The organism is Oligella ureolytica DSM 18253 (genome assembly GCF_000373745.1).
Taxonomy (GTDB): Bacteria; Pseudomonadota; Gammaproteobacteria; order Burkholderiales; family Burkholderiaceae_B; genus Oligella; species Oligella ureolytica.
In genome coordinates, this window is the sequence record NZ_KB892293.1 from 1 (window position 1) to 44,770 (window position 44,770).

Sequence of the window (44,770 nt, forward strand, 5' to 3'; positions counted from 1 at the left end):
TCTCGTCTTCAAGCTCCTTTAGCCGTTGAGCCTCAGAAACGTCCATCCCGCCATACTTAGCGCGCCAACTATAAAACGTAGAGGCTGCAATCCCTTCTTGGCGACATAATTCGGCAACCGGTATACCTGCTTCCGCTTTCTTTAAAAGCGTAATAATCTGACTTTCTGATTTGCGTTTACTCATTGTAAAACTCCTTTTAATACATTAATTTTAAAGGAAAGTTCTACTTTAGAGCTGTATTAATTTAGGGGGTCGTTACAGACCAACAACATGCACTATTCCTTGTGCCTCATCATGCAAAGGAAAGTATTGTGCTTTAGACCACCTCATATTTTTATCGAAAGTCACAATCATCTTTTCGATATCTGCAGTAGCAGACTCTGAAGCTATTCGAGTATGTGTGGGCGCATAATGATCAGGTATTCCTAATACATGCTCAGGACATCGAACTTTTAGATTCCTAGTTCTTAAATTTTTGAAAGCATGAAATGAACCTTCGTGAATAATGTCTCGATCGATGTAAAGTAAAGAAGGACCATCTGGATAAGGTTTGCTAATTTCATGCCGTTCCCAAATCTTATCGAACATCGTTTTAGGAGCTGAAATACTCATCGTGATACCCTCGGCTTAATGAAAGCGTCTAAAATCTCAACACCATTTGCAATCCATACACCTGAATGCTCTACGATATACTCTAAAACCTCACGAACAGCTAACGAACGATATGGCACACCACTTACCCAAGCATGCAACGGAATACTAAGAATTCTAGCTCCATGACTTTGTGCCTCGTCCATTAATAAATCAAAACGATCCTTTACTTGTACAGCCCACTCATCAGCACTATGAAAGAACTCTAACTGAACCACACGATCGTCCGTTTCGTAAGCCATAGGCATGGAGTAATGCTGTCCTTCCTTAACTCTCATAACATAAGGTAAATCATCATTGGCCCAATCGCAGTTATAAAGCACTTTATTAGCGGCCAAAATATCCATAGTCTCTTCAGACTGTGCACGACCTGGTGACAACCATCCTTTTACATCTTGTCCAGAGAATTTTCTTAAAGTTGTAAGTGTTTTTTCAATTAACTCCTTCTCACCAATCATGCCGGTATAGTGCACCGCCCCCATATCACGGCCATGAGCTATCCACTCGACATCATATTGAAGTAAGTGCTCTGCTAATTCAGGATAGCGCTCTACTACTCGACTATTCATTGCAACAGAGCCTTTAATCCCTAGTTCTTTCATCATATTTAACAGTCTGAATATACCAATTCGATTTCCATAATCTCGAACTGTATAGTGACGCAGATCTGGGTAAGGCATAGTTAACGCACCAGGCGCTTTAAATGGCGCTTCTTCATGAACTAAAGGAAACCATTGCAAAATTGGCATTACCCATAAAGCTATTTTCGCGTTATTAGGTAAAACAACCGACTCTCTATCAAACATGTCTGACCATTCATAACGGTCATGATCCATACCATAACGGCGCATTGGATAAGTTAAGTATTCCGAATTTAATGTCATAGTTCCTCCGACTCTTAAGCTGGATAGTGCTCTTGATAATAATATTGAGCAATTTCTCGACCAGTAGCTAGCCAAACCTTTTCGTGTCCGGCTATATAGGCAAGCGCCTCATCAAAAGCTTTCATCCGATGAGGTTGACCGACTAAATAGGGATGCAGTGGAATACACATTACGGTGCCGCTTAACTCCCCCTCTTTATATAAGACATCGAATTGCTTTTTGATCATTTCACCGTAGTATCTAGGGGTTGCTTTATTGGTGTTATAAGCAATCGTGTCATTTAACTCTAAAGAGTAAGGCATGCTAATTAAGCGCCCTGTTTTAACATTTAAGGGGGTAGGCTGATCATCATGAAACAGATCACAAGTATAGAGAAGGCCTTCTTCAGCCAACACATCCATTGTCCAAATATTATTGGATAAAGCTGGCGCTAACCAACCCGCTAAGTCTTGGCCTGTATGTTTTTTTATAGAATGTTTGGCGTCACGGATAATCTCTATCTCTTGTTCCTGAGACATGCCATACGCATATCGTGTGTTGTATATTCCATGTGAGTAAAACTCCCAATCACGATCGGCACATGCTCGAATAATTTCAGGATGATGATCCAATAGCGCAACGTTAAGTGAAACAGAACCTCTGAAACCATGCTCATCCATCGCAGCCATCATTCTCTGCCAACCAGCACGATTACCATAATCCCGATGTGAATATGACAAAACATCTGGATACGGTTTTGGCCATGGCTGTCTGTAAGGATTTGATGGTGGGTTTAATTCATAAAACTCAATATTGGGAGCAATCCAAACTGCTATCTGTGCCTCATTTGGCCAATTAATCTTAGACCGATCTTTATATGCAGCATATTTATAAAACCCTGGATCTTCACGCTTCAAGTCCATTATGCTTGCCCCTTTTTCACAAGATAGTCATAAACCTTTTGATAAGAAACAATATCGGCATACTTAATCGCCATGTCATAAAGATTGGCAAAATGCGGGCTTTCATGTTTATCTGCTACACATTCTTCAACGACAGACACCTTATAACCATTTGAAATTGCATCAATTGCAGTAGCTCTCACACAACCCGAAGTAGAGCCACCAGTGAGAATCACAGAGTCACATTGATGCCAAACCATAAGAGAACGTAAGTGGGTTTCAAAAAACGCCGAAGCCATTCGTTTATTAATCACAATATCATTAACATAATCAACGTCTAATCGTGCATCAAGTTTCGAACGTTCCGACCCAACCTTAATGTTTTGCAATGAATCAGGAGTATCCGTGCGCGTACCCCAAACTCCACAATCTTCACCGGACTCCATGTATGCCACATAAGTCCAAACCACGGGCAACTTATTTTCTCGAAACAATTGGGTCAACTTATTTACGTAATCTAGTTGATTCTCATCAGTTTGATAGGCTGTGGCATACTTATCAGTAAGAGTATAAGAATTTTGTAAATCGATATTAATTAGAATAGGTTTATTACCAAACCCAAAGCGAGGACGAGTAGGATTTTTTTTAAGCTCTTCGAATAATTGACGGGCTGTTAAGTTTGAGGTTTTCATTATAATCTCCTAAATTTCAAGCTGTACGACTATAATGTTATATCAATATGTCATTATGACAATACTAGCAATTTCCCTTAATTTTGTGTTTTTCTCTAAAAATATGTCAAATCATTCTTTACTAACCGAAACTGAGTCGCCGCTACCGCTGTACCATAGGCTATATATCATTCTTAAAGAACAAATTAAAAATGGTAAATTTGCACCGGGAAAAACGTTACCCTCAGAAGCTGATCTGACTCAGCAATATGGAGTGAGCCGCATCACGGCAAAAAGAGCTCTAGACGAATTAGCACTGGAAGGTCTAGTACAACGCTCTCGTGGTAAAGGGACAATTGTGAGAGATGATTTTTCTAAGCGAGTAATACAAACACCTGTACAAGCTAATATTCAGGGATTGATGACAAACTTAGATAACATAAAGAAAAACACCACGATTAAAATTAATTACTTTGATTACATCCAAGCTAACGACTGGGTAAGTAAACAACTACACCTCCAGCAGGGTTCAATCGTGCAAAAAGCTACCCGTATCCGTCATATAAATAAGGTTCCTTTTTCAAAATCAACAAGCTATATTCCTGAGCAAATTGGTCGAAGCTTTACTAAATCAGATTTGCTGAATAATGCCCTTATCGATCTCCTTAAATCCACAGGCAATGAACCTAATCGCGTTGAGCAAGTTATTACTTGCACCTTAGCTGATGATAATGATGCAAAAGACCTTCAGATACTGGTTGGAGGCCCTCTTTTGAAATTTAGGCGGATATTCTTTAATAAAGAAGGCAGTGTCGTAAACTATCAAGAAATTCTCTATAGCCCAGATCATTTTGAGTACACAATGAGTTTGACTGTGGTAAATGAATAAATATCAAAACAATAAATATCCATTTATTTAGAGTAGCTGTCTTGTAATTCATTATTTATTCTGTTTGAAAAACCAACTTTTAAAAGCCCAGTTTACTAAATCAAACTGGGCTTTTATGAAGAACGTTATCTCAGCATAGGCTCATTAATTCTCTATTAGTACCTCTTTGCTATTTTGTAAAGAAAACTCTTTAACTGCAATAACAGCCTCTTCTAGCATTTCCAAACGATCTTGACCCCAGAATAGTTCACCATTAAAAACATAAGATGGGGATCCGAATACGCCTGCTTTAATCGCCTCTTCAGTGTAAGATTTATACAATTCCAACACTTTAACTTGTTGAGCGGCCTCAAGCAGTTCATCACCATCCAAACATTGCTCATTTAATATTTTTAATAATGTTTCTGTACAAGAGATATCACGCTCTTCGCACCATTCTGCTCGTAAAATCGCTTTATAAAGTTCATGGACCTCTAAACCTTGACAATTTGCCGCAATCACAATACAAGAGGCTAAGTCAGCATTAGGACACATATAAGCAGGCGTGGGGTTTACATGAATACCGAGTTTTTTACACCATCGCTTTAATTCTGTGATGCGATAAGCTTGACGCTCAGGGGCTCTTTCATTAAGCAGGATTCCACCTGTACGAATGTAAACTTCTGGCAAATCCACTGGTTTAAAACGCAACTCTAAATTGTGCTTTTCTACCAAATCTTTTAAACGATCTGCTCCAAGATAAGCCCAATCGGAATTCATCCACAAATAATAATCAATGTGTCTATTCATACTTAACCTCATTAACGACAACTTTATCTGCTATTGAAAAACGAGAGGTACCATGCATACAAAACGCACTTATAATTGCCACCAAACCAAGTGCGGTGAGATACCATATGATATATTTAGGACTGCCATCCCCATAGGCTAACAACCAAGTTGCAACTAAGGGAGCCATACCACCACCAATAGCGCCCGACACTTGCACAGAGATAGAAATCCCACTATAGCGGACCTCTGGAGGGAATTGAGCAGAGAAAAGACCACCTTGAGGCCCATATAAAGCAGCGTACACTACTCCAACGGCCACCATCATGGCTTTAATGATAGTTGCTGGATCACCGGTTTCCAAGAGGGAGAAAAATACTGCTGAATAGAATAAAATCCCTATTGCACCAAGAGTAAACACCCATTTAAAACCAATCCGATCGCCTAGCACACCGAAAATTGGCATTGTAAACATCGCAACGACAGCCCCCCACACTGTTGCATCAAGCATTACTGTACGTGGTACACCTAAGGTATTAGTGGCGTAAGCCAAACCAAAAGTAACCACGGTATAGAACCAGGTCACTTCAGCTAATCGTCCTCCTACAACGGTTAATACTTCACGTGGATAACGTCGTAATACCTCTATTGCTGGCACTTTAACTTCTTCACTTCTTTTTTTCATCACCTCAAAGTCAGGCGACTCGGCAACTTTAATGCGAATAAACCACCCTACCAATAGTAAGATAACACTAGCAATAAAAGGAATACGCCAACCCCAAGACAGCATCTGTTCTTCAGGTAATGTTGCAACCGCTCCCATTGCTAAAGAAGCTAAAATAAGTCCCGGCGCCACACCTGTTTGTGGTAGGCTGCCAAAAAAACCTTTTTTACCTTCTGGTGCATGTTCAACTGCCATCAATACCGCACCACCCCACTCACCTCCTACAGCTACTCCCTGTAAAAAACGCATTAAAACAAGCAATACTGCAGCCCAGTAACCTATACTTTCATACGATGGGATGAGTCCAATAAGGATAGTGGGGATCCCCATCAAAAACAGAGTGATAATTAGCATTGACTTGCGCCCAATCTTATCCCCAAAATGGCCAAAAATCACTCCACCTAAAGGCCGCGCAAAGAAACCAACTGAATACGTGGCAAAAGCAGCCAAAGTTCCTGTGAGCGGATCAAACTCAGGGAAAAATATTTTATTAAAAATAAGTGCAGCAGCCGTACCGTATAAGAAAAAATCATACCACTCAATCGTTGTGCCCATCATGCTGGCTGCACCGGCGGTCCAATACTCTCGGCGCGAACGTGTCACCTTTTTATTTACAATCTCAGTCATAGTCATTCCTTTCAAATTAGTAATCAAATCAACAAACTACTTAATTGATAGAGGAGGAATGCCGTGAGTTTGACGACACCAATAATCAAAGGTTGCATTCACTATTGAAGGTTTTAATAAATAATCATGTGCTTCAGCGGCTAACTCATCATCCACTGGTGTGAGTGTTCCAAAAGCTTGTGCTCGAATCTGCATACGCGCTGCACGTTCCAAATAAACCGATAAGTAAGTCGCTTCTTCACAATTAACACCCACTGTCAAATAACCATGATGAGCTAAAATAATGGCACGATTGTCGCCTAAAGCCTCAGAAATCAATACACCTTCCTGATCGGCAATTGGCACTCCGGGCCAATCAGCAAGAAAAGCACAATCATTATGTAAAGGGGTCATATCCATCTGCGAGATAACCAGAGGTTGACGCGCTGCGGCTAAAGCGGAGGCCCAAGGCGAATGGGTATGGACAATTGAATGAACATCTGGTCGAGCATCATATACCCATAGATGAAAACGAGTAGCAGGATTAGCCATCCCTTCGCCTGATAATGTATTTAAATCGCGGTCAACCTCAATAAAGTCATCAGGTGTTGCTTCATCAAAACCCAAACCAAAACGTAAGGTCCAATACGCATTCGGGCGCTCGGAACGAACACTAATTTGACCAGCCAAACCGGCTTCTTGCTCGGTCATAGCTAAAATTCTACAGGCGTAAGCCATCGTTTCTTGAAGTGTACGCTGCGCTCCATGCAAGTGTTTTTGCATGTCTTCAGTTGCTCGTTGATCAAAATAGCTTTTATCTCGTAGTTGAGTATTCATCTTCTGTCTCCAATGATGTAAATCTGATTTCTATATCGCAGAAATAGTCAATCTGCAAAAATCATTATTGTTGATATACATCAAGAGAAGCTATGGATCTAAAGTTATAGCTGTTATTCTTTGAGCTCTACAACTGAGCCGCCACCCGATTAATACAAGCTAGCAACTCTTTCATTAAAGGTGCTAAGGGTTTTTCAGCATGTCTGATTACTACAATGCTACGAGACAAAACGGGCTCTGCAATCGGTAATTTGCGCAAATCATAGCCTGCCAACAAACTATCAGGAATTCGTGACGGTAATATGCAATCGCCTACACCTGATGACACCAGTCTAAGTAATGAACCAATCGTTTCTGTTTCGGCAATCACATGTGGCGATAATCTAGCGCTATGAATCATTTTTCGTAAAGCGTAGTGAGGAGGAAAACCAACTAAACGCAAGCTTTCATCACTAATGTCTTGTGGTCCTGAACGAGGGCTGCTGCTTCTAACGACCAAGGCCATCTCATCATCAAACAATTTGCATGAATTTAAATTTCCCACGTCGACGGCTGAGTCATAAACCAACCCCAAATCTGCTTTACCACTATGAACTAACTCAACAACCTCCGGTGAACTGCGACCTAAGATAGATAAATTAACTTGCGGATAAGAACTAATAAAATTAGCTACAACATCTCCCATGAAATAATAACTTAAGGTATGTACTGTCGCTAAATGAACCGTACCACGATCGACTCCTAACTGACGCACCTCATTGATAGCTTGGTCAATTTCCCAAAAAGCAGAGCGTAACTTTTTATAAAGCAAATTACCTGCCTGCGTGAGTTCAAGACCACGACCTGTACGAATAAAAAGCTGTTGCCCTATACTATTTTCTAATGATGTCAATTGTTTACTTAAACCTGCTTGTGACTGGTCCAGTTCATCGGCTGCACTAGTTAATGAACCACATTCTGCTATCCGCAAAAAATATCTTAATTGTCTATCCAAAGCCTTGTTAGGCATACACTCCCCCTATTTCTTAATTATGATTATCTGTCCATGAATACCCTGTTGCACTTTATAGTACTTCCTATACAGAATAAAATGGATGTAATGTGCATCACCCTAACTACAAATGAGGCTCTGAAACAAGGTCTAAGACAGCAAGCTCCGTATCCTTAATAAAATATCGGCAATGACCTTCCATCATTGCCGATATCAGATATATCAAAAGAATATCTTAAAAATCAGGTAATTCTCATCACATATTCTAATGCGCAACCCCTCTCACAACAAAATGAGCAACTTCAAATAGCAAACCAAGTAAGTTATAAACTTAAATCTGGCGATAAACCTTCATTAACTAATAGTTTAGCCAACTCCTTTGATTTAGATATTAGCTCTTGAAGTGCCAGCTCTCTCTTAGCTGCATCAAAACGCGAGATTAAACCCGACACTGAGAGTGCGCCAAATATTTGATCATCGGAATCCAGCACTGGAACAGCTACTGCGGCAACATCGGGGTCGCGCTCACCTAATGAAATATAAAAACCTTGCTCTTTTATCTTTTTATTAGATTCTTTCTTATCTAAAAAAGACAATAATACATGACCCGTTGCACCTACATCCAAAGGTAGCAAAACCCCCTCTTCCAAATGATGACGCGCCGAACGTGGAGAGTTAACGCGGTACAAGCACTGACGTTTCGTGCCACTACGAACGTAGTAAGCCGCTGTTTCATTTGTCGTCCGTACTAATTCTTGCAATATGGGTCTTACCAATTGCTCTATGTCTAGAGAGTTTCGATACAGCGTGCCTAACTGAAAAACATTTTTCCCTAAGCGGTAGTTGCCTGAAGAGGTCCTTTGTATATAAGAAAAATGCTCTAGCGTACCAATTAGGCGCAAGATAGTGCTCTTGTAGTAACCAGTTTTTGACGCGATACTTGCAAGACTAAGCTCTACCTCACCTTCTTTGAACGTTTCCAATATTGAGAGCGCTCGCTGAACAGACTCCACAAGATTATTATTTTTTGTCATCATTCACTCACTTAAAATGCTAAACGCCTCTTAACTAAGGGTTTTCCTTAGAAAGAATTCGTTGCTCTTACATTTATTATAAGCTATATTTTCGTTATGCCCAACAGAACTCACATTCTGTCTAACAGAATTTAATCATAAATGGTTTAAGAGGTAATAAGTGTCAAACGTTTTAAGTGGTATACGGGTTCTCGACCTTACCAATGTTTTAGCTGGTCCTTATTCTTGTTATTTACTCGCTCAGCTTGGTGCAGAAGTAATTAAAGTAGAGAGAGCAGACTCTGGTGACTTAGCGCGGCAGTTAGGAGCAGATTCTGAATTGAATCAAAAGAAAATGGGAGTATCTTTTTTGGCACAAAATGCTGGAAAAATGTCCATGACTCTCAATTTAAAAGATCCGGTCGGTAAAGAAATTTTTAAAAAATTAGTAAAAAATTCAGATGTCGTCGTTGAAAACTTTAGAGCCGGTGTGATGAAACGGCTTGAGTTAGATTACGACTCTTTAAAAGAGATTAATCCTAAACTCATCTATTGCTCAATTTCTGGTTTTGGTCAGGATGGCCCTATGGCACCACTGCAAGCTTACGACCAAATAGTCCAGGGATTATCTGGGGTGATGAGTGTTACTGGCGATGAAGAAACAGGTCCTTTACGGGTTGGATATCCACTTTGCGACACCATAGGCGGTTTGACAGCATCATTTGCGATAAGCGCTGCACTCTATAGACGTTCTCAAACTAATCAAGGCGAAAACATTGACGTTTCAATGCTTGAATCAACGCTGAGCACAATGGGCTGGGTAGTATCAAACTGGTTAATAGCCGGTGTTGCACCGACTCGATTGGGCAATCAAAACATGACCGCGGCTCCTTCAGGTGCTTTTAAGACAAAAGACGGACTGTTAAATATTGCAGCGAATCAACAAAAACAGTTTGAACGCCTCTCTAAAATCGTTGGCCGTGAAACTTGGCTTTCAGATCCAAAGTTTAACGACAGAGAAGCACGTAAAGTAAATCGCGAAGAATTAAATAAAGAATTAGAAAATGCATTAAGCAAAAAAACTGCTAAGGAATGGGCTGCTTTATTAAACCAAAATGACGTACCTGCAGGTGAAGTGCAAAGCATTCCTGATGTTCTAGCACATCCACAAGTAGAAGCTCGTGACTTTATCCAAAAAATCAGTAATGAGCAAGGACACGAGATAAACGTCGTAAGAGCAGGATTCAAACTCAGCTCAGGCGACCCTAAGCTTAATAGTTACCCCCCGGAACTAGGACAACATACAGAAGAACTGCTCCTTGAGCTTGGCTATAGCAGTGATGATTTGTCCTATTTCAAACAAGCGCAAATCATTTAGGAAAAAATATGTCATTACACAATAACAGTGATAAACAACAAGCTGCAGACTGGTGGTCAACAAACATTATTCAAATGTCACCCGGTCACATAAATTTTCACGGTACCCCTATTGAGAAATTGATTGGTAAAGTAAGTTTCACCTCAATGATTTGGTTCATGCTTAGGGGTGATTTACCTAATTCAGGACAAGAAGACTTATTCAATGCTGCTCTAATGTCTAGCGTTGATCATGGCCCTCAAGCTCCGAGTATAGCCATTGCCCGTATGGCTTCAACGTGTGGTGTCGGCATTAATAACGCGATGGCATCAGCCATTAATGTTCTAGGCGATGTTCACGGCGGTGCAGGCGAGCAATGTTTACAGTTATTTCAAACTATTCAGACGCAGATTGATGCAGGCATTGAACTACGAATAGCCACACAAGAAGTTCTTGAGTCTTATTTTAGTAGCGGAAACAAGTATGTTCCTGGCTATGGGCACCGCTTCCACCCCATTGATCCGCGCTCAGCCCCCCTTCTTCAGTTATTAGAAAAAACCGAACATAATCAAACGGTTACAGGCAACTATTCGGCTATCGCAAAAACGGTTGAATTAACGATCGCCAAGATTAAAAACAAACATATTCCAATCAACATAGACGGCGCAACTGCCGCTATTTATGGTGCACTAGGATTTCCAGCGGAACTATGTCGAGGTCTATTTATTTTATCTCGCTCTGTCGGTATTTTGGCCCATGCTTGGGAACAACAACAAGAACCTACTCGCAATAAAGGCCCTTTACCCAAAGGTTGGCTATGGACTTATACAGGTAAAGATAGCAACAGCACAGAAATAAAAGAGGTAGTTAATCGTGAGCTTTAATGTACTAATTACCGCCCGAACAATTGACAATGAGGCTATTTCTCTACTAGAAAATGCGGGAATGAGCTTACATTTTTTAAGCACGAGTGACCAGCATGCGGAAATGCGTAACTTGCTTAAAACTCAGCCAATAAACGCAATTCTGTCAAGAACTCTCACCTTATCAGCTGATCTTTTAAAGTTAAACCCCGACTTAAAAATCATTGCAAGACACGGGGTCGGTTTTGATAACGTCGACATAGAAACGGCAACAAGCTTAGGGATTCCCGTCGTCAATACGCCTGGCACAAACGCCCAAAGTGTTGCTGAACTTGTTTTTGGACTGCTTTTATCATGTGCAAGAAATCTAGCTAATTCAACTCAAGAGGTCAAACAGCTAATTTGGGATAGGCAAAACCAAGGCCTTGAACTGCAAGGCAAAACCTTAGGCTTAGTCGGATTCGGTCGTATCGCTCAAAAGGTAGCAAATATTGCTAAAGGATTTGGTATGGAAGTCATTGCCTACGATCCTTATTGCAAAAATACAGACTTTCAGCTTTGTCCAACACTTGAGTCCTTATTAGAGCAGTCTGACGTCGTTTCTTTACATTGCCCTGCTAAAGAAGACGGCACTCCTTTATTAAGCTCGACTGAATTTTCTTGGATGAAGAAAAGCGCCGTTCTTATTAATACTGCTAGAGGTAGCTTAATTGACGAATCAGCTCTTTCTGCATCACTAAATAACGGACATATAAAAGCAGTCGGTTTAGACACTCTTTCAAGTGAACCACCGGCAGAAAACAATCCACTGTTGAAGCATCAAAATATTGTTTTTAGTCCTCACATAGGAGGCAACACTGATAATTCTCTAAGACAAACGGCAACCTCAGCGGCTAAACAAATTATTGATTATTTAACCAAGAATCATATCGATACAGACTGTTTAGTAAATCCACTTTTTAAGGTTCATCAAACACATGAATAATCATCTTCTTAATGCACAAAATGCTGACTGGCCTATAGGTTTTATTATGAAGCCAAGAGTCTCAGTTATTAATAAAGAACTCATCCAACAGTATCAATCTATCGCTACTGCGCTTATAAGTGACTGCTTAGGTCGTCATCACGGAAGTATAGGCCTAAAGGATTATCATCAGGCCTTACTTCATGGTGGACTCTGCGGCAATGCTGTCACAGTAAGACTTAGGCCTGGCGACAACCTCATGTTGCATGCCGCCATTTTGAGTGCAGAAGAAGGTGACGTCATTGTTGTAGATGGTGGCGGCGATGTATCCACTGCCGTCATCGGTGGCTTAATGCGCACAACGGCAATAAAGAAAAAAATTGCTGGCTTCGTGATTGATGGAGCAATCCGAGATCTTGACGAATGGTCCCAAGGCGAAATGCCAGTCTATGCAAAAGGACATACACATCGCGGACCAAGTAAAGATGGACCGGGAGAACTAAACACGCCGATCGCATGCGCAGGCATGAATGTAAACCCAGGAGACTTGATTGTCGCTGATGCCGATGGTGTCGTGTGCGTAGCAGCAGAAATGGCAGAAGCATTGCTACCACGTTGCTTACAAAAAAGCGAGCATGAAGAAAAAATTCGTCAACAAAACCAGGCTGGCACACCCGATGTTGAACGTTTTTTAAACCTATTAAAACAAAAAAAATGCCCACTCTAGCTTTTATACATTTAGGAGATAACAATGAAAGCAAACAAAATCAAAATTCTATTAGGCGGCTTCTTAACGAGCATATCGTTGCAGGCAGCTGTTGCAGACTATCCTAGCAAAGCGATTAACTTTGTGGTCCCATACCCACCAGGTGGCGGAACAGACATTTCTTCAAGATTACTAACTGATAAACTCTCAAAATTAAAAAGCTGGAATTTTATTGTAGAAAATAAAGCCGGTGCAGCTGGTAGTGTAGGGATCGCCTATATTGCACGACAAAAGCCTGATGGTTATCAAATAGCAATGGGTCAAACTTCTAACCTGACAATTAACCCAAATCTGAATAAAGCGATCACTTACAACCCATTAGAAGACTTTACTCCGATAACTATTGTAGGTTCACAGCCGACAGTGGTTGTCGTCGCTAATAATTCTCAATACACCAACTTCGAAGAAATACTGGCAGATGCAAAAAATGGAAAAACTCTAACTATGGGTACACCGGGCATTGGAACAGTAAGTCATCTCAGTATTGAGTACCTAGCCCAACTGGCAGACATAAAAATACGCCACATTCCTTACCCTGGCGCTACCCCGGCAATTACTGAGGCGATGGGAGGACACTTAAGTTTTGCAGCGACTAGTCTACCAAGTGCTTTATCGCACATCCGTGCCGGTACGATGCGCCCATTAATCGTGACATCTAAAGAACGCAATCAAGCCCTACCTGATGTTCCCACCGTGGCTGAATTAGGATTTGATGATTTCAATGTGATCGAATGGAAAGCGGTTATTGGCCCAGCAGGCATGAAAGATTCAGAAGTCAATACGTTAAACCAAGCCATCAATGAAGCATTAGTCGACCCAGAATTCATTGAAGCCATGAGACGAGAAGGAAGTGACCCAGTTGGAGGGTCTTCAGAGGAGTTTCGTAAACTTTTAGAAGATGAATATGTTCGTTGGAAAGAAGTTTCAGAAAACGCTGGTTTAATTAAATAAATACTTTTCACCGCTACTTCTCAACAAAAAGTAGTGGTGACAGTTGTTACGGATGAGGTTTATTCCATGAAACATAATGATTTAATGGAAATAACAGTAGGTATCTTTTTTTTGATACTCGGATTAGCAATGTTTTTCTATGCTAGGAACCATTACGAGGTAGGTGAACTAAGTCAAATGGGCCCCGGTTTCTTCCCTAGTGCCTTGGGCATTATTATGGCAGTTTTAGGGGGTTTAATCAGTATTAGTGGTATTGGAACCAGTGTTAAAGCAAGAGACTTGAACTATAAGCCAGCGGCATTAATCACTTTGAGCATAATAGCATTTGCCTTTTTGATTGAAACTATTGGCGCTTTAATTGCTATTGCAGCTTTAGTTTTTATTTCAACTGCTACTGAAAACAAATTAAATTGGCGCAAAAAACTCATCTTATTCATTGCCTTATTTATTATTGCTTTATTGGTTTTTAAGGTATCACTAGGAATGAATTTTAGTCTTATTAAAGGAGTCCTTTAATGGATTTACTGTCCAATGCTTTATTAGGCCTAGGGGTTGCCCTCTCATTCAACAACCTACTCTATTGCTTCTTAGGGGTTTTAATAGGAACTTTTCTGGGTGTTATTCCAGGTGTTGGTGTGTTAGCAGCCATTTCAATGCTGTTTCCAATCACTTTTCACATGGAGCCTACAACCGCACTAATTATGCTAGCAGGCATCTGGTATGGTACAACGTTTGGTGGTAGCACCACATCCATCTTACTAAATGTACCCGGCACACCTAGTAATGCAGTTACCTGCTTAGATGGTTACCCAATGGCGAAACAAGGTCGAGCTGGTGTGGCTTTGTTTATGACTACTATGGCCTCTTTAATCGGCTGCCTATTTGGTCTTTTAATACTCATGTTCTTTTCTCCAATCATAGCGAATTATGCGATTTCATTTGCCGCACCAGAATATTTTGCTTTGATGGTTCTCGGATTAGTAGCTGCTACGAGTATTTCTAATGGTTCTTTTTTTAAGGGTCTGCTTATGGTCGTGTTAGGCATCGCCATAGGTGTTGTCGGTACAGATATTTATACCGGTAGCCCCAGATTCGTTTTTGGAATACTAGACTTAAGTGATGGCGTTAGTCTAATTGCATTAGCAATGGGGGTATTCGGTGCAACTGAGGTAATTGCAAGTATTGGCAAAGTAAATACACAGAAATTAAAAACCGAAAAAATAACGCTAAAAAGCATGTTACCCACTAAAAGTGATGTTAATAAATCGTGGGGACCAATGGCTAGAGGTTCAGGTATTGGCACTTTTTTTGGCACCCTGCCTGGCACCGGTCCTTCTTTAGCTGCTTTTGTATCTTACGCCATTGAAAAACGAGTATCTAAAACCCCTGAGCGTTTTGGTCATGGCGCTATTGAAGGAATTATGGCACCAGAGACTTCCAACAGCTCTGCTGATATAACATCTTTTATCCCTACGCTTACACTAGGAATACCGGGCAGTCCAACCATGGCACTTATGCTAGGGGCATTGATGATCCACGGAATTGCACCGGGCCCACAACTTATGACAGAGCAGCCTGAATTATTCTGGGGCTTAATCATGAGTTTTTGGATCGGAAATATATTATTAGTCCTTTTAAATATTCCACTAATTGGTTTATGGGTGCGTATTTTAACCGTGCCATATCATTATCTATTTCCTGCTGTACTTATGTTTATCTGCTTGGGCACATACAGCGTTAATTACAGTATTGTAGATATATTATTGGTTGCCGGTTTCGGTCTTGGAGGATATATCCTACGAGCTTTCTACTACCCGATGGCTCCATTAATCTTAGGATTTGTGTTAGGTCCTCTAATTGAACAAAACTTTCGACGCGCAATGTTGCTATCAGATGGCAGTTTTACTACCTTTATTGAACGACCGATTAGTTTAGTTATTTTAATAATTACATTAGCTTTAATGCTATGGGGAGTTTGGTCAACAATAAAACAAAAGAGAAAATTAAAAGCTTTTAATACAATAAAGAATGCTGCTTAATCTTTGAGCTACAAATTGTTGCTGACATGCTTAATTCTATTCAGAATTAAGCATGTTTTACTTCATGAAACTGAGTTTTCATAGATAAATAATCTCTAGCTCTTCCACTCTATACGTAAGGCACTAACAGCATAGACAATCACCTCAGAAATCAATCGTATTAATTACCCCAACACCAATCTGATCAAACATTAAACAAACAACAACTAACACTTACAAATCAATCAATTAAAAGACTATTTCAAAGTTATTAATCGACTTATTCACAATTATTGTGAATAACTTACTTGCTTAGTTTTACATGTTGAAAACTTTTTATATTTATTCACAGCAATTAATTTTTGTCTAATCGAAAAGGTGATTTTGTCGTAATTTAGATGGTGTTAGTTAACTCCCGGATATCACAGCAACGTCATTAAAGATACAATAACCTTCTTTATCATTGCCATTTTCTATGATAGGGAGAAGATAATGTGCGAGCAAGTAGCCAGAAAAAAAGATTATTATCTAAACAAAACGTCCTGTTATTAGGTATTTTACTTACTGCCACCTGCTTAAGAGCCCCTTTTACTGGCCTACCACCTATCCTCGATCGAATCGCCGATGACTTAGTATTAAGTACAACTCTCGCGGGCGTGATTCTTTCCTTACCCTTACTGGCTTTTACCCTACTTTCATCACCGAGTGTAGCGCTCGGTCGACGTATCGGGATGGAGCGTGCAATTTTTTGTGGTTTAGCTGTTATCGCTATCGGCATTATTGTGCGTTCGCTTGGCTTTTCATGGGCTGTTTTTGCGGGCTCAGCCATTGTTGGTATTGGAATTGCCGTAGGTAATGTTTTATTACCTGCCTTTATTAAACGCCATTTCCCCCATAACATTACCCAATTAACATCGACCTATGCCCTCGCGATGGGTATTGCTGGCACCCTAAGTTCAGCCCTAGTCGTTCCCGTTAATAATCTCTGGGGTTAGTCTATCGCTTTACTCTGTTTTTTAATACTGCCAATCATGGCAATTATTGTGTGGTTGCCACAATTAAAAAGAAGCAGAGAACCATCCATAGAACAAACAACTAAGGTCAAAGTAACGCAGTCAAAATCTAAAATCACCCATTCACTCATAGCATGGCAAGTTGTGGCCTTTTTTGGCATTAATTGCATGATGAGCTATATCGCGTTCGGTTGGCTCCCAACGATTCTGATTGATACTGGTATCTCTGCTAAAGAAGCCGGTTTTCTCCATGCTGTACTTCAGTTATCAGTTGCACTACCTGGCCTTGTTGTCGGTTTAATTGTCGGCCGCATGAAAGATCAACGCGCAGCGGCAGCAACCTCTTCAACTTTTCTAGCCATTGCTTTTTTAGGCCTAGCCTTATTTCCTTCACACCCTTTAATCTGGACTATTTTACTTGGCGCAGGTACGGGTTCTGGTTTTATCTTAGGTATGGCATTTATTGGTTTAAGAACCAATAACTCCAACCAAGCTGCTACCCTATCCGGTATCGTTTTAACCATTGGTTACTTACTCGCTACCATGGGCCCGCTATTTTTGGGAGTGTTAAACGATATCACAGGCAGTTGGAACTTAGCTTTAATCCTATGCTTTTTATTAAGTGTCGTTGAAATCTTTATCGGTCTGTCGGTTGGTAGAAATCGAGTGATAAATTAATGAAACTTTTGTGGTGTAAGATAAGCATAAAATACTGATTCATAAGGAATATCCAAATTAAAGTAGTTTAATTAAAGGTCATCATTACAAATTTATTTTCAGTTTTATTAGTATTAAACTAAATAGTATTAACTATCGCTCATCCTAAAAAAACCAATTACTTCATCTTTATCATCAAACTTATCTATATCATTAAGCATTAAAACAAGAGAACTATTTTTATACTTATAATATTCGATTAACGGGCTATAAGAACCAAGTTTTTCTTGAGAAAATTTTTTTAAAAATCCATATAAGTTTAAAATCAATCTTCTCAATTGTCTAGTATAAGCTTCAACTTCTTTTCCTGACTTTTGAGCATACTCTTTAAATTCAAAATAAGAGTCACTCTCTTCTAATGAACTACCATTACCCGCAACTCGCTCAGCTTCTGAAACCATATGATGTATCAAAACACTACCATTTTTTTGTTTACTAACATCAGTTTTAAGCAGCTCATCTATTCTTTTATCTATATCCTTTATTATTATTAAAACTTCCTTAGCTAACTGACCATCATCAATTAACTCTAACTGTTTGTTTTGAATATTTAAAGACAAAAGTACTCCTAAAAAAGCTATAAATGCTAAAAAGGGATTTAATATACCACCGAAATAATCCCCAAATGCTCCCCAATCACTATGGTTGTTAGAAGGTTCTGTGCCAAAGTTAAAAATATAAAAAAATATAACTAAGGCCGTTGTAACCAGAATCACAGTAAACAGGAAAATTATTACTATCGTATTTTTCTTCATTTTATTAATTTTAATTTAAGTTAGATTCCATTGACGTAAACTACAAACACTATTGCGATCATTAAGAAATTCTTAAAACCTAAAGGGTAACTAAGCAGTAAACTTTGATCATAACTTTACTTATTTTATGTCGAAAAAATTAAATTATTATAAATATAAACTTTATTTTTTGTTCTTCTAAATTTTTGAAGTATCTGATCTTTTACTGAAGACACAATTCATGTTCCTAGGGTTATTCCCAGTAATAATTTTCGTTTAATAAAATTATTATTCAATTAGAAAACTTCTAATTTCTTCTTATTGTCTAGGAACCCAGATATGATGAATAATAACAAGGTCTCCATTCGCGTCTTGCTTGCCAGTTTAATTGGTAGTTCTATCGAATGGTTTGACTATTTTTTATATGGAACGGTGGCTGCTCTCGTTTTTAATCAACTCTATTTCCCGACAGACGATCCCACTGTCAGTACGATGCTAGCTTTTGCATCATTTAGTTTGTCATTTTTTATTAGACCTTTTGGAGGAATAATTTTTAGCCACATCGGGGATAAACTCGGCAGAAAACGCACCCTAGTCTTAACTCTTTCTTTGATGGGAATTGCTACTGCATTAATGGGAATCTTACCAACTTATGAAGCGATTGGTATCGCAGCTCCGATCATTATGGTGACCTTAAGACTAATTCAAGGCCTAGGAATCGGTGGGGAATGGGGAGGTGCTATGCTCTTGGCCGTGGAATACGCACCAAGACACCTCCGCGGTCTTTTTGGAAGCGTGCCACAAATGGGCGTCACTATTGGTATGCTTTTAGCTACTCTAGCATTAACGCTTATGAGCCAATTACCCGATCAAGCATTTATGTCATGGGGTTGGCGCGTACCCTTTATTGCTAGCACCATTTTGGTTTTTATCGGCTTATGGATTCGCAAAGGCATCGATGAAACCCCCTCATTTAAGAAGAATCAAGCTGAAGGCAAGGTAGTCGCAGTGCCTTTATTTGAAACTCTCAAAAACCATAAACGCGAAGTGCTAATTGCCGTTGGTGCCAAGTTTGTTGAAACGGCACCTTTTTATATTATGTCGACATTCGTTGTTTACTACGCCACTCAGGACTTACAATTTACGCGAACCAACGTCCTTAACGCAGTTACCATCGCTACCATCATAACGACTTTACTAATTCCTTTGATGGGAATTTTATCTGACCGCATAGGCAGAAAGCGTTTGTACATCACAGGAACGGTTTTAATGATGCTCTATGCCTTTCCTTATTTTTGGCTATTAGAACAAAAGTCGGTATTAACATTAATATTCGCCACGGTGATTGGCTTAGGTGTAATCTGGGCACCGATTACAGCTGTCTTGGGCACGATGTTTTCTGAGATTTTTAAAAGTAATGTCAGATACACTGGTATTAGCCTAGGTTACCAAATTGGTGCAGCCTTAGCTGGTGGAACCGCCCCCTTAGTAGCAACATTATTACTGAATGAGTTTAGTCGCTCCTATGTACCAATTGCAATTTATATTATTTTAACGGGCGCTATCTCACTCATTGCTATTGCCAGTGTGAGCGCTACCAATAAACAGCAATTGGATGAAGATGATGATCCTTCATCACTTTAATTACATCTGAAATTAGGTTGATGCAATGGTCGGATGTGAAGCTACCCAAATAATATGCGCATCCTCATCATTAGCCACGATGAGGTGAGCCATCTGACTGTCTAAATAGCAACTATCCCCCGAATTTAATACAATGGCCTCATAGAATTCTGTGTATAAGGTGATGCTACCGTCAAGAACATGGAGGAACTCCTCACCCTCATGAGATTGATATTCTGTTAATTTAACCGAGTCATGCGCTTTAATGGTTGCATAGATAGGAAACATCCGCTTTGAGGCCAACTGGGTACAGAGCATTTCGTAGGTATATTGCTCGGTATCATGGATACGCCCCTCGCCTTTGCGAGTCACCGTCAGGCGTCCTGAGACTTGCTGTTCACCTGAGGATACGTCAAATAATTCAGAAACATGAATACCTAAACCTTGAGCCAAATCTATTAAACGCTCATAGGTAGGTGACAACAGATGATTTTCAATTTTAGAGAGTGTCGAAACAGAAATATTTGTTTTTTTGCTTAATTGGACTAGGGTCAAACCCTGTTTCTTTCTAAACGATCTGACGCGCAACCCTAATCGATTACTAATCGAGTCATTATCCTGAGAGTCTAACAAGGAATCAGTTCGCATAAAAACTATCAATTTCAGATTTAAAGAATGACCTCATTATACCGCGCCGATTTAAATTAATTACTCAAGGAGTTTTACATGAAAATTTTCAATACAAAAGACACTATCGCCGGTCTTCCCTACCCAGAATTAATTGCCGCTATTAAAAATATGTTTATCGCGCAATACACTATTCCTCTACGTCACATTCATCCACTGGATAGTCGAGATAAAGACGCGAGTCTTTTAATTATGCCCGCCTGGCAAGAGGATTACTTAGGCATTAAGCATGTTCTGATTTATCCAAACAATGCAAAAAGGCATCAAAAACAAGGCCTTTACTCAACTTATAATTTATACGATAACGACTCAGGCGAACCGCTCGCTATTATGGATGGTAATGTCATTACTTGCCGTCGTACTGCCGCTGCCTCTGCGCTAGCTGCTGATTATCTAGCACGTCCAGATGCAACTAAGCTTTTAATTGTAGGTGCCGGCAACGTCGCTAAAGAGTTAGCCTATGCTTATGCTGCGATCAGAGACATTAAACAAGTACAAATTTGGAACCCAACCCATACGCGTGCTGAAGCACTTGCAAAACAGCTTATAGACGACGGTTTTAAGGCTAGTGCAGTCACTGATTTAGAAGAAGCCGTTAAAAATAACGACATTGTCAGCTGCGCTACCCTTTCAAGTCAACCTTTAATCCTACGCCGTTGGGTGCAACCTGGCACTCACGTCGATCTAATTGGTAGCTTTAGGCCCAATATGCGAGAAAGTGATAGCGATTTATTTGAAGACACTTCCGTTTTTATCGACACCGACGAAGCGCTCATGAAATCAGGCGACCTGCTTGAAGCGATCAACGATGAGAAATTTAAAACAGAAGACGTGCTTGCAGAACTTTCAGAGCTTTGCAAGCAGCTTCATCCCGGTCGTAAAGACAAAAAAGAAATCACCATTTTTAAAGCCGTGGGTAGCGCTGGCGAAGATCTCGCTGCAGCGGTTTTAATTTATGAACAAAATACTCAATCATTTTAAATTAAGACAAACTAAACTGACAAACGCCGGTTAGCTTCAAACTAAACGGCGTTTTTATTTTTATCTTTATTTTTAAAACAATGAACATATTTATCGAAAGCTTAATGCTCCAGTAAAGACCGAGGCAAGTGATAAATCTCTGTTAAAGCAACTAAATCGAATACTAGTAGTTTCCCTAATTTTTTATTTTAATATACAAAGATATCATTTGATATACATATTTAATGAATTGTATACAAAATGAAAGTATCAAATAAAAAAACATCTAACCAAATCATATTTGACAACGTCAACGAGCTTTTGCACAGCATGATGCAAGAAATTACTGAGCCGACACGAGTAAGAGAAGAAGAGCTAGCCGAGCAGCTTGGCGTAAGTCGTACGCCTGTTAGAGAAGCACTAATCAGACTTGAAAGTACTGGCATGATTTCTTTGCGCCCAGGAAAAGGTGCCCTCTTAATACCCGTTACTGACGAAGAGTATTATGAATGGCTTCAAATACGAGAAGTTCTCGAAGGTTTTGCTATTCATGAAGCTACTTTAAATGCATCACAACGTGACATTGAGAGATTGCGCAATATCTTCTTACCTTATTTAAATGAAGAGACTAATAAAAATCTCGACGATGCCGCTTACGCTCAATCAAATGTGGATTTTCACAAAGAAATTATGTCATTAGCTGGCAATCAGTTACTTGAAAAAATTTGGCACTCTTTTGGCCACCGAATCATCTCTCATAAAAGAAAAACCATTAAAAAACTTCATCGAAGAGAAGACTCTTTGAAAGAGCATATGCAAATGATTGAGGCCATGGACAACCGAAATGCCGATCTTGCTGAAAAATTAGCTCGACAACACGTCAGACAAATTCGAATTGCTCTCCAAAATCTTAAAAATCAATCCACTTTATTAGACATTCTCAAATAGGAATAATATGAAATTTCTAAGTTTTTTACTAAACAATCAAACACAATTAGGACTACTAAGCGATTCTGATAAAGTCATTAATTTAAGTCGTTTATTTGATGAAGATAAAACGCATGGTTTTACACAAACACCGACAAATGTTTCTGAATTAATCAAGTTAGGCGAGAGGGCGCTGACTTTTATCCAAAACAAAGTTGCTCATGATATAGATAAATACCCTTTATTGGAGTTGAGTTCGCTTGAAATTCTTCCTCCTCTTAGCTTAACCAAAAACGTCTTTTGTGTTGGTAGAAATTATCGTGACCACATTATCGAAGGTAACATCGCCCGCGGCGTACCAGCAGAAACCTTTCCTAAAGCTATTGAGTTTTTTACAAAACCACCAACCACAATTACAGCCCATGGTGCTGAGATCCCACGCTACGCCTCTCTAACTGACAATTTAGACTATGAAGCAGAATTAGCAATTGTGATCGCCAAACGAGGAAAAAATATTCCGGCTGAGGAAGCTTTAGATTATGTTTTCGGTTACACCATTATAAATGACATCACGGCTCGTAATCTTCAACAAAAACATGGCCAATGGTTCAAGGGCAAAGGTTTAGATTCTACTTGCCCAATGGGTCCTGTGATTACACATAGTTCGGCCATTGTTGATGCAAACAATCTCAACATTACCCTCAAGGTTAACGATGAGTTGAGGCAAGAAGATTCGACCAGTGGCATGATTTTCAAAATTCAAGACGTAATTGAACAACTTTCTGTCGGCATGACGCTAGAACCGGGTGACATCATAGCCACTGGAACTCCAAAAGGCGTAGGCTTCGCCATGAAACCACCTGCCTGTTTAGAAGTCGGTGACGTCATTGAAGCCACGATTGAGGGTATTGGCACGCTACGAAATACCATTGTGGACTAAACCCTCCTTTCAAATTAATTCCTTAGCTTAGGAGAACAAAATGCAAAACCAACAAAACAAAACGAATGCGTCAAACGTAAGTGACACCTTATCAAGATATATCGATGTTGATGCCCTACCGTGGAAACCAACTCCTACCAAAGGAATTGATATGAAAATTCTTTTGGAACAACCAGAAACAGGGCTATTAACAGCTCTCTTCCGATGGGAGCCTGGTACCACTCTTCCACTACATGAACATGTCGAGATTGAACAAACCTACGTACTCAGTGGCAGCATTGTTGATGATGAAGGTGAAGCCTTAGAAGGACAGTTTGTTTGGCGTCCCAGCGGCAATCGACACATTGCGCACTCGCCAAATGGCGCTCTTGTCATCTGTTTTTTCTTAAAACCCAATAAATTCCTTGACGGCAAATTAGCTGGGCAAGAACTTAAGTAATAAATAACCCCCACATCCAAACAATCAGGAGACACTTATGATGACGCTAAAAAAACTCACTGCTTTTGTCATTCTTGGCCTATCTTTAACAGGTGGCGCCGCTCATGCTGAATTTAAAGAAAGAAGCATGAAATTAAGCCACCCAATGAGCAAATCAGATCCCATCGGTACTGCCGCAAACAAATTTATCGAAGTTGCCAATGAAAAGACGCAAGGTAAGTTTAAAATCAAAGAATACTCTGATGCCCAATTAGGTAATGAAATTCAGTCCATTTCTTCAACCCAAGGTGGTGTAATCGATATTGCCGTCGTTTCTACGGCCGGCATAGGCGGTATCGTAAAAGAGTTCGGTATCTTCGATCTACCTTTCTTATTTAACTCAATCGAAGAAGGTGATGCGCTTGTTGACGGAGATGTGGGTAAAGAACTACTACAAAAACTAGAAAGCAAGAATCTCGTCGGCTTATGTTATTGGGACTACGGTTTTAGACAAGTCACGAACAGTAAACACCCAATCAAAAAACTTGAAGACTTTCAGGGTTTAAAAATTCGCACTTTACAAAACAGACTTTATATTGACACTTTTAAAGCCTTAGGTGCTAATCCACTCCCGTTACCTTATCCAGAAACCTTTACTGCACTAGAAAGCAAGGCAATTGATGGTCAAGAAAGCTCATATGTAGTTACTAAAACAAGCGGTTTCCATGAAGCTCAAAAATACGTCACAGAAACTAATCATGTTTACTTACCTGCTATTGTAATGACCAACAAGCGCTTATGGGATCGCTTCTCTGATGAAGAAAAACAAGTTTTCTATGAAGCTTGCCAAGAAGGACAAGCCATTCATAGAGAAGTTAGCCGTGACATGAGTAAAAAAGTTGAGCAAGAGTTGGTTGATGCTGGCTTACAACTCGACCGTTTTGACGACGCAGAAAAGCAACGTTTAATTGAAGCAACTGCTAGTGTCACTGAAAAGTATAAAGAAGAAATCGGCAAAGAGCTTGTTGAAAAAGCATATTCAACAATTGAAAAAATTCGTAATCAATAACTCTATCTTTTTTGTGCTGCTTTCTTTTCTTCAAAAATAAAGCAGCACGTTAGAGATTCTAGCCATCTAATTAAAAATAAAAATTGTCCTAAATCTCACTAAATAAATACTTACATGCAAAAAATAACCAATCTCTATTTCAAACTACTAAAGGTATCGATTGTCAGCTGTTTAGTTGTCATGGTCATAATGGTCTTTACTAACGTAGTCATGCGATACGTATTTAACTCAGGCTTAGCAATTTCTGAAGAATTATCCAGATGGGCATTTGTATGGTTGATTTTTCTTGGTGCCATCCTTGTTTTACATGAAAATGCACACCTCGGCGTTGATATTTTTCTTCAAAAAGTCTCTCGCCCTGTAAAAAAAGCATTATTAATCCTCTCTAAGCTCATCATGCTGGTTCTTACTGTTTTAATCCTGGATGGCAGCATTGAGCAAACCATGCTTAATCTTGACGCTTTAGCTCCTGCGAGTGGTATCTCTCAGAGTTGGTTGTTCGGTGTTGGCATCATCTTTGCTGTATCAACTTTTTTTGTACTTTTGTACCAACTCTATTGTCTGATTAAAACGCCAAGTGCCGATATTGACTCAGTGATGACAAAAGCAAGCTTAGGAGCTGAGTAAATGACCATATTATTATTTGTTTCCGTCCTACTTCTAGGACTTGCTATTGGTCTACCGGTAGCTTATGCCTTGATACTGACTGCTGTCGCCTTAATGTTTCACTTAGACTTTTTCCAAACACAAGTCATTGCACAAAACCTTATTAATGGTGCTGACAGCTTTCCTCTCATGGCAGTGCCTTTCTTTATGCTTGCCGGCGCCATTATGAATGCTGGTGGTCTATCGCAGCGCATCGTTAATTTAGCAATACTATTAGTAGGTCATATCAAAGGTGGACTTGGTTATGTCACTATCTTGGCCGCTTGTATTCTTGCCAGTCTCTCCGGCTCAGCGGCAGCAGATGCCGCTGCATTATCTGCTCTCTTGGTGCCAATGATGATGAGGGCTGGGCATAGCAAATCCAAGTCAGGTGGCTTAGTCGCTACCTCAGGCATTATTGCATTAGTGATTCCCCCCTCAATTGGACTAGTATTAATCGGTGTTACTGGAGGAATTTCAATTACCGGCTTATTTATTGCCGGAATCATGCCTGGCATTTATCTTGGTCTGTCTTTATGTATCGCTTGGTATTTTGTCGCAAGAAAGGATAACTCAGAGCGTCTCCCTAAAGCAGAGTTTTCAGAAATTTTTAAAGCATTACGTGAAGGCATTTGGGCTTTATTCTTGCCGGTAATCATCATTGTCGGTCTACGGTTTGGCGTTTTTACACCTACCGAAGCTGGCGTTATCGCTGCAGTTTATGCACTACTCATCTCCGTCTTAGTATATCGAGAGTTAAAACTAGAAAATTTGTATTTGGTTTTTTTAGATTCCGCCAAAATGACCGCCATGGTTATGTTCTTAGTAGCTGCCGCTCTGGTTTCTGGTTGGATGATTACTATCGCTGGATTACCGGAACAAGTAACTGAGCTAATTGAACCGATCAAAGACAGCCCGACCCTATTGATGCTAGTTATCGTGGGTTTAATTATTGTGATCGGTACGGCGATGGATATGGTACCAATTATCTTAATCCTGCTTCCCGTATTATTACCAGCGGTTATCGCAGCCGGAATTGATCCAGTTTATTTTGGCATTATCTTTATGATTGCTTGTTCAATTGGTTTGGTTACTCCGCCAGTAGGCGCTGTGCTTAACGTCGTTGCGGGCGTTTCCAAAATTAAAATGATAGACATTATTGTGGGGGTTTGGCCTTTCCTATTAGCCCAAATCACCACTTTATTACTTTTAATATTATTTCCAGAGTTAATTATGACGCCATTTCACTGGCTAACTAAATAGCTGTTACACCGTTTGTTATATAAAGCCAGAACATGTTTCTTCATATTGTGCTACTAAAATTCAACAACAAAGCAGATCAAGAATTCTTCCTAACAGTTGATGCATTTGTTAAGCAAATCCAAGCAACATGTCCTGGCGTTATCGTGTATAACTTCGGAGATAACAAATCCAATCGTTCTAATGGTTACACTCATGCAACCACTTCAGTCTTCACAACAAGTGCACAGCATGATGCTTATCAAAGCCATCCAACTCATCAAGAGATGAAAGCCTATATGGCAGAATACATTGAATCAATGGTGGTTTATGATGGTGAGATTCAAAAAGTAATTTGTGAAAGTTGATAATTGCTGTGATGGGCCACATTCACTATCCACAATCAACGTTCAAACACCCAACATCCCCACTAAGTAATCCTCAACTCATACTTAAAATTTTCTGGTTGTCCCAAAGAAACTCGATACTCAACCGGTTGGTTCTCAAGGTTATAGGCAATGCGCTCTATGTTAACCAGCAAGTCCCCTTGATGAGCATTTAAGTCCTCATCTTCTTGCTCTGAAGTAAAGGACAAGGTTTCTTTAGCTGACAATATGAATTGTCCACAGTGCTGATAATAAAAAGGATAGAGTAAATTTCCAAATTCATGAGGGGCAAAGCGTAGAAGTGGAGCAAATTTGGACTCAGGGAGCCAAATTTGCTCGCTTAAAACGACGTTACTGCCGACTAACCGCAGACGACGTAACTGGATAAGCTCCATGTGGTCAGCCAGTTTCAAGTGATTATTAATCGTTTTAATAGGCGCAACTTTTTTGATGGACTTAACCACACCGGTGGGAATTGTCTGCTTGCCCTCCTGATCTCGATATCGAAAAAAGCGAAGTAAAGAATCCTTGAAGTCCGGCTGCCTAATAAACGTTCCTCGACCTTGCGCTTTATATAACAGTCCCTCTTGGACCAAACGCTCAATTGCTTTGCGTATGGTACCGATTGAAACCTGATACTCTTGAGCCAGCATCTGCTCGGTAGGAATCGCTTGAGCAGGGTCCCACCCCTGCTCTACTAAGCGGGTTTGTATATTGATACGAATACGCTCATAGAGCGGCAAGTTGAGTTGCTCTAGCGCAGCAGCAGAAACTGAGGAATAAAACGCCATAGGGTGTACATAATAAGTTAGGCTTCTAGTCTAAATAAAGACAGAGCATTTTGGCTCAAAATCTTTTGTTTTAAGATAGGATCCTGAACCATCGATTGCAAAAATTCGACGTTTGAATTATAGCTCACCTGCTCCTCATGCTGTGTATGCGGCCAGTCACTACCCCAAACCAGACGATCTTCCATACCATGCGCTAGTAATAGTTTAAACGCTTTTTCTGCATTTTCCATGGCTGCTTTTCCTGAGCCTAAGCGGTAAAAAGCTGAAACCTTGACCCAATATCGGCTCGGATCCAAGTGCTTTAATACCGTCTGATAGTCTGGATCCTCGACGCTTTTTTCTGGGTCTACGCGAGCAAAATGATCCAGCACAATAGGTCCTGAAAAATCTTGTAGCGCTGGCATCATGACAACTAAATACGATGGTGGGCAATGTAGTTCAAGCTGCCAATCAAGTTGAGTGAGATGGTTTAAAAACAACTGCCATTCAGCTTGTCTTAAATCAGGAATATCTTTGCCAAATAGATTTAAGCGAACCCCTACAATCCCTTGTTCTTTTAGAGATTGCAGAGCAGCTAATTCACTGTCAACCGGCACAACGGCTATGCCCTTTAAGCGATCTGGGTAGGCCGCAATCGCTGCCAACATTTGGCTATTGTCATACCCTAAAAAACTCGGTTGAATCAGCACCCCGTAATCAAAACCATATTGATCTAAATGCTGTACATAACTTTCTACTGATGCGCTTTGAGCAGGACGATAACGCGCCCCCTCAACGACCGGAACATCGGCATTAAAAATATGAGCATGAGTATCGACTTGTTTCATTTACAGTACTCCTTGAACAATAACTGCCGCAAGCAACGCAGCGATAAAACCGAGAGGTACAGCACGGAAAAGTAGATCGTTAAATAATTGAGATTGATTCACACCTTGAGGTGTAGAGCCTAAAATCAAGCTGCCCCCTGAGGAAAAAGGAGAAATCGCTGAGGCCTGCGCGCCCACCACAATACATACAAACAAAACGGTTGGATTGTAGCCCGTGGCAACTGCAATCGCAGGCACAATTGGGAATAAAGCGGGTGTCACTACGCCTAAGGTACTGGCAAATAAAGACATAAACGCGCCGATCACACACATCGCGACAGGAATAACCCAGAACGGAATAGTAGTAGAAACCCAGTCAGACAGTTCATTGATCACACCGGCTTGAATAGCCACCTCAATCAGCATACCGACGCCACAGATCATGATGAGCGTGCCCCAAGGTACCATTGCAACCACTTTTTTCTCATCGGCCAATTTTAATAATAAGCTAATCACTGCGAAAATAATCGCCATAAAGCCGATATCCACCTTCGAATTTAAGAAAGCAATTAAGTGATTATGCGGCATGATAAGGTTCAAAATAGGGATAATCAGCACCACTACCATCAGCGTGATAATCAATATCAATGACTGCTTTTGTTTAGGGTCAAACGGAGCAGGTTTTTCAGCCGTAATATTGATATTTAGCTTTTTATGATTAAACAACAGATAACTGCCTATCACCACAATAGGAACAATTAAGGTAGTTACAAAAATAACCGTAGAATTTGTAAAGGCCTGTGCAGATTCGACCCCAACCCCTTCCATAATACCGCGGAAAATAACACCGCTCTGAGAGGTCATAAAGTTAGCCCCCGCCAGCGCACCATAGTTAACAGCCATACCACCAATGATCTTACTCATCCCCGTTTTCTGACAAAGCAATAACGTCATGGGTGCCATAAAAGCTAACACGGTATAAAAACCGGCGCCTAATGCAGCAATCACGGTCGCTGAAGCAAAAATAGCCAGAGGTAAGAAAATAGGAAAATTTCTGCATGCATACAGTAAATGACTGGCTAATTTCTCCAGCGCGCCATTGACCATGGCAACGTTATAAAACAAGGTCACCGCAAAAATAATAAAAAATATTTTAATAGGCCAGAAATTCACCACTTGCGAAGCGGTTAAATCCAGTCCGAAGCTACCTATTAAATAGGCAAATACAATAGCAAACAATCCGATATTGATTTTGGTCTTATAGCCAATCGCTATCGCTAATAGGATAGCAATCATAATAATTAAGGTCATAATAACTCCTTTTAGAACAAACACATCTTATCATCTAATCATCTATATGTTTATATCTATTTAAAAGGGTAAATACCTATTGTTTTGAGTTTTTTAATTAAAATCAAATATCGTATTATCAGTTAGATAACCAACACAAAACCCAACACATCCATCCAAGCCCGCTATCATCCCGCAAGTAGATTGACTGCTCATACGCTAAGTGAATTTTTAATCAAGGATTAAAAGAAAAATACGGTCGCACCCACCCGACCTCAGCAATCATGCTTTGTGGACTATGAACCACACTAATCACCTCCCATACTTTTGCGGAGCCCCGGCAACGATGGTTCTGTGGATTTATTATGATGAATTAATTGAATTTGGGAATAAAATAAAATTGATACTGCAATTTACTAAGCCGTTATACAATACATAGCTTTAAAATAAGAAATCTGATTAAACCTTTATTATTGGGACTTCTAATATGGTTCGGCATGATAGTACATCTCAAGCAGCGACACAGCACACACCACATTCAAGCGATGAAATTGATCTGTTAGATTTATTGCACACGCTATGGAAAGGCAAGCTATTGATCATACTCATCGCTGCCATCGGCTTCTTAGGTGCTTATGGTTTATCGCTATTGATGAAAGAGGAATGGCGCTCAACCGCTAGAGTTGTCGCACCACGCTTATCTAATACCACCGAGCTCATTGAAATGAGTCGCTCAGTGCAGCGTATTACTGATAATAGTTCGGATGTCGATGTAAGTGCACTAATGAATCGAGCATTTAGAACTTTTCTCTATACTGCCGCGGATAGCGATGAGAAATATGACTACCTAAGAAAGACAAGTCTTTTCCAAGAGCTGATGGAAAACGAAGACACAAATGCTGGAGTGATACTCGATAATCTAAGTCAAAATCTTTCGGTAAGGCTCCCTGATGATAAAGAGCAAACACTAACCACAGACTATACCCTTTCTTTTGTTGCTGACTCCGCTGAAAGAGCACAACATATTTTAAGCGGCTATATTAGTAATATTAACCGCGTAGCAACTGAAATTTCTCAACAAGAATTTACTAATAGCTTAGAAGCTCAAATTAAAATACGTCAGCAAAAAATCGCCGACATTGAGCGTGATTTAAATAATCAGCGTCAAGTTGCTGTCAAGAGATACAGTGAGGCGCTTCTCACCGCTCAAAAAGCGGGTATTAAGAGTGCCTCAGGTGCCCTACTAGGTCGTAGTGACTCTAGTAACAATGTCGTTTTCGAAATTAACTCGAATGCGGAACAACTGTACTTGCAGGGGGAGGAGGTTTTAGAAGCCCTTGTTGATGTGACTCAAAATACACCTATCATTTATCCAGCATCTTATTATCGTCTTCAATATGAAATTGAAGCGCTAGAGCCACTCTTAAACGAACAGCCTACCTTTGAATCTTTTAACTACTTGCTGCGACCTACTTTACCGCCTAAGCGCTTATCACCTAAACGTGCACAAATAGCGGTCATCGGTGGTTTGGTTGGCGGAATAATAGCCTGTCTTATTGTTCTGATTCTTGCGGCGTTTAGAAATAGGCAAACAACACTATCATAGAATAAAAACTAATACCGCTACGTTCAACGCGATGATATAAATACAATAACCCCGGGCGCTGCTCGGGGTTATTGCATTCGTTTGTTGGCCGAGCCCCCTTGGCTCGCTACAATTTGCTTTAATTTTAAGCAATGACGGTGTAAAATCCATCACACAGGCACACTGAGCGACTTGGCTTCCCAACTCTAACTCTGCTACACTCCATGCATTGTTCAATTTTTAATAAGGCCAAAAACAATGAAGGCTTATCAGAAAGCAACAATTAACCCACCCGTATTTTTCCCGGCAGCCGCGCTTATCTTACTTCTAGTAGCTCTGGCTGCGTTCGCTCCCGACTTTTCACAACAACTGTTTGGCAGTATCCAAGACTGGATTCTTGGGCATGTTAGTTGGTTCTATATCCTAACGGTAGCCATTATTTTAATTAGTATTGTCTATTTAGCCCTTAGTAAATATGGTGATATTAAGCTGGGACCCGATCATTCCATACCTGATTTTAAAGACTACACTTGGTTCGCCATGCTGTTTTCAACAGGGATGGGCATTGGTCTTATGTTCTTTGGCGTGGCAGAGCCTGTCATGCACTACCTCAGCCCGCCAATCGGTGCAGGTGGTACAGTTCAAGCAGCACAAGATGCCATGAGCATCACCTTCTTCCATTGGGGTCTACATGCTTGGGCGATTTACGCCATTGTGGGTTTAATACTGGCCTTCTTCTGCTATCGACACGGTCTTCCACTGAGACTAAGTTCAGCACTTTACCCCATGATTGGTGAGCGTATTCACGGGCCTATTGGTCAATCTGTCGATACCTTTGCTGTGATTGGAACCGTTTTTGGAGTCGCCACATCACTCGGTTTTGGAGTAGCACAAATCAATAGCGGACTAAATTATTTAGTTGATTTATCGGTTAGCACCAACGTACAAATCGTACTGATTATTATTGCTTGCGGTCTAGCTACCATTTCGGTCTCCAGTGGTCTCGACAGAGGGATTAAAATACTGTCAGAGTTCAATCTAGGTCTCGGCGTCTTGCTCCTTTTATTTGTGCTGGTCTTAGGCCCAACTGTATTTATTTTCCAGGCCTTTATTCAAAACACGGGCAATTATTTATCCAACATCATCACCGCCACCTTCAATCTCTACGCCTATCAGCCCAATGACTGGATTGGTGGATGGACTTTATTCTACTGGGGTTGGTGGATTTCTTGGTCACCTTTTGTGGGCTTATTTATCGCACGTATTTCACGTGGCCGCACGATTCGTCAGTTTGTCTCCGGTGTATTATTAGTGCCGGCAGGCTTTACCCTACTTTGGATGACCGTATTTGGTGATACCGCCATCTATTATATTTTAGTGGATGGTCTATCTGAGTTTGGGGTAGTTGTGCAAAATGACGTCAGCCAAGCGCTGTTTGTTTTCTTAGAGAAAATGCCCATTAGCACGATCACTTCTATTTTGGCCATATTCATGATCGTTATTTTCTTTGTGACATCCGCTGACTCCGGTGCCTTGGTGCTGGACATCTTATCCTCCAAAGAAAATATGCCCTCTCCTGTCTGGCAGCGTATCTTTTGGTCCACGCTAACAGGTGTCGTTGCGATCGCTTTATTGCTGGCCGATGGTTTACAAGCTTTACAAACGGCGACCATCGCTAGTGCTTTGCCCTTCTCTATTATCTTGCTAATTGCGATTTATGGTCTGTTCAAAGCATTGAAAAATGAAGCGACCAAACGTCGTATTCGCTTCCAAACAATCGCTCGCTCTCAGCCTTTAGCCCAAGAACAGGACTGGCAAAAGCGTTTGCACAATTTAGTCGTTTTACCACAGCAGGATCAAGTCGTACGCTACATTAATCGTATCGTCTCCCCTGCCATGCTGGCAGTGGCTGAAGAATTAAAAAGCTTAGGTTTTGATACGGAAGTCAACAAAGAAACGTCGGCTGAAGATGGCAACTCGGGCGGTTGGGTCTTAAACGTTGCCCATCACGGTGAGTATCAGGACTTTAGCTATGGTGTACGTCCCATTGCGGAAAACCGCCCAACCCTTACCTCAGACGATATTAAACGACCTGATAACGAAATATATTACCGTGCCGAGGTCTACTTAATCGAAGGCGGACAAGACTATGACATCATGGGTTGGACAAAAGAAGGCGTCATCGCTGATATCCTCGACCAGTACGAACGCCATCGCCACTTCCTACATATGGCGTATGACAATGAGACGGTTCCTGATGTCAATGCTAAGGAATAGCACGATTTTCTGAAAACCATTGAGGGTATAGGCATAAAAAAACGGTGGTAATAACACATTTTATTACCACCACCTATAAAGCCTATCAGACTCTATTCTTTGATCACACTAGCTGACAGCGCGACCACATCACCTGACTACTCCAAGGTAAATCCTAATTTTACCGTGACTTGCCAATAAGCCACCTTACCATCACTGACATGACCGCGCGTTTCAATCACCTCAAACCACTGAATATTGCGGATCGTCTCGCTTGCCTTGGCAATCGCCGAGTTAACCGCATCCTCCATCGTGGTGGTGGATGAACCGACAATTTCTATTTGCTTATAGGTATGACTCATAACAAGCACCTCCTTTTTGAACAATGAACTTTCATCTTAAGCTTTTTGCATAGGCTAAACAAGTATCGCTATACCACAGCGCAACCAATTAAAAGCTACTGAATCTTTTTAAGCGAATAATTTAAGACGTCTGAAAGCTTCTCACCTGTCTGAGTATCACGTAGCTCAACAAAATTTTCACCAACGAAAAATGTGTAGTTATCAGCATGCTCATCCAAACGGATAAGTGACGGTTGCTGCGGATCAAAAGCAAATTGACCGCTCACTGTGCGCGGACTTAATGCTTGGTTATTTTTTAGATAGTGCTGATCAAACGTGTACTGGCCATCACTAGTTAAAGTCAATTTAGTTTGAATACCCTCACAATCAGCGCAAGGGAAAAGTCCTTCATACACCCCTGCCCAATCCAAGGAATTTTGCGCCGTATGATGGTCCGGCACCATCGTCTGAGTTTGCTGGTTAACAACAGGACGATGAGTCACTTCATCTGAAGTAGAATGACACGCAGCCAATAACAAAGAAAGGCACACAACGGATAGTATTTTTTTCATCTTAAAAAACCAATAATTGATTATGAACATACGATTATCATAACAATCACAACTTGCGAGTTCAATAATGATTTTCCCATTCTTAGCGTTTTAGCTAGTGTGACAGTGGCTCTCAAATGAATATAATAAAATACTCTCTATTGCTTAACTTTTTGCAAAAAGACGTCATGCGTACTCTTACTCCCATCTTTGCTTTTTTATTAGCCTTAGTGTTTAGTGTTTTTTTGCCATCAACATCGATTGCAAAAAGCGCTGATGAAGCTGAAGCGGTCACGATTGAGCAATTACAGCGTCAATTAAAAGACATTCCGGTAACGAGCAAAGATAACAATGATTTGCAGCGATTGAACGCCGAGCTCAACCAAATTAAGCAACGTGCCGATGTACTACTAAGTCAGGTAACTCAACAGGTCGTTGAGCTAGAACAAAAGCTGAGCAGCATCAGCCAACCGGCGACAGCCCCAACAAGTGATCCCGCTGACCCACAACCCGCCGAGCAAGCTCCCGAAGAAGTGGCTGCACCTGAACCTGGTCCAGTCGAGGGACCGGAAACTTTATTCATTGCAGAGCAACGCGATGCCTTACAAAAGGAGCACGCACGACTCGATGCCCAACGCAAACATTTAATATTAATTATTAGTGAAGCGGAAGAAAAAAGTAAACTCCTCGTCGCCGAACGCCGACAGCGCTTTAAAGATGAGCTTTCTTTACAAGTACGCAGCATTTTAAACCCTATGTTTTGGAGTAATTGGCGTCAATCATTACCGGCAGACATCACGCGTCTGCAAGCATTCAAAAGTGAATTAACGGATATTAGCAAGCTGGCCGTGAGCCCAGCAAATCGCTGGCCATTAATGATTGGACTGATCTTTAGTGCGCTTGTTTTTGTATTTGCCAATCGCTTCCTGAATCAAATGCTCAATCTCTTTTTAGTTAGAGTCATCCCCACCGGGCGCGCTCGGCGTTCTTTCTTTGCCCTCTCCAAAGTGCTGTTTAGAATCCTTGCCTTTGCTATTGTCTGTTTAGTGTTTTACGCAGGACTCAATTGGCACGATATATTAAGCGTGGAATTTAAACTTTTCTTACGACAGATTTTTTATAGCATATTATTTTCAGCATTTATTTATGGGCTGGGAGAAGCCATCCTATGCATCAAACATGATAGCTGGCGATTGCTTAAATTAAGCTTTGAAGAGGCCTATAATTTACGCCGTTTCCCTGTATTGCTGATGATCATCTCGCTCGTTTATCAAGTGATGCTTAGTACCGGCAACTACATAGAACTCGATTTTATTAGTGAAGTAAATATAAAAACCATCTTCACACTACTGCTTTGTTTATGGTCACTAACTTTTTTCTCACGCTTATCCTATGGTCGTGTACGTAGAAAAAAAGACAAACACACGGCACAGAGCAATGGCGATCAGTCGGTAGATAATGCTTCCGGCTCGTCACACGATGCTACATCACAGGCAGCAGCTCATCAGACGGTTAATAGCGGCAAGCACACCCTTTTCCCAATCTGGCTGCTCTCCTTAATTGGCTTATCCTGGTTCTTTGCTTTACTTGCTACCATCATCACCCTAACCGGTTACGTCAGTCTCGGCTCTTTTATGGTTAATCAACTGGTTTGGACGGTGTTGGTCTCTGCAAGCTTCTATATCGCTTGGAAGCTAACTGACGATGCCTACCAAGCATTATTCGGTTCACAGGCCTTGATAGGAAAATACCTAATCACAAGCTATGAATTTAGTGAAAACGTCCTGAATCAATTCATTGTGATTTTGTCCGCGATTAGCAAGGTGCTATTGATGTACGCCTTGATTAAAATCCTGCTCCTGCCCTTTGGGACTAACATCACTGAATTTGCTCAGGTGTCCAACATCCTAAACACCTTAGTTACTCAAAACACCTTTGCCCTAACCACGAGCGGCATTATCAGTGCAATTGCTATCTTTTTGCTAGGTTTCTGGGTTATTCGACTGTTTAAATCATGGCTTGAGACAAAGTATTTCCCCAACACCAAACTAGAGACTGGTGTGCAGTCAAGCATTTCAACTATGTCAGGCTACTTAGGTGGCGTCGCGGTCATCGCCCTAAGCTTAGGCTCGATGGGACTAAGTTTTGACAAAATAACATGGGTCGCCAGTGCTCTATCCGTCGGTATCGGTTTTGGTTTGCAGTCGATTGTACAAAACTTTATTTCAGGTCTCATTTTATTAACTGAGCGCCCGGTCAAAGTCGGTGATTGGGTGGTGGTTGGTAATGACGATGGCGATATTAAACGCATCAATATTCGCGCCACAGAAATTCAATTATTTGATCGCTCGACACTTATTGTGCCAAACTCAGAATTTATTACCAAAGCCGTACGCAATATGACCTTGGATAAAAGTGAAGGTCGTGTAAAAATCACGCTGTCTTTACCTATTAGTACCAATCCTCGTATCGTATCCGACATGATTCTTGAGGTCTTTGGTGAACACGAATTAGTGCTTGACGAGATGGCTCCATTTATCCGTTTAGACAGTGTCGATGGCGGTAGTCTAACCCTATCAGCCACCTGCTATGTACCGAGCCCACGCCTAGTTGGTCAAGTACGTACAGAGTTATTATTTGAGATCCTTGATCGTTTACATCAAGCAGAAATCACCTTGATTAATCCGGTGCATATTAATCAAATTAATACAGCAATGCAGCAGTCATCGCCACCAACAACAAATCAAGTGGACATGTTTAAAAGTTAGTATTTAGTGATTTAGTGAATATGACAAGCAGCGCAGTGGCAAAACTCAGCTACCCCTGGCTTTTGCCACTCTGCGCAAAAAAACTTGAGCCATTTTCACGGTTTGAATATCACCTTTTTCCGTGGCTACCTCAACTGCCTTGTTAAGCTTTTCTTCAGCTGCATCCAGTTTGCCATGTTCATAATGAATTCGGCCTAACCAGAACCAAGAGCTCGAATGCAAGGGGTCAAATTTAACTGCTTGCTCAAGATGGGCAATTGCTTGGTCGTATGCCTCTTGTTCGGCATAGGCTTTGCCAAGGCTGTATCGCAAGAGCAGGTTGTCATTACCCGATGCCAACATATTTTCTAAACGCTCAATTAACGGTCCCATCACATCACCTCTATGTTGTTTAACACACTCAATTGTAGACAAGCCATCTTAAATTGCAATCATCCCCCTATATGGGACTGCGCATTAAATCGTTCTTTTTAACAAGGGCACACGAGAGAAAACAAATGCAGTTAGCAGCGACACGATCAACACGACTAAAATACTTACTAAGATAAACCCCAAACTGACAGACACGCCATACTGATGAGACAGTGCAAATAAAATATCAATAAAAAAAGGATGAACTAAATAAATAGCAAATACAAGCGACGCTATTTTTTTGTTAATTGCTTTTGAAATCAAGACACCGTCTATGCTTTTAAATAAATACAAGATACTCAGCGACATCGGGATCATTGTCACGCTCAAATATCTGTAAATATATTGCCCCACATCCATTTCAAAAAAGTACAGTCTGATAAAACACGCCAACACAGTGATGATGATCGACCCGACGAATACAGCCAATAACAAAGACAAACGGTACTGATTATCATCCGTTCTGACGAGATAGCCCGCCATAAAATACGGAACAAAGCTTAAAAACCAAAAAACAAAGACATCAGTATGGCTGACAAAAAAAGCATCAATGAATGTATTAAGCGCGGCAAGAACAAATAAAATAAAGGTAATCAAGACGAGCTGTTGTCGATTGCACCGTTTAACTATCATCCTTAATAAGGGAGTAAAGAGATACAGACAAACAAGCATGTAGAGATACCACAGGTGATAATATGGCTCCCCCGATAATAGGTTGTCGAGCAATAGGCTAAAATCGACATATCCCCAGCTCGACCACTGCCTTAACGCCGTCCAACTTAAAAAGAACACACTCCAGAAAACTAGTGGTACCCCTATCCTGTTTAAGCGTTTTTTATAAAAAACTTTAGTACTTTCTTGCTTGTTCGGGTCCAAAAGTAAGGCACCGCTAATCATGACAAAAACCGGTACGCACCATCGAGTCGCAGATTCAAAAAAATGCCTAAACCACCAATCACTGTCTATTATGTCGTTATAGGGTAGGAACTCTCCAGACACATGGAGTGTAATAACCGCCAATATGGCAACTACCCGCGCATTGTCCAAGAAGTACATAATTGAGCGCTCACCTCGCTACTCCTATCTTTCTCGATAAACGATCAAATGAGAATAAGAAAAACCGATCACCAGGCTGATAAATGAAAAGACGACCATCGTCACTAACGGTGCCAGCGCCATCTCATCAGCTATATTGCCCATCACAACGCTCAAAACGGCCATAAATGATACAAATGACACATAACGACGCTTGCTAATTTTTGCCTTGAAAGTGAATCTTGCATTGGCATAAAAAGAAAACGTGAGGGCGAACATATAAGCAATAAAATTGCTCCACGCCTGATTTAGCGTAGCACCATATAGCAAAAAGAAAAATACCGACCAGTGCACCACGGTATTAAGGAGGCTTATGCTGACATATCTGCTAAACAAGCCGAAGATCGATCTATACATCAGGCGTATTCTTGTTGTTAGCCCCTAATTCCTAAGAGCATATGTCATGACGATGACAACTAGTGTGAAAATATTTGACTAAATTATATCATAGGGCGAACGATATCTAATATAAGAACATCCAAAATCACCTCAAGACGCTCAGGCTAATGTGTCCACTCACTTGGTCAAATCCCTAATTAGCACTTTATGAGCGGGTATGCTATACTAATCTATTGTCACCCATGTGACTAACCTTCGGATACATGGTACCTAGCTCCTACCACATTCTTTAAGTAGAGTTTCTACTTAAAGCGCACTAAGGCTTGATTGCTTTTCAAGCACTTCATACATCTTCCCTTTTGGGAATACTACGTCGTTTTAGTATCCGTTCAACTCGCTACGCCCTAGCACCCAAGAACTACTTCGCTAAGTAGCGTCTTTGCTTTGCTATGTCTTTTAAAAATTTTACAGGAGAAACTATGTCAAAAGAAGCATTAATCGAAATGAAAGGTTTAGTTACTGAAGTACTACCTGATGCTCGCTTTCGTGTCACGCTAGACAATGGCCACCCTCTCATCGCTTATACCGGTGGCAAAATGCGCAGACACCGTATCCGTATTTTAGCGGGTGATGAGGTCTCCCTAGAGCTATCACCTTATGACCTTGATAAGGGCCGTATCACCTATCGCCATCTTCCTAAGCGCTCATCAAACAAAAACTTTGGCAAGAAATCATAGTCGTTTATAACCACACAAGCTATTCATGACCAAGACAGCTCTCCTCCACCACAAGAGGAGAATCTGACACCTCCCCAATTTCCTAATTTCAACGCAACACTTAAGCTTAGTCAATAACATCCAGTTACCATTAATACGAATTATTTATTTATTTTGTATTAGTCTTGTCAAAATGACATGGTATAAATATAAAGTTCTCTGCAGCCAATAGAATAAAACGAATCAATTGCAGGGTTTTAGTTTTTGAAGGAATTGTTTTGACTAAAGTACAAAAGTTCGAACGTGACAATCTCTCACCCCATCTCAGCAAGGATGGATTAGCCATTTTTGAACGCTATGTCTTAAACTCCAATTGTTACCTGGAATACGGTTCAGGCGGTAGTACATTACGAGCACATAACTTAGGCGCTAAGCATATTATTTCTGTCGATTCTTCAAAGGATTGGACTCAAGCCATTAAGAAGAGTCTAAATGGTTCGACAAACGCAGACTTACTTTACTGTAATATCGGTACCATCAGTAATTGGGGCAAACCGGTCAACGATGACGGTATTAAAAATTACCATAACTATATGGTCACACCATGGAAAGTAGCCAACAACAAAAATCTTGACGTAGATCTCATTATGATTGATGGTCGCTTTCGTGTCGCCTGCTTCCTCTATAGTCTGCTCTGTGCAAAACCCGGCGCAATCATCTTGTTTGATGACTATACGCTACGTCCACGCTACCACGTAGTGGAAGAGTTTTGCCCTAAGATAAAAAGTTATGGCAGACTCGCTGAGTTTGTAGTCAATAAAAACTACAATCTGCCTGAATTAGTCGCAAGGATCAGTGAATATTCAATTGTACAGGACTAGTAGTCATCCATGGCATATGAGCGAGTTAACAGGTCATTCATATGCCATTTTTAGGTATGTGCCAAAACTATCCGCTACAGCCACCACAACAACTTCCTGCCACTAACGTAATCGGCAACAAATCAAAACCGCCAGCCGGGTACTTTGCATGCACTGCTTCATGATTAGGACTCAACAAAAAGCCTTGCGTATCACGCAATAAAGCACCAATCACTAGGCGTAGCACTAATCTCGCTAAAGGCGCACCTGGGCAATAGTGAATGCCTGCACCATAGAGTAAGTTATGCTCACCATTACGCTCAGGACAAAACTCGTCGGGGTCGCCAAAAACGGCTTCATCGCGGTTAGCAGATGCCCAAAGTATAGTTAGTCGTTGATTTGCCCCAATGGTCTCACCACCAAGTGAAACTTCTTTGGTAGTCACGCGACGGTTTGAAATGAGTGGAGGATGGATACGCAGTATCTCATCAATAGAATCATCTAATAACGCTGGTTGCTCACGCAATTTCTGCTGTAACTCCGGATGATCTGCTAAATACTTTACAACAATACCGACACAAGCGGCAATCGTGCCTAACTCACCAACCGTCCAATTACGCAAAATACTGACAATAATCTCATCTGCCAACACCTGACCATCGACGGTTTCTTGCATCAGCGCTGTCGTCAAATCATCAGGTGCATCTTGACCGTCTGCACGACGAGTATTTAATAACTCGCGAATAAAACCGTCAAACTCAAGTGCAATCTCTGACATTGCCGGCCGATCCTGTGCCAAGGTAGCACGATGGTTCTTACGTACCCACTGAGTTAATGGCTCCTGTAATGATTCAGGCCATCCCAAAAAAGCACATTGAACCTGTACTGCATAGACACGCGCAAAGTGTTCAATCAGATCAAATTCTGTATTTTTAGGTGCGTTTTGTACTAAGGTATCGGCGATTTTCTGACAGGAATGCTCAAATGCTGCCATCCGCTCTTCATTGAAATAAGGATCGATTAATTGACGATAAACGGTATGCTCTGGCGGATCCATACCATTAGGTACTGAAACATGCTTAGAGACCACACTGCTAAACGTATCATGATCATTAATCACGGACAACACATCAGCATGCTTAAACAATGCCCAATGCAAATGACTATCGTGCTTCACGGGACAGGCACGCCTAATCTTATCGTAGGCAGCGATAGGCTCTGAAGAAATGGATGCTTGGTAGACATCATCCGAAAGTTTTTCATTATTACTCATTGCTATTACTCCTTTGAGTTCTTACTCAAAATAGCATACTCTCTATCTGACGACCTTGATGAGCGTCAATGACATAGTGTTTTTGTCAAGTAATATAAAAAATCGGTGAAAAGCAAACGCCCTCCGATTTCGTCTAGCGATGTCTAAGCAAATAATACTAAGAAATACCTACTGCTCTAATGTAAGCCTGGAAGGCTCGGCCCGTTTTAAATTCATAAATGGTAATACTAGCAAGTAAACAACCATACCTACCAACATCCCTAAAAACAAATCGATCAACATGGTGAGAAAGGTAGAATCAATTGATAAGCTGGCAATTAGTCCATGCAGCCATGGCCAATTATGAGTAAAAATGCCACCGCCAACTAAAAACATGGCTATCGCCCCTATAATGGCCAACCCACGCATTAAATGAGGCATAAAAGCAATCATGCCACGACCTATTTTTTTGTAATAGCGCGATTCTTTTTGCATCAGCCATAGACCTATGTCATCAAGCTTTATGATTAGCGAGACAAATCCATATACTAGCACTGTAATCCCGACACCAATTGCAATCATGACCATTGTCTTAGGCAAAATACTCATTGTTGCCACAACACCCATGGCAATAATAATTATCTCAGCAGATAAAATAAAATCAGTACGTATGGCGCCATTAATTTTAGTGCGCTCATCTTTTGTTGAATCTACTGCTGTTTCTGTGTGTGTCTTGCCTAGCGAATGATTTTCCACATTCGGCTCTAGCTGGTGAGCTTCTCGGCGCCCTTTAACGTGATGTATTACTTTTTCCATGCCTTCAAATGACAAATAAGCACCACCAATCATCAAAAGTATAGTGATCAGGATTGGAAAAAAATAAGAAATCAATAATGCAGCGGGGATAATAACGGCTTTGTTTTTGAATGAGCCTTTGGTTACCTCCCATATCACCGGCAATTCGCGTTTAGCCGATATACCGGTCAACTGATTGGCATTAACCGCTAAATCATCGCCCACTATTCCTGCAGTTTTCTTGGCTGCTACCTTTGTCATCGCAGCGACGTCATCAAGTACGGTAGTGACATCATCCAGCAAAGTAAATAAACTAGCAAAAGCCATGGCTTATACTCATTAGAAGTCGTTAATGGCTAATTATAAGGCGTTGATATTAAACAAAAGTAAGAAATTGTACTTACTTATTGTTAGAAGATAATTTGCAAACAGTAAGAAGCTCGTTAATGAAATTGAGCGGTGAGATAAAGAAAGAATATGCAAGATGAAGACAACTAAATACAGCCCACTTGCTAATGCAAGTGTGTAATGACCCTGCACTTTCTGCTCCCCTTATGCCGCTAACGCCTCGCTGACTTCATCTCTGTACTCATGGTCAAATTTTCTCCATCATATCAAACTAAGGCATGAGCAGATTTATACTGGAGCAGTACAAAACCGCCATTCTTATAGCAATTTTTCATTCCATTTAATCTTACAGAAGGTGTATAAGGATTTTTTAAGCACTCCACTAACTTGTTTTTAAATTGTCGCTTTATTGTAAAATCGAGCTTACTCCATTCTTTTTCAGCTTCAACTTTAAAAAGCAACTTATAGTTCATCTAGAGAAACCTCAATGTCTGCTGAGCTTTCACGTTGTCTAACAATTTCAGCTAGCTCCATATCTTCGAGTTTATCCATTAAAGCCTCATAGGCATCGGCAGGAACACAGTAAAAAACAGGCCGATTACGATTTAATACAGCTACTGGAAATCCTTCTGCTTGATTGATTACAGCCATCGGATTTTTTTTAATTCACTAATACTAGTTGAATTAACAGCATAAATTTGACGAATTGACATGAAAATCTCCTTAACACCTTAAAGACGGTAATCCTCCCACAAAACCATAGCAATTAGAAGTAGAATTTCTTATAAAGGAAATTCAATGAAGAGATCACGATATACTGACAGCCAAATTATGGCGATTCTTAAACAAGCCGAAGCCGGTACGCCAGTGCCGGAGCTGTGCCGAGAGCATGGCATGAGCAGCGCCACGTTCTACAAGTGGCGTGCTAAATACGGTGGCATGGATGCCTCCATGATGTCTCGCCTTAAAGAGCTTGAAGCGGAGAATCAGCGTCTTAAAAAGATGTATGCCGAAGAGCGTCTGAAGGCTGAGATCGCTCGCGAGGCCATCGAAAAAAAGTGGTAACGCCATCTCGACGCAAAGAGATGGCGCAACGCGCAGTCACGCAATTTAGAGTGAGTATACGAGTGGCATGTGGAGTATTTAGCATCAGCCAGAGCTGCTATTACTACCAGCCTAGACAAGCCGATGAGAACGAGGTCATTGCTGACTGGTTGATTCGATTGACTACCGCTCAACGCAACTGGGGCTTTGGCCTATGTTTTCTGTATTTACGTAACATTAAAGGCTTTAAATGGAATCACAAACGAGTGTATCGAATCTATCGTGAGTTAGAGTTGAACTTGCGTATCAAACCAAAAAAACGCCTTGTC

At 40.7% G+C, this 44,770-nt stretch carries 46 protein-coding genes and 2 pseudogenes; 24 read left to right on the forward strand and 24 right to left on the reverse strand.

From position 1 onward, the window contains the following. From B092_RS0105035 to B092_RS0105055, 5 genes are all read right to left on the reverse strand, one after another. Positions 1-184, reverse strand: a 184-nt coding sequence (locus B092_RS0105035; RefSeq protein ID WP_018574159.1) for a transposase, incomplete at its 3' end; no start/stop codon positions are given. Between the two features lie 72 nt (positions 185-256). Further along, positions 257-613 carry an aconitase family protein gene (locus B092_RS0105040; protein ID WP_018574160.1) on the reverse strand — a complete coding sequence of 119 codons (357 nt, stop codon included), beginning with the start codon at positions 611-613 and terminating at the stop codon, positions 257-259. Next, on the reverse strand, positions 610-1,536 hold the full coding sequence (locus B092_RS0105045) for a polysaccharide deacetylase family protein (RefSeq protein WP_026253613.1): 927 nt from the start codon (positions 1,534-1,536) through the stop codon (positions 610-612). The genes B092_RS0105040 and B092_RS0105045 overlap by 4 nt, the downstream gene beginning before the upstream one ends. 14 nt (positions 1,537-1,550) lie before the next feature. Then, positions 1,551-2,438 carry a polysaccharide deacetylase family protein gene (locus tag B092_RS0105050; protein ID WP_018574162.1) on the reverse strand — a complete coding sequence of 296 codons (888 nt, stop codon included), beginning with the start codon at positions 2,436-2,438 and terminating at the stop codon, positions 1,551-1,553. Continuing rightward, on the reverse strand, positions 2,438-3,109 hold the full coding sequence (locus tag B092_RS0105055; RefSeq protein ID WP_018574163.1) for an isochorismatase family protein: 672 nt from the start codon (positions 3,107-3,109) through the stop codon (positions 2,438-2,440). The genes B092_RS0105050 and B092_RS0105055 overlap by 1 nt, the downstream gene beginning before the upstream one ends. Before the next feature lie 34 nt (positions 3,110-3,143). On the opposite strand from B092_RS0105055, the gene B092_RS0105060 reads away from it, so the two are divergent. After that, entirely contained in the window at positions 3,144-3,977 is an 834-nt protein-coding gene (locus B092_RS0105060) for a GntR family transcriptional regulator (protein WP_018574164.1), read from the forward strand. 144 nt (positions 3,978-4,121) lie between these two features. Here B092_RS0105060 and B092_RS0105065 read toward each other — a convergent pair whose 3' ends face one another. The 5 genes from B092_RS0105065 to B092_RS13745 form a co-directional block, all read right to left on the reverse strand. After that, positions 4,122-4,766, reverse strand: coding sequence for a 2-hydroxychromene-2-carboxylate isomerase (locus B092_RS0105065; RefSeq protein WP_018574165.1), 645 nt, complete (start codon positions 4,764-4,766; stop codon positions 4,122-4,124). After that, positions 4,759-6,096 carry an MFS transporter gene (locus tag B092_RS0105070; protein ID WP_018574166.1) on the reverse strand — a complete coding sequence of 446 codons (1,338 nt, stop codon included), beginning with the start codon at positions 6,094-6,096 and terminating at the stop codon, positions 4,759-4,761. Before B092_RS0105070 ends, B092_RS0105065 begins: the two co-directional genes overlap by 8 nt. Positions 6,097-6,132: 36 nt before the next feature. Beyond that, entirely contained in the window at positions 6,133-6,912 is a 780-nt protein-coding gene (locus tag B092_RS0105075; RefSeq protein ID WP_018574167.1) for an aldolase, read from the reverse strand. 127 nt (positions 6,913-7,039) lie between these two features. Further along, the gene (locus B092_RS0105080; RefSeq protein WP_018574168.1) at positions 7,040-7,921 is read right to left on the reverse strand and encodes a LysR family transcriptional regulator; all 882 of its coding nucleotides are present in this window, start codon (positions 7,919-7,921) and stop codon (positions 7,040-7,042) included. Between the two features lie 305 nt (positions 7,922-8,226). Continuing rightward, the gene (locus B092_RS13745) at positions 8,227-8,940 is read right to left on the reverse strand and encodes an IclR family transcriptional regulator (protein ID WP_018574169.1); all 714 of its coding nucleotides are present in this window, start codon (positions 8,938-8,940) and stop codon (positions 8,227-8,229) included. Between the two features lie 157 nt (positions 8,941-9,097). On the opposite strand from B092_RS13745, the gene B092_RS0105090 reads away from it, so the two are divergent. The 8 genes and pseudogenes from B092_RS0105090 (at position 9,098) to B092_RS16080 (ending at position 17,526) form a co-directional block, all read left to right on the forward strand. Beyond that, positions 9,098-10,294 carry a CaiB/BaiF CoA transferase family protein gene (locus B092_RS0105090; RefSeq protein WP_018574170.1) on the forward strand — a complete coding sequence of 399 codons (1,197 nt, stop codon included), beginning with the start codon at positions 9,098-9,100 and terminating at the stop codon, positions 10,292-10,294. An 8-nt stretch (positions 10,295-10,302) separates the two neighbouring features. Beyond that, complete coding sequence (locus tag B092_RS0105095) at positions 10,303-11,157, forward strand: citryl-CoA lyase (protein ID WP_018574171.1); 855 nt, start codon at positions 10,303-10,305, stop codon at positions 11,155-11,157. Continuing rightward, on the forward strand, positions 11,147-12,121 hold the full coding sequence (locus tag B092_RS0105100) for a phosphoglycerate dehydrogenase (RefSeq protein ID WP_018574172.1): 975 nt from the start codon (positions 11,147-11,149) through the stop codon (positions 12,119-12,121). The genes B092_RS0105095 and B092_RS0105100 overlap by 11 nt, the downstream gene beginning before the upstream one ends. A gap of 46 nt (positions 12,122-12,167) precedes the next feature. Further along, on the forward strand, positions 12,168-12,827 hold the full coding sequence (locus B092_RS0105105) for an RraA family protein (RefSeq protein ID WP_232244214.1): 660 nt from the start codon (positions 12,168-12,170) through the stop codon (positions 12,825-12,827). Between the two features lie 24 nt (positions 12,828-12,851). Next, positions 12,852-13,817, forward strand: coding sequence for a Bug family tripartite tricarboxylate transporter substrate binding protein (locus B092_RS0105110; protein WP_018574174.1), 966 nt, complete (start codon positions 12,852-12,854; stop codon positions 13,815-13,817). Between the two features lie 66 nt (positions 13,818-13,883). Then, positions 13,884-14,333 (forward strand): tripartite tricarboxylate transporter TctB family protein, encoded by a 450-nt coding sequence (locus B092_RS0105115; protein WP_018574175.1) that lies wholly within the window; start codon positions 13,884-13,886, stop codon positions 14,331-14,333. Beyond that, positions 14,333-15,856, forward strand: coding sequence for a tripartite tricarboxylate transporter permease (locus B092_RS0105120; protein WP_018574176.1), 1,524 nt, complete (start codon positions 14,333-14,335; stop codon positions 15,854-15,856). Before B092_RS0105115 ends, B092_RS0105120 begins: the two co-directional genes overlap by 1 nt. A 473-nt stretch (positions 15,857-16,329) precedes the next feature. Beyond that, a pseudogene (locus B092_RS16080) lies at positions 16,330-17,526 on the forward strand (MFS transporter). 128 nt (positions 17,527-17,654) lie between these two features. Here the strand turns inward: B092_RS16080 and B092_RS14675 are convergent. After that, on the reverse strand, positions 17,655-18,320 hold the full coding sequence (locus tag B092_RS14675; protein ID WP_147277844.1) for a hypothetical protein: 666 nt from the start codon (positions 18,318-18,320) through the stop codon (positions 17,655-17,657). A 318-nt stretch (positions 18,321-18,638) separates the two neighbouring features. On the opposite strand from B092_RS14675, the gene B092_RS0105135 reads away from it, so the two are divergent. Continuing rightward, positions 18,639-19,943, forward strand: coding sequence for an MFS transporter (locus B092_RS0105135; protein ID WP_018574181.1), 1,305 nt, complete (start codon positions 18,639-18,641; stop codon positions 19,941-19,943). Between the two features lie 12 nt (positions 19,944-19,955). Here B092_RS0105135 and B092_RS0105140 read toward each other — a convergent pair whose 3' ends face one another. Next, positions 19,956-20,570, reverse strand: coding sequence for a helix-turn-helix domain-containing protein (locus B092_RS0105140; protein ID WP_083907465.1), 615 nt, complete (start codon positions 20,568-20,570; stop codon positions 19,956-19,958). Between the two features lie 78 nt (positions 20,571-20,648). Here B092_RS0105140 and lhpI point away from each other — a divergent pair, with 78 nt between their 5' ends. From lhpI to B092_RS0105180, 8 genes are all read left to right on the forward strand, one after another. Next, the gene (gene lhpI, locus B092_RS0105145) at positions 20,649-21,590 is read left to right on the forward strand and encodes a bifunctional Delta(1)-pyrroline-2-carboxylate/Delta(1)-piperideine-2-carboxylate reductase (protein WP_018574183.1); all 942 of its coding nucleotides are present in this window, start codon (positions 20,649-20,651) and stop codon (positions 21,588-21,590) included. Between the two features lie 240 nt (positions 21,591-21,830). Continuing rightward, positions 21,831-22,517, forward strand: coding sequence for a GntR family transcriptional regulator (locus tag B092_RS0105150; RefSeq protein ID WP_018574184.1), 687 nt, complete (start codon positions 21,831-21,833; stop codon positions 22,515-22,517). Positions 22,518-22,524: 7 nt separating this feature from the next. After that, entirely contained in the window at positions 22,525-23,436 is a 912-nt protein-coding gene (locus B092_RS0105155) for a fumarylacetoacetate hydrolase family protein (protein ID WP_018574185.1), read from the forward strand. A gap of 40 nt (positions 23,437-23,476) precedes the next feature. Further along, positions 23,477-23,875: a cupin domain-containing protein gene (locus B092_RS0105160; protein WP_018574186.1), complete on the forward strand. Its 399-nt coding sequence runs from the start codon at positions 23,477-23,479 to the stop codon at positions 23,873-23,875. 37 nt (positions 23,876-23,912) lie between these two features. Next, entirely contained in the window at positions 23,913-24,923 is a 1,011-nt protein-coding gene (locus B092_RS0105165) for a TRAP transporter substrate-binding protein (RefSeq protein WP_018574187.1), read from the forward strand. 114 nt (positions 24,924-25,037) lie between these two features. Then, complete coding sequence (locus B092_RS0105170; protein ID WP_026253618.1) at positions 25,038-25,550, forward strand: TRAP transporter small permease; 513 nt, start codon at positions 25,038-25,040, stop codon at positions 25,548-25,550. Further along, entirely contained in the window at positions 25,551-26,831 is a 1,281-nt protein-coding gene (locus B092_RS0105175; protein WP_018574189.1) for a TRAP transporter large permease subunit, read from the forward strand. It begins immediately after the preceding gene. Between the two features lie 32 nt (positions 26,832-26,863). Continuing rightward, positions 26,864-27,175: a Dabb family protein gene (locus B092_RS0105180; RefSeq protein WP_018574190.1), complete on the forward strand. Its 312-nt coding sequence runs from the start codon at positions 26,864-26,866 to the stop codon at positions 27,173-27,175. A 62-nt stretch (positions 27,176-27,237) separates the two neighbouring features. Here the strand turns inward: B092_RS0105180 and B092_RS16005 are convergent, their stop codons facing one another. From B092_RS16005 to B092_RS0105195, 3 genes are read right to left on the reverse strand one after another with little or no spacing between them, the layout of a single operon-like run. Beyond that, complete coding sequence (locus tag B092_RS16005; protein WP_018574191.1) at positions 27,238-27,984, reverse strand: GntR family transcriptional regulator; 747 nt, start codon at positions 27,982-27,984, stop codon at positions 27,238-27,240. 17 nt (positions 27,985-28,001) lie between these two features. Further along, on the reverse strand, positions 28,002-28,811 hold the full coding sequence (locus tag B092_RS0105190) for an amidohydrolase family protein (protein ID WP_018574192.1): 810 nt from the start codon (positions 28,809-28,811) through the stop codon (positions 28,002-28,004). Beyond that, positions 28,812-30,101, reverse strand: coding sequence for an SLC13 family permease (locus B092_RS0105195; RefSeq protein WP_018574193.1), 1,290 nt, complete (start codon positions 30,099-30,101; stop codon positions 28,812-28,814). Positions 30,102-30,567: 466 nt separating this feature from the next. Between B092_RS0105195 and B092_RS0105200 the strand changes: the two genes are divergently transcribed. Next, the gene (locus tag B092_RS0105200) at positions 30,568-31,686 is read left to right on the forward strand and encodes an LPS O-antigen chain length determinant protein WzzB (RefSeq protein ID WP_018574194.1); all 1,119 of its coding nucleotides are present in this window, start codon (positions 30,568-30,570) and stop codon (positions 31,684-31,686) included. Between the two features lie 237 nt (positions 31,687-31,923). Next, complete coding sequence (locus B092_RS0105205) at positions 31,924-33,942, forward strand: BCCT family transporter (protein WP_018574195.1); 2,019 nt, start codon at positions 31,924-31,926, stop codon at positions 33,940-33,942. 137 nt (positions 33,943-34,079) lie between these two features. Here the strand turns inward: B092_RS0105205 and B092_RS0105210 are convergent, their stop codons facing one another. Continuing rightward, positions 34,080-34,283, reverse strand: a complete 204-nt coding sequence (locus tag B092_RS0105210; protein ID WP_018574196.1) for a dodecin — start codon at positions 34,281-34,283, stop codon at positions 34,080-34,082. A 95-nt stretch (positions 34,284-34,378) separates the two neighbouring features. Next, the gene (locus B092_RS0105215; RefSeq protein ID WP_018574197.1) at positions 34,379-34,834 is read right to left on the reverse strand and encodes a copper resistance protein NlpE; all 456 of its coding nucleotides are present in this window, start codon (positions 34,832-34,834) and stop codon (positions 34,379-34,381) included. A gap of 167 nt (positions 34,835-35,001) precedes the next feature. Here B092_RS0105215 and B092_RS0105220 point away from each other — a divergent pair, with 167 nt between their 5' ends. Continuing rightward, a complete protein-coding gene (locus tag B092_RS0105220) occupies positions 35,002-37,581 on the forward strand; it encodes a DUF3772 domain-containing protein (protein ID WP_018574198.1) in 2,580 nt (859 codons plus the stop codon). Between the two features lie 45 nt (positions 37,582-37,626). Here the strand turns inward: B092_RS0105220 and B092_RS0105225 are convergent, their stop codons facing one another. The 3 genes from B092_RS0105225 to B092_RS0105235 form a co-directional block, all read right to left on the reverse strand. Beyond that, a complete protein-coding gene (locus B092_RS0105225; protein WP_018574199.1) occupies positions 37,627-37,953 on the reverse strand; it encodes a tetratricopeptide repeat protein in 327 nt (108 codons plus the stop codon). Positions 37,954-38,037: 84 nt separating this feature from the next. After that, on the reverse strand, positions 38,038-39,048 hold the full coding sequence (locus tag B092_RS15020; protein WP_026253621.1) for an acyltransferase: 1,011 nt from the start codon (positions 39,046-39,048) through the stop codon (positions 38,038-38,040). A gap of 24 nt (positions 39,049-39,072) precedes the next feature. Next, complete coding sequence (locus tag B092_RS0105235) at positions 39,073-39,444, reverse strand: GtrA family protein (RefSeq protein ID WP_018574201.1); 372 nt, start codon at positions 39,442-39,444, stop codon at positions 39,073-39,075. Positions 39,445-39,905: 461 nt separating this feature from the next. Between B092_RS0105235 and infA the strand changes: the two genes are divergently transcribed. Together infA and B092_RS0105245 are read left to right on the forward strand one after the other, a co-directional pair. Continuing rightward, positions 39,906-40,163, forward strand: coding sequence for a translation initiation factor IF-1 (gene infA / locus B092_RS0105240; RefSeq protein WP_018574202.1), 258 nt, complete (start codon positions 39,906-39,908; stop codon positions 40,161-40,163). A 257-nt stretch (positions 40,164-40,420) separates the two neighbouring features. Beyond that, positions 40,421-41,023 (forward strand): hypothetical protein, encoded by a 603-nt coding sequence (locus B092_RS0105245; RefSeq protein WP_018574203.1) that lies wholly within the window; start codon positions 40,421-40,423, stop codon positions 41,021-41,023. Positions 41,024-41,090: 67 nt separating this feature from the next. On the opposite strand, the gene B092_RS0105250 is transcribed toward B092_RS0105245, so the two are convergent. The 4 genes from B092_RS0105250 to B092_RS13765 all read right to left on the reverse strand — a co-directional run bounded on the left by B092_RS0105250 (position 41,091) and on the right by B092_RS13765 (position 44,048). Continuing rightward, positions 41,091-42,275 carry a cytochrome P450 gene (locus B092_RS0105250; RefSeq protein ID WP_018574204.1) on the reverse strand — a complete coding sequence of 395 codons (1,185 nt, stop codon included), beginning with the start codon at positions 42,273-42,275 and terminating at the stop codon, positions 41,091-41,093. Between the two features lie 168 nt (positions 42,276-42,443). Continuing rightward, positions 42,444-43,376 carry a DUF808 domain-containing protein gene (locus tag B092_RS0105255; RefSeq protein WP_018574205.1) on the reverse strand — a complete coding sequence of 311 codons (933 nt, stop codon included), beginning with the start codon at positions 43,374-43,376 and terminating at the stop codon, positions 42,444-42,446. 287 nt (positions 43,377-43,663) lie between these two features. Continuing rightward, positions 43,664-43,870, reverse strand: a complete 207-nt coding sequence (locus B092_RS13760) for a type II toxin-antitoxin system RelE family toxin (protein WP_018574206.1) — start codon at positions 43,868-43,870, stop codon at positions 43,664-43,666. After that, on the reverse strand, positions 43,860-44,048 hold the full coding sequence (locus tag B092_RS13765; RefSeq protein WP_018574207.1) for a type II toxin-antitoxin system Phd/YefM family antitoxin: 189 nt from the start codon (positions 44,046-44,048) through the stop codon (positions 43,860-43,862). The genes B092_RS13760 and B092_RS13765 overlap by 11 nt, the downstream gene beginning before the upstream one ends. Positions 44,049-44,195: 147 nt before the next feature. On the opposite strand from B092_RS13765, the pseudogene B092_RS15025 reads away from it, so the two are divergent. After that, positions 44,196-44,770: pseudogene (locus B092_RS15025) on the forward strand (transposase); the annotation flags it as partial.

Coding starts and splice junctions, on each gene's coding strand:
- B092_RS0105040 (WP_018574160.1), bottom strand. CDS start 613: ATGAGTATTTCAGCTCCTAAAACGATGTTCGATAAGATTTGGGAACGG.
- B092_RS0105045 (WP_026253613.1), bottom strand. CDS start 1,536: ATGACATTAAATTCGGAATACTTAACTTATCCAATGCGCCGTTATGGT.
- B092_RS0105050 (WP_018574162.1), bottom strand. CDS start 2,438: ATGGACTTGAAGCGTGAAGATCCAGGGTTTTATAAATATGCTGCATAT.
- B092_RS0105055 (WP_018574163.1), bottom strand. CDS start 3,109: ATGAAAACCTCAAACTTAACAGCCCGTCAATTATTCGAAGAGCTTAAA.
- B092_RS0105060 (WP_018574164.1), top strand. CDS start 3,144: ATGTTATATCAATATGTCATTATGACAATACTAGCAATTTCCCTTAAT.
- B092_RS0105065 (WP_018574165.1), bottom strand. CDS start 4,766: ATGAATAGACACATTGATTATTATTTGTGGATGAATTCCGATTGGGCT.
- B092_RS0105070 (WP_018574166.1), bottom strand. CDS start 6,096: ATGACTGAGATTGTAAATAAAAAGGTGACACGTTCGCGCCGAGAGTAT.
- B092_RS0105075 (WP_018574167.1), bottom strand. CDS start 6,912: ATGAATACTCAACTACGAGATAAAAGCTATTTTGATCAACGAGCAACT.
- B092_RS0105080 (WP_018574168.1), bottom strand. CDS start 7,921: ATGCCTAACAAGGCTTTGGATAGACAATTAAGATATTTTTTGCGGATA.
- B092_RS13745 (WP_018574169.1), bottom strand. CDS start 8,940: ATGATGACAAAAAATAATAATCTTGTGGAGTCTGTTCAGCGAGCGCTC.
- B092_RS0105095 (WP_018574171.1), top strand. CDS start 10,303: ATGTCATTACACAATAACAGTGATAAACAACAAGCTGCAGACTGGTGG.
- B092_RS0105105 (WP_232244214.1), top strand. CDS start 12,168: ATGAAGCCAAGAGTCTCAGTTATTAATAAAGAACTCATCCAACAGTAT.
- B092_RS0105110 (WP_018574174.1), top strand. CDS start 12,852: ATGAAAGCAAACAAAATCAAAATTCTATTAGGCGGCTTCTTAACGAGC.
- B092_RS0105115 (WP_018574175.1), top strand. CDS start 13,884: ATGAAACATAATGATTTAATGGAAATAACAGTAGGTATCTTTTTTTTG.
- B092_RS0105120 (WP_018574176.1), top strand. CDS start 14,333: ATGGATTTACTGTCCAATGCTTTATTAGGCCTAGGGGTTGCCCTCTCA.
- B092_RS14675 (WP_147277844.1), bottom strand. CDS start 18,320: ATGAAGAAAAATACGATAGTAATAATTTTCCTGTTTACTGTGATTCTG.
- B092_RS0105135 (WP_018574181.1), top strand. CDS start 18,639: ATGATGAATAATAACAAGGTCTCCATTCGCGTCTTGCTTGCCAGTTTA.
- B092_RS0105140 (WP_083907465.1), bottom strand. CDS start 20,570: ATGCGAACTGATTCCTTGTTAGACTCTCAGGATAATGACTCGATTAGT.
- lhpI (WP_018574183.1), top strand. CDS start 20,649: ATGAAAATTTTCAATACAAAAGACACTATCGCCGGTCTTCCCTACCCA.
- B092_RS0105150 (WP_018574184.1), top strand. CDS start 21,831: ATGAAAGTATCAAATAAAAAAACATCTAACCAAATCATATTTGACAAC.
- B092_RS0105155 (WP_018574185.1), top strand. CDS start 22,525: ATGAAATTTCTAAGTTTTTTACTAAACAATCAAACACAATTAGGACTA.
- B092_RS0105160 (WP_018574186.1), top strand. CDS start 23,477: ATGCAAAACCAACAAAACAAAACGAATGCGTCAAACGTAAGTGACACC.
- B092_RS0105165 (WP_018574187.1), top strand. CDS start 23,913: ATGATGACGCTAAAAAAACTCACTGCTTTTGTCATTCTTGGCCTATCT.
- B092_RS0105170 (WP_026253618.1), top strand. CDS start 25,038: ATGCAAAAAATAACCAATCTCTATTTCAAACTACTAAAGGTATCGATT.
- B092_RS0105175 (WP_018574189.1), top strand. CDS start 25,551: ATGACCATATTATTATTTGTTTCCGTCCTACTTCTAGGACTTGCTATT.
- B092_RS0105180 (WP_018574190.1), top strand. CDS start 26,864: ATGTTTCTTCATATTGTGCTACTAAAATTCAACAACAAAGCAGATCAA.
- B092_RS16005 (WP_018574191.1), bottom strand. CDS start 27,984: ATGGCGTTTTATTCCTCAGTTTCTGCTGCTGCGCTAGAGCAACTCAAC.
- B092_RS0105190 (WP_018574192.1), bottom strand. CDS start 28,811: ATGAAACAAGTCGATACTCATGCTCATATTTTTAATGCCGATGTTCCG.
- B092_RS0105195 (WP_018574193.1), bottom strand. CDS start 30,101: ATGACCTTAATTATTATGATTGCTATCCTATTAGCGATAGCGATTGGC.
- B092_RS0105200 (WP_018574194.1), top strand. CDS start 30,568: ATGGTTCGGCATGATAGTACATCTCAAGCAGCGACACAGCACACACCA.
- B092_RS0105205 (WP_018574195.1), top strand. CDS start 31,924: ATGAAGGCTTATCAGAAAGCAACAATTAACCCACCCGTATTTTTCCCG.
- B092_RS0105210 (WP_018574196.1), bottom strand. CDS start 34,283: ATGAGTCATACCTATAAGCAAATAGAAATTGTCGGTTCATCCACCACC.
- B092_RS0105215 (WP_018574197.1), bottom strand. CDS start 34,834: ATGAAAAAAATACTATCCGTTGTGTGCCTTTCTTTGTTATTGGCTGCG.
- B092_RS0105220 (WP_018574198.1), top strand. CDS start 35,002: ATGCGTACTCTTACTCCCATCTTTGCTTTTTTATTAGCCTTAGTGTTT.
- B092_RS0105225 (WP_018574199.1), bottom strand. CDS start 37,953: ATGGGACCGTTAATTGAGCGTTTAGAAAATATGTTGGCATCGGGTAAT.
- B092_RS15020 (WP_026253621.1), bottom strand. CDS start 39,048: ATGTACTTCTTGGACAATGCGCGGGTAGTTGCCATATTGGCGGTTATT.
- B092_RS0105235 (WP_018574201.1), bottom strand. CDS start 39,444: ATGTATAGATCGATCTTCGGCTTGTTTAGCAGATATGTCAGCATAAGC.
- infA (WP_018574202.1), top strand. CDS start 39,906: ATGTCAAAAGAAGCATTAATCGAAATGAAAGGTTTAGTTACTGAAGTA.
- B092_RS0105250 (WP_018574204.1), bottom strand. CDS start 42,275: ATGAGTAATAATGAAAAACTTTCGGATGATGTCTACCAAGCATCCATT.
- B092_RS0105255 (WP_018574205.1), bottom strand. CDS start 43,376: ATGGCTTTTGCTAGTTTATTTACTTTGCTGGATGATGTCACTACCGTA.
- B092_RS13760 (WP_018574206.1), bottom strand. CDS start 43,870: ATGAACTATAAGTTGCTTTTTAAAGTTGAAGCTGAAAAAGAATGGAGT.
- B092_RS13765 (WP_018574207.1), bottom strand. CDS start 44,048: ATGGCTGTAATCAATCAAGCAGAAGGATTTCCAGTAGCTGTATTAAAT.